Consider the following 57,671-nt stretch of genomic DNA (forward strand, 5'->3'; position numbering starts at 1 on the left):
CGCGCAGCATGTTTTCGCCGAAGAACTGGTGGAACATCTGCCCCACCGGGCTCTTCAGGAAAGCCACCCCGCCCGAGTGCCCCGGACAGTGCCAGGAATACGACCCATCTGATGCGTACTTGACCAACTCACGGAAGAACGGCGGCGCCAGGCCGTCAAGATAAGAGCGCGCCTCACGGATGATGTGGCGCGCCACGAACTCGGGCGTATCCTCGAACATATGGATGAAGCCGTGCAGCTCGCGCAGAATATCGTTGGGAATATGTTGCGAAGTGCGGGTTTCGCCATACAGATAGATGGGTATGTCTTCGTTGCGAAAACGCAGCTCGCCAATGAAAGAGCGCAGATTCTTGATGGCATTGGCCACGTCTTCGGGTGAATCGACATCAAATTCCTCGTCATCGATAGACAAGATGAACGCGCTTGCGCGGCTTTGCTGCTGGGCAAACGAGCTGAGATCGCCGTAGCTGGTTACGCCCAACACTTCGACGCCCTCGGCCTCGATGGCTGCGGCAAGCGCCCGAATACCGAGCCCCGAGGTGTTCTCGGCGCGATAGTCTTCATCGATGATGACGATGGGAAAACGAAATTTCATGCTGTGACTCCCTGGAGCCTGTTGAAACAAACCGCAAGGGCTACTGAAACTGAAGAGACAGCAGCACCGGCTCTAAGTACGCGGCAAGGTTACGCCTTGCTGCCCCTGGTATTTGCCGCCCCGATCACGATACGAAGTTTCGCAAACCTCGTCGCCGTCAAAGAACAACATTTGCGCGCAGCCTTCGCCGGCATAGATTTTGGCGGGCAAAGGCGTGGTGTTGGAAAATTCGAGCGTGACGTGGCCTTCCCATTCAGGCTCAAGCGGCGTTACGTTGACGATGATGCCACAGCGAGCATAGGTGCTTTTGCCCAGGCAAACGGTAAGCACGCTGCGCGGGATGCGAAAGTACTCGACCGTTCTGGCCAGCGCGAACGAATTGGGCGGAATGATGCAGACATCTCCCTGGAAATCGACGAACGACTTTTCGTCGAAAGCCTTGGGGTCGACGATGGTGGAGTTGATGTTCGTGAATATCTTGAACTCGTCGGCGCAACGCACATCATAACCGTAGCTGCTGGTGCCATAGCTGACAATGCGCGAGCCGTCGGCCGCATGTCTTACCTGACCCGGCTCGAAAGGCTCGATCATGCCGTGCTTCAGCGCGGTTTCACGAATCCAGCGATCACTTTTAATACCCATTGCCCATTCCCTTATAACGAGGGCGCCTATTTTATCCCTTCGCCATGGCCGACGGGCGCGCGCCGGCCGCAAAAGCTCAATCGAGGAAAAATGTCCGGTAGATCAAGGCAATGCCGTTTACCGTTCCCACGCTAAGCTGGGCCGACAAGCCCCGAGCCAGACGATAGCTTAAACGGCCCACGGTACCAGTGTCGGACAAGGCCTGTTCGATGCTGGCCGTGATTCCGTCGGTGATGCGCCGACTGGCCACCACGAACTGGTTCTCGATATTGCTGGTACCGCTATCCAGCCCGCGGACCACGCTCTCGACCGGCAGAATGCTGCCCGTGCTGCCCAGCTCGCCCGAACGCATGGTCAGTTCGTCGATGCCGAACTTGCGGTAGAAGGGCTCGCCGTCGCCCAGGAAGGAGGTGCCCACCGAGAACAGCAGCGCCGCATCGCCGCCCGAATCGTCGGGCCCCCGGCCCAGCAGCAACCAGGACAGTTTCTGCACGTCGCTGACGTCGGGGTAGGACACCAGGTCGATGCGCGGCCTCTTGGCCGTGCCGGCAACCCGCACGCCCGCCTCTACCGCCCCGCCGGTGCGCAGGGCCTCGATGTTCAACACCGGGTTGGCGACGTCGCCCTGGAATGTAATGGTGCCGCGCCGCAGTTGCAGGCGCTGCCCGTAGGCTTCAATGGCGCCGCCCCGGGTGCGCAAGGCCCCCTCGGCGGTAAGCTTGCCCTGGCGCATCAACAGCCGCATTTGCCCGACCAGGCCCGAGTTGACGCCATACCCCGTGATGTAGAAGCGCGGGCCCAGGTCAATGGAAAGGTCCAGCTCGATATCCATGGGTGGGCCGGCCTCGGGCGTCTTTTCGCCGGACCGTATCACGACCACGTCGCTGTCCACCGTGGGAACGCTGCTGAGCATGTCGAGGTCTATCCAGCCGGCATCGGCGGTAAGCTCACCCGTCAGGGAAAACAGCGGCAAGGGGGCATCGACGCGCAACTTGCCGGTGACCATGGCATATCGATCCGAGCGCTGCAAAATGGGATAGCGGTACAGGTCGATGTCCACTTCGCCCACCGATTCGCTCAGGCTCCAGCTTCCGCTCAGGGTCAGGCTGCCGTCCTTGGCATCGGGGTTGGTCGACACCCATTCGGCCGTACGCCACTCGTCCGGGGTCACCCGCAACCTGGCCGGAAAGCGCAGGCTTTCCAGGATGACGCGGTCGCCCTCCAGCCGGGCGGAAAGCTCGCCGTCGAGCAGCCTCACCCCATCGTCGATGCGCACCACGCGGATCTCGCGGCCCGTGACCGTGCCCTGCGTTTCCCAACTGCCGTCCGCCCGGGCGCTGCCCTGAACGTCGGCGTGCAACATGCCGCCGATGTCCATGGCGTCGCCGGTAAAGAAACTGGCCCAGCCCAGGTCATTGAGGTCAGCAACCAGGTTGAAAGTGCGCGGCGTGGCGTCCAGCACGAAGCCGCCTTCCGGCGGACTGCGCAAAACGGCGCCCGCCGTGCCACGGATCCCGCCCATCTTCTCTGTGGAGACGTTGAGCTCGGCCGCAATCCGGCTTGCCGAAGCGCTTGTGGGCGTGGCTGTCAGATGCAGGTCAAGGTTCTGGAGACCCAGCGGAAACTCGGGCTCGGCCGGAACGATGAAATCGCCCGACAGCCGGCGCACGTCGACCGAGCCCGCCAAAGCGCCCGCAAACCGAAGATCCCAATCGGCATCGAAGACGATCTCGACCGTGGAATACCTGTCGTCATCGGCGACGATGACGCGCCCGCGCCCGTCGTCGGATTCGGTGGGAATCAAGGCCTGCAATTCCCGCACGATGGGACGCGACATGACCAGCCTGTCGACCCCGCCCCGGGTTTCCCAGCGCCCGGGAGCCAGATGGGTGCGCTCGTGCCTGACCACGGCTTCGCTGCCCGATGGCAGGCTGATTCCGAGCGATGTCGAGCCGATGCGCAACGCCCAGTCGGGCGAGGGTGCTGCGGCGACAGGGGCGGCATCGTCCATCATGCTGTTCGGATCGGCGTCGCCCGCGCCCGCACCCGACTGGGCCGCGACGGCTGTGCCATTCGTTGCCGTGCCGTCCGCTGCTGTACCGTCCGTTGCTGTACCGTCCGTTGCTGCGACGCCCGGCGTAGCGATGCCCGGAACAAAGGAAAGTTCGAGGGGGGCGCCTATATCCAGCCCCAGGCCGGCGTGAGACGCATCCAGCGTTGTCAGCCTGCCGTGCCAGCCTTCTCTGCCCCCCTCTGACGCCAAGACGCCCCAAGCTCCTTGGAGGGCCACATGCGCCTCGGCCGGTGCGCTGCCGACCTTGTCCGGCTCGGACTCGTCCGGCGTGTAAACCGCCCGCAGGTCCAGCTCGTGTTGCGGCAGCGTGCCGCCCAGCCGGCCCTGCATGCTTGCGCCGCCTGGCAACCCCGGCCACACGTCGGCCAATCGGGACACGGCGGCATCCAGGTCGACACGGCTGCCCGGAAGGCCCAGCGACCCTTCCGCCTTCAGCTTGTGCTCGCCCAGGGCCAGGTCCACATGAAGCTCGGGCAGTTGCAGGCTTTGCCACAAGGTGCCGGCCGCCAGTTCGCCGCGCCGCTGGGCAAGCGGCGCCACGTTGACGACCGCGGCTTGGACGCCGCCGGCCAGCTGCTGCTCATTCCAGCGCGACGCCGGATCGACCGTCAGATCGAGGGTGGCCGACAAGGGTTCGCGGTGATCGAGCAATTGCGCGTCGAAGTCGAGTTTGGCGGTCAGCAGCCCGGGAGGAACCGCATCCCCCGCCAATAGTTGAAAGTTCAGTTTGTCGGCGGCGAGCCACCCCACGACATGATCCTGGGCCATGCCGTCGCGTTCGGAAATGTTCCAGGCGATATCCGCGGTCAACGACGAGCCGTCGGCCAGATTCAGATCCAGCCTGCCCTGCTTCAAGGGAAAGCCCGCGCGCGGCGTCAGAACGGCATGCAGGTCGAGATTCAGATCCTGGCCCTCTCCGGCAAGATCGAGCGCCAATTCGTCCAGGCTTCCCTTGGCGTCGATGCGCAGATCGAGCGCGCACGCCGAGCTGATGCCGGCCAGATCCGTCAAGGGATGAGGGCTGTGCGGTTCGTCCGGGTCGTCGGTGCTTTCCCGGCCGTCCTGCGCGTCGGCGGCGGGCGTGTCTTCGTCCTCCGCCTGCGACCTGCCCACCACCGGCACGGCCGTGGGCAGGTCGGGCATGAAATGCCGCAGGCACAGGGGAGAGTTGGGCTCATCGCTATGCGCGCGGGTTTCAATGTACAGCGCCAGGGGCCAGGGATCGGCCAGCTCGAGCAGGCGGAACTCGCCCTTGATGTCGGCCTGGATGCCGTCGCGCCCCAGGTTCAGGTTCTGGAACACGAGCTGGGCATCGCTTTCGGTAAGAGCCAGCGAAGCTTCCAGGTCGCGCACGTCCAGCAACAGCGGCTCTCCGTCGAGCTTGACGTCGAGCCGGCCCAGGTGGAAGCGGTCGAGCGCAACGCGAAACGGGATCGCCGGCACGGAGAAAGGCTCGCCGGCCGGCTCTTCCTCGGCATCGTTGAGCACGTCGATATCCAGCAGGCCCACCGACAGATTGGTTGCCCGCAGGCGCCGATGGTCGAGCAGCTCGCGCCATTCGACCCGCAGCTCGAGATCTTTGATCTGTATGTCGGCGGCCGGGAGGTTCAAATTCAATTCGCGCACCCTCAAGCCGCGCCATATCGAACCTTCGATGCCCGCGACCCGGCCGTCAAGCTGATGGACGGCCGTGCGCAGCGCCCAGCGGGTGCCGGGCTCCGAGCCGATCGTCCAGACCAGAAAGCCGCAAACCGCGACCAGCAGCAGGATCAGGGCCGGCCCCACCCACAACAGCAACCAACGCACGGGCCTGTTCAAAACGCTATCCCCAGCGAAAAATGCAGCCGCAGCCTGCGGTCGCGCTGGCCGTAGGCCACATCGATGCCGAAGGGCCCCGCCGGCGTCCGCACGCGCGCGCCCAGGCCGTATCCGAAAGCCGGGTCCATATCGCCAAATGATTCGGTGGCGTCGCCGACGTCAACGAACACGGCCATGCCGATGCTCTCGGTGAAATAGCGGATGTACTCGACGCTGGCCACCGCCATCGCCGGCGCGCCGATGGTGGCCTCGCCCCGGGGCAAGCCTATGCTCTGGAAGCGATAGCCCCGTATGGTGCGCGCCCCCCCGGTGCGAAAGCCGAAATCTTCGGGCAGCCGGGAGGTGCGGGACCACACCTTGCCGACCTCGGCCCGGACAGTAAGAACGTCACGCTTGCCCACGGGCCACCACTGCTGCGCCCTCAGGCTTGCGCGATGAAAGGGCTCTCCCTTGTCCAGGGTCACCCCTGTGCCCAGGCCGAAATCAAACAGATTTCCCTCACGCGGATCGTATTTGTCGTTGACGTCGCGGCGCAGCCACTGCCACGTGGCCACCAGCGACGGCACTTCGTAGTCTTCGGCCCCCTCGATGCGGGTCTTGTCGTAAGCCGCGATCAGGCCCCACTGGGTTTCGTACTCGACCCGGCTGTCACCGGCCGCCTTGCGCTGCTGCATCCGCTTCCAGCCCAGGCCGTAGCGGGTGTTGTCCAGCCCCTCGATGTCGGAATGGTTGAAAAGCACGCCCACGCTATCGTGATAGCCGCGCTCGTTCGGAGCAAAGTGCACGTCGTAGAAAGCCCGTTGACGCCGCCTGTCCACCCCGAAGCCCGTTTCGATCCAGACCGGCTGGCCAAACACCACGTTCTGCCGATACAGGCCCTCGATCCGCACGCCATTGTCGCTATCCACGCCCAGTGAACCGGACAGGCGCCGCGCCGGCGCTTCGGTGACGCGCACCGCCAGCGGCATCTCGACCTCGCCGTCGGGCCGCGTGTAGCGGTGCTCTGGATCGTCCTCCAGCATGACGAAGGCGCCCCGGAAAAACGAGGTGGCGTCCAGCGCCTGCTGCCATTCGTCAAGCAGGTCTTGATCGTAGGGATCGCCCGGCGTGTACCTGACATAGCGGTCGATAAGCTTGCGGGGCACGCGCCTCAGCCCATGAACCGTCATTTCGCCCATCCGCACGCGCGGGCCGCTGTCCACCGCCACGTGCAGGTCGGCCTGGGCCTCATCGGCCAGGATGGTCGCCTGCGAGGCGGTCATGCGGGCAAGGTAGAAATCCTTGCGGCTGACCTCGTCCATCAAGGCGTTCTTGGCCTGGTGCCAGTCTTCGTTGACGAAGGGCATGCCCTGGGTCAAGGGCCAGGCCTCTTGCAGGGCGTCCACCCGGCCGGTGAACTCCGGCGTGGCGATCTGCCCCGAAAAGCTCAGGTCGACCGCGTCGACCTGGGCACGCGGCCCAGGTTCTATGGTGATGTCCCAGGTTTCGCCCACCACGTCGGAGCCCACCTCGAGATCGACCACGGCCGAGAAATAGCCTTGGGTTTCAAGCGCCGACAGGGTCGCATCGCGCGCCCGGCGACGCAGGCGGGAGACTTCTCCGCCGTCCTGGTCGTCGGCCAGGCGGGTGATGGCCTCTACCGCGCCCATGATGGATTGCAACGCCTCGGGCGGCACGCCGCCGGGGTCGATCGTGACCTCGGGCGTAGCCGCCAGCGCTTGCTGGGCAAGACCGAACGCCAGGACGGTGGACGCAATCGCCAGACGCATCGATGACCGGAATGCTTAGTGTCTGGCGACGACGGTAGGCATCTTGGCCGAGAAATCGCGCGGAAGCGCAGCCACTTGCAGGGCTACCTTGTGCGCAATCTCGTGGTAAATGCGAGCCACCGGGCCATCAGGGTCGGCCGCCACCGTGGGATTGCCCGAATCGGTTTGCAGACGAATATCCATAGCTAGCGGCAAAGCGCCCAGCCACGGCAAATGGTACTCGGCAGCCATGTCGCGTCCGCCATGTTCTCCGAAGATGGGCTCGGCATGTCCGCAGTTTGAGCACACGTGCACCGACATGTTTTCCACGATGCCCAATACCGGTACATCGACCTTCTGGAACATGCGCAGCCCCTTGCGGGCGTCGGCCAGCGCCAGATCTTGGGGCGTGGTGACGATGACAGCGCCGGTGAGGGGCACTTTCTGCGACAAGGTCAGGGCGATATCGCCGGTGCCCGGCGGCATGTCGACAATGAGGTAATCAAGCTCGCGCCAATTGGTCTGGCCCAACAATTGCTCGAGCGCCTGGCTGACCATGGGGCCGCGCCAGATTGCCGGAGCGTCCTGGTCGATGAGGAAACCAATGGAGTTCGCCTGCAAGCCATGGCCCTCGAGGGGTTCCATCGACTTGTTGTCCAGGCTTTTGGGCTTGCCCGACACGCCCAGCATGATGGGCACGCTGGGCCCGTAGATATCGGCATCAAGCAAACCCACACTGGCGCCTTGGGCGCTTAGGGCCAACGCCAGGTTGACTGACGTGGTGCTTTTGCCGACTCCGCCCTTGCCCGAAGCCACGGCGATGATGTTACGTACGTTTGGCAGCGGCCGCAGGCCCGGTTGGACCGCATGAGTTTGAATGTGGGTTGTAAACTGAAGGCCGCTCAAAGTTACCCCAAGCGCCTGCAGAGCCGTTTCAAGCTGTTTCTTCAATTCGGCTTGGTCATTGTATAAAGGGTAATCAAGCGCTAAAGTAAGATTTAGATCGCTTCCGCTCAGTTGCACCGTGCTGTTCTTGATGGTCGCCGGCCCCAGCTTGCGTTTAGTCCCCGGGTCAATAACCTCGGCCAGCGCCGCGCTAACCCGCTCAGAAGTAATGCTCATTTTCTTGCCTTGTAAAAAATAACGCTCAACTCGAACCTCAAGAATAGCGGATCGGGGAATTATTTTCTGCATCGGCTGTCCATAACTGATATGAATACACTCTCACAAATTCTCCGCGGCGTCTTGTTTCTCATCCTGGCGGTGTGCGGCATGGCCATGGCTTTCATTTTCATGGTCTCCACAGCCATCGCCATCGGTGTCCTGTACATAGTCGCCCGCATCAAGGGCCGCCCCTTTGGCGTGCGCGCCTACTGGGACGAACGCCGCCAGCCCCGCAACCGGCCGCCACACTTTCGCAAAGACGACGTGGTCGACGTCAAGATGCGCGAAATTCCATAAACTGCGGCGTCGGCAGGCCAAACAAACCCCCGGCGATTCATTACAATAGAACGGCCCTGGCGCGTGTCCGCGTGCCAGGGCCGTTCTATTGTGCATTTCCAGGCCCCTACGGGCGTCTTCTATTACCCTTTTTTACGCATTGTTCATGTCGCGCACGATATTTGTCACCACTGCCCTTCCGTACGCCAACGGCTCCTTTCACATCGGCCACATCATGGAATACATCCAGGCCGACATCTGGGTCAGGTCCATGCGTATGGCGGGGCACACTGTGCACTTCGTCGGCGCAGACGACGCCCATGGCGCTCCCATCATGCTCAAGGCCGAAAGCGAGGGGATCACACCGCAAGAGCTCGTCGCCCGCTACGCGGCCGAGCGCCCGCGCTACCTTGACGGCTTCCAGATCAAGTTCGACCACTGGCACTCGACCGACTCGCCCGAAAACGTCGAACTGTCACAAGGTATCTATAAAAGCCTTAAATCGGCCGGCTTCATCAGCTCGCGCAGCGTCGAACAGTTTTACGACCCGGTCAAAGGCATGTTCCTGCCCGACCGCTACGTGAAGGGCGAATGCCCTACCTGTCACGCCAAAGACCAATACGGCGACGCTTGCGAATCGTGCGGAGCCGTTTATGCCGCCACAGAATTGATTGAGCCCTATTCCACGCTCACCAAGGCCAAGCCTGTGCTCAAATCGTCCGAGCACTTCTTCTTCAAGCTGTCCGACCCGCGCTGCGTAGAGTTCCTGCAAGAATGGACGGCCGGCAACAACGTTCGGGGCAACAAGCGGCTGCAGGCCGAGGTGCTGGCCAAGACCCGCGAATGGCTGGGCACAGGCAAAGACGGCGGCGAAGCCAATCTCAACGACTGGGACATCTCGCGCGACGCCCCGTATTTCGGCATCGAAATTCCCGACGCGCCGGGCAAGTACTTTTATGTGTGGCTGGACGCACCGGTAGGCTATCTGGCTTCGTTCAAGGCCTACTGCAAAAAGCAGGGGCTTAATTTCGACGCCCTGCTCGACCCCGACAGCGACACCGAGCAAGTGCACTTCATCGGCAAAGACATCGTGTACTTTCACGCCTTGTTCTGGCCCGCCATGCTCAAGTTCTCGGGCCGCAAAACGCCCGACGGCCTTCATGTTCACGGCTTCATCACCGTCAGCGGCGAAAAGATGTCCAAAAGCCGTGGCACCGGCATCTCGCCGATGCGCTATCTTGAAATCGGCATGAACCCCGAGTGGATGCGCTATTACATTGCGGCAAAGCTCAATTCGCACGTTGAAGACATCGACTTCAACCCTGACGACTTCGTCGCCCGCGTCAACAGCGACCTGATCGGCAAGTACGTCAACATCGCCAGCCGCGCGGCAAATTTCATCAGCAAATATTTCGACGGCCGGCTCGGCTATACGGGCGATATCACCGCCCTAACCAGCGACATCGCCGCAGTAACCGAACAGGTACGCGCCGACTTCGAGGCGCGCGAGTACGGCCGCGCCATTCGCCGCCTGATGACGTATGCCGACACCGTCAACCAGGCCTTCGATGCGGCGCAGCCCTGGGTACTGGCCAAAGGCCTTGCACCGGACGACGAGCGCCGCTCTACCCTGCAGGATATCTGCTCTCGAGCTCTGGCGGGCTTCAAGGCTTTGTCGGTCATGCTTACGCCGGTACTGCCCGCCCTCACCGAACGCGTCGCACGGGAACTGTTCGGCGATCCCTCGTCTTATCGTTGGGAAGATGCCTCGGTGCTGCCCAGCCATATCCAGAAGTTCAAGCACCTGATGCAGCGCGTAGAACCTGCCATGCTCGACGAGCTGTTCGAGCCCCCCGCTCAGGCCGCGCCCACCCCCGGTGGCGAAGCCATTGCCGACACCATCGACATCAAGGATTTCGCCAAGGTCGATCTGCGCATCGCACGCATCGAAGCCTGCGAAGCCGTCGAAGGTTCCGACAAGCTGCTGCGCCTTACCCTCGACGCAGGCGAAGGGCGCCACCGCCAGGTGTTCTCGGGCATCAAATCGGCCTACAAGCCTGAAGACCTGGTCGGCAAGCTTACCGTGCTGGTGGCCAACCTGGCTCCGCGCAAAATGCGCTTCGGTGTTTCCGAAGGCATGGTGCTGGCGGCCAGCCATGCCGACGAGGCGGCGCAACCAGGCATCTACATTCTCGAACCGTGGCCCGGCGCCCAGCCGGGCATGCGCGTCTCGTAATGCAGAACGGGCTCGATCCGGTACGGTACCGGGCGGGACGCACTGCCACTCTTGTCAGTGTATTTACCAACCTGACGCTTACCGTTGTACAGCTTGTCGTTGGCGTATTCGCTCATTCGCAGGCGCTGGTTGCCGACGCCATTCATACGCTTTCCGACCTGCTTGCCGACGGGGTCGTATTGGCGGCCAACGCACAAAGCCGCAAGGCGCCGGACGCCGACCACCAGTACGGCCACCTGCGCTTCGAAACCGCAGCCTCCATGATTCTGGGGGTGTTGCTGTTGAGCGTGGGCGCGGGCATGCTGTGGAAGGCGTTCGGTTATCTGCAGACGCCGGGCCAAATCCAGCAAGTGCATCCGGCAGCCCTGGTCGTGGCCTTGTTGGCCATCGGCTGCAAAGAAACCCTGTTCCGCTATATGCTTCGCGTGGGCCGACGCATCCGCTCGACCATGCTGGTCGCCAACGCCTGGCACGCGCGCTCGGACGCGGCCTCTTCTTTGGTGGTGGCGCTGGGCATCGTGGCCAACCTGGCCGGCTTTCCCATGGCCGACCCGTTGGCGGCGCTGGTTGTGGGCCTGATGATCGCCCGCATGGGCTGGAAGTTTTTTTCCACCTCGTTCGCCGACCTGATGGACCGTGCCGTCGACACCGAGACCGAGAGCCGCATACGCGGCCACCTGCTCGCCACGCCGGGCGTGCTGGGCATTCATGATCTAAAGACACGCAAGCTGGGCGACATGATCTGGGTCGAGGTCGACATCGAGATGGACGGCAGCCTGTCCATCACCGAAGGGCATGAGATCGCAGTGCGGGCCCGCGCCCGGGTCATGGAGAATGAGCCCGTGCTTGACGTGATGACTCATTTCGACCCGGTTGACCCGAACGATCCACGGTTTGTCCAGTAACGCCGCCGGCAAACCCTACGCTTTCACCCCCTGATAACCCCCCGAACCGCAAGCCGGTGTCGCCCGCTACTCGTATGGACGACGTTGTGATCGCCTGGCTTGCCCCGCGCTGTTTGCCATGAGTGCCTCGAGATTTACAATCAAAATGATCTCTTGCCTGCTCTGACCGGCTGTTTACTCAAACGGATTCGGTTCCACAGTCGAATCGCCGCGTCCCCCACCGGCGCCTGCATCCGCCCAAAAGAGGAAACCATGACCCTGGATCTCCATCTGAACGACCCGCTTCTACATCGCGAACAATGCTATATAGACGGCCAATGGGCCGATGCCGACAGCGGCCAATACATCGAAGTGCACGACCCGGCCAGCGGCAACACGGTGGGGCAGGTACCTCGTGCCGGGGCAGCCGAAACCCAGCGGGCCATCGACGCGGCCGAGCGCGCCCTGCCTGCCTGGCGCGCCCGAACAGCCGCTGATCGCGCCCGCCTGCTGCATCGGTGGTATGAACTGCTGATGCAGAACCAGGAAGACCTCGCCCGCCTGATGACGCTGGAGCAAGGCAAGCCCCTGGCCGAATCGCGCGGTGAAATCGCCTATGCGGCGTCTTTCATAGAGTGGTTTGCAGAAGAAGGCAAGCGCGCCTACGGCGAGATTATCCCCTCGCCGTTCTCCGACCGCCGGCTGCTCGTGCTGAAACAGCCCGTCGGCGTATGCGCCGCCATCACACCCTGGAATTTTCCTTCGGCCATGATCACCCGCAAAGCGGGCCCCGCCCTGGCGGCGGGCTGCACCATGGTGGTAAAGCCTGCAAGCGCAACACCCCTTTCGGCCCTGGCACTGGCCGAGTTGGCCGGACGCGCCGGCATCCCGCCGGGGGTCTTCAACGTAGTCACGGGCGACTCCGGCCCCATAGGGCAGACCCTTACCGACAGCCCCGTCGTGCGCAAGCTTTCCTTCACCGGCTCAACCGAAACCGGCCGCCAACTGATGGCGCAAAGCGCCCCCACATTAAAAAAGCTTTCGCTCGAACTGGGCGGCAATGCTCCCTTCATCGTCTTTGACGATGCCGACCTGGATGCGGCAGTGGCCGGCGCCGTCGCCTCCAAATATCGCAATACCGGGCAAACATGCGTGTGCACCAACCGCTTCCTGGTGCAAAGCGGAATCTACGATGCGTTCGCGCAAAAGTTGGCAGCCGCCACCAAGGAACTAAAGGTGGGTTCGGGGCTGGACGACGGCGTGGTCCAAGGGCCGCTGATCAATCAGGCCGGACTCGACAAAGTCGAAGAGCTGGTTGCCGACGCCACAGCCAAAGGCGCACGGGTGCTGGCTGGCGGGCAGCGGCATAAATTGGGCGGGCTTTGGTATCAGCCAACCGTGCTCTCAGGCATAACCTCCGGCATGAAGCTGGTCCGGCAAGAAATCTTCGGCCCCGTTTCCGCATTGATGCGCTTCGAGACCGAAGAAGAAGCCGTCGCCCAAGCCAACGACACTGAATTCGGCCTTGCCTCCTACTTATACAGCCGCGACATGGCCCGCATCTGGCGGGTTTCCGAGGCGCTTGAATACGGCATGGTGGGAATCAACACCGGTCTCATTTCCACCGAGGTGGCGCCCTTCGGCGGAGTCAAGCATTCCGGCCTTGGCCGCGAAGGCTCGCGGCACGGGCTGGACGAATACCTTGATCTGAAATACCTGGCGCTGGGCGGCGTATAGCACAACGCTTGCGGCTGGCGGCCAGCGCGGCCTGAGGTGCATAACTTGGCCCCTGCTCCGACATTGTCGTATTCTTCTCATTGTTGCAAGATGCGCTACCAAGCCTCTAGCGTTGCAAACCGCTATAACGATACACAACCATAATCAATAGTCGCGAGAAAAAAACAACCATGAAATACCCATTTTTCAGTGAGAAAGACTCCGTCGATGTCGTCAACGTTCGCATGGGCGAAGACATCAACCCTCGCCTCAAAGAGGTAATGGCCTCTTTGGTCAAGCATTTGCATGCCTTCGCCAAAGACATCAACCTTACCCAGGAAGAATGGGAATTCGCCATCGATTACCTGACGCGAACAGGCCAGATATGCAGCAAAGAACGCCAAGAGTTCATTCTGCTTAGCGATGCGCTGGGTTTTTCGATGCTTGTCGATGCCATCAACAACCGGCGACCGGCCGGCGCCACCGAAAACACCGTGTTCGGCCCCTTCCATGTCGAAGGCGCGCCCGAACTGCCCATGGGCGCCAAGATCACCCACGATGGTAAAGGTGAAACCTGTCTGTTCGAGGGTCGCATCCTCGACCTGGACGGCAACCCCATCAAAGGTGCGCGTATCGACGTCTGGTCAGATAACGCTGACGGATACTACGATGTACAGCAACCCGACGTCCAGCCCCAATGGAACAACCGGGGCGTTTTCGTCACCGACGCCGACGGCAAGTACAGCTTCGTGGGCATCAAACCCGTGTCTTATCCCATTCCCGATGACGGTCCCGTCGGCCAGATGCTGGAAGCCCTCGGGCGCCACCCCTACCGTCCCGCCCACATGCATTTCATGATCGTGGCAGACGGCTTCCAAAAGCTGGTCACTCACACCTTCGTCGGCGATGACTACTACATCACCTCGGATGCGGTCTTCGGTGTCAAGAACACATTGGTCGCGCCTTTTGAAAAGCTCGAGGGCGCGGAAACCCAGTGGCACTCGCACTTCGACTTCGTGCTGGTTCCCAACGAGAAAAATTAAGTCCGCAACCCCGATCGCTCGTTCGACGCAGGAATAAAGTCATGACCCAACGCGTACTCGTCACCGCCGGCGCGGGCGGCATTGGCCTGGCCATCGCCCAGGCCTTCGCCGGCCAAGGCGCCCGCGTGCACATCATGGACATCGACGCCGATGCCTTGCGGCAAGCCACGGCCGACAACACCGCCATCAGCGGCACTGTGGGCGATGTTTCCAGGCCGACCGACCTGGATGCGCTGTTCAGCGATGTGCAAAGCCGGCTCGGCGGCCTGGATGTTCTCGTCAACAATGCAGGTATTGCCGGAGCCACCGCCCCGGTCTCAAGTTACCCGTTGGATACCTGGAACGCCGTCGTCGACGTCAACCTGACCGGCACCTTCATGGTGACGCAGCGGGCCATTCCCCTGCTCGAAAAATCCGCGGCGGGCTCCATCATCGTCATGTCATCGCTGGCGGGCCGCTTTGGCTATCCAAACCGTGTCGCATATTCCACAACAAAATGGGGCTTGATCGGGTTTGCCAAGACATTGGCAATGGAGTTGGGACCTTTGGGCATCACAGCAAACTCCATACATCCCGGCGCCGTCGATGGGCCTCGCCTGCAGTCTGTCCTTGAAGATCGTGCCAAGACATCAGGCCGCAGCGTCGATGAAGAGGCTAGCTCTGCACTTGCCAATCAATCGGTAAAGCAATTCACCTGTACCGAAGACATTGCGGCGCTAGTAGTATTCCTTGCCGGCCCGCATGCACGGACCATCTCCGGCCAAGTGTTTCCGATTGACGGCGATTCGAAATCCACAGTGTGAAAGCTCGACACGGGCTCTGCCAACAGCTAGACAAGCCTTCCTCGGATAGCTCCTAGGCATAACGCTGTGCTGGTTACTTCGCGTCGAATTCACTTGCATAGCGTGACACATTCACGGCATACTTTGCCCGCCGGCCCGTCCGGCGCAACGACAATCCCATACCTATAAGGATACCCATGGGAACCGTACTTTCTGCTTTATTGATGGCCTGTCTGGTTCTTGCCTGGCGTGAACGACCCATGTCATGGTTCGCCGGGCTTGGTCTGGCCACCATCGTGGTGCTTTCGTGGTTTTTCTTTACCGATATCACTCAGCCGCTGAACCTATCGTTCTAAGCAACGCTGCATCCCGCCAAGCTCACTCTCAAACCTGATTCGCACCGCGCCGAAGCCTAACAATAAATATAAATATGAAAAAAGCGATTCTTTCCCATGGCTTCGCCAGCCTGTTGACCTCGTGGGCGATTTGCGCCGCCCTGATCGTGGCGTTGTACCACCAATTGTTCAACAACGACCTGCCCTGTGCTCTGTGTTGGCTACAACGTTTCGCCATGCTGGCCATGCTGGTCGCGCAAACCTGGATCTTGTTGAAGATAGGCAAGCGACAGACCGTCTCGATACAAGACGTGGCGCTGGGCCACGGCCTAACCATACTCGCCGCGCTCGTTGGCATGAGCATGTCGTTGCGCCAAGTGCTGCTTCATATCCTGCCGGGCGATCCGGGCTATGGCGGCGAAGTCATGGGCCTGCATTTCTATACCTGGGGCTTTGTGCTGTTCTTCTGCTGCATGGCCGGCTCGGCGCTTACTGTGGCACTGTCCAACTGGCTGGACCGCACCGCCGACGCCTGGCACGCCGCCGCTCGCTGGACCATGTGGCTGATCGCCGCCCTGATCCTGATCAACTGGGTACTGGTCTTTGCCATGCAAGGCTTCCAATGGGAACTTGACGGCGATCCAACGCACTATCGCTTGTTTTCTTTTAGCTGACGCCCGCCGAAAGCCGAAAGCCACCAAACCAAACCGAACCCGCGTGGCGTTGTACATGTGCAATGCACAGCCGCTTTTGTTAGCGAAAAACAGAACCGGCGGTCTCGAGTTGGTGCGCAGCGCCCTGCATTAGTGCGCTGAAGCGCGCACTCTTTCTCCGAAATTAGTTGCAGCGGTTTGCACCCGCAGGGCCTCACGGCAGGCCTCACCTGTACTTTTCCTTTCCTTCTCCTATTCGACGAAAATTTGGCACGTTTGTTGCGTGATACCCAATGTCGGCCGTACGTTCCTCGGCCATCCGACAAAGGGCACACTCATGTACCAAAACACCATTGACGGCTTTGTGGTCGCCGGAAACAAGAAGCTGGCACAACTGCGGCAGAGCCCGCAGGGCTTCTTCATTGCCTGCATGCTGGCGGGCGCTTACGTAGGCGTGGCAATTCTGTTGATCTTCACTTTGGGCGCACAAGCGCCCGCAGAGTTCCAAAAACTGATCATGGGCGCTGCCTTTGGTCTGGCCTTGATCCTCGTGGTCATTGCCGGTGCCGAATTGTTTACAGGCCATACCATGATCATGTCACTGTGGCGCTACGCAGGACAAGGCACCTGGGGTGAAGCATCGCGCATGCTGACGGTAAGCTGGGTAGGCAATTTGTGTGGCGCCGCTGTTCTGGTGGGGCTCTTTGCCATGGCTGGTGGTGGTGGGCTGATAGCGGATGAGCAAAGCCTGGTCATGACAACTGCCGCAGCAAAAATGAATGCAGACGCAAGCAGCCTGTTTGCCCGCGCAGTGCTGTGCAATTGGCTCGTATGCCTTGCGCTGTGGATGTCGGCACGAGTTTCTTCAGACAGCGCCCGTTGCATCGTCATCGCATGGTGCCTGCTTGCCTTCATCGCCTGCGGCTTCGAACACTGTGTGGCCAATATGACGCTGCTTTTGCTGGCCCTGGCCGGCCAACACCCCGAAACAGTGAGTCTGGCCGGCCTGGCTTGGAACTTGGGCTGGGTGACTCTCGGAAATATTGTGGGCGGCGCTGTCTTCGTCGCCGGTGCCTACTGGGCCGCCAGCCCCGCACTTAAGACCAGGAAACAGTCCGACTCCTCCACGGAAGATGCCGTCCCCGCAACCCCGACGTCTCGCACCTGAACCAAGAAGCCCGCTTATGACACGCCTCGAATTCAACCAACCCTCTCGCGCTAAAACACCCCGGCTTATCATCATCGGCCACGGCATGGTGGGACACCGCCTGCTTGAAGAGCTGACGAGCGAAAACTGCCCTTATGACATTACCGTGTTCTGCGAAGAGCCGTATCTTGCCTATGACCGGATCCAGCTCAGCCAGTGCTTTGATGGCGCCCCCGCCATCGCCTTGAGCGATGAAGGCTTCTTCGAACAACACGGCATCACGATACTGCGAGGCCAAGCTGCGGCAGGTATTGATCGCGTCAATCGCCGTGTCTACGGCGCAGACGGCCAGACCTATCCTTATGACCGACTCGTCATCGCAACCGGTGCCATTCCTTATATTCCCCCAACCCAGGGCTATAGCCAACTTCATTGCTTGTCCTATCGCACTTTGCGCGATGTCGACACCATCAAGCAAAGCGCATGCGAAAGTCGCAGCGGCGTGGTCATAGGCGGCGGACTGCTGGGCCTTGAGGCCGCCGGAGCCCTGAAGAAGTTGAAACTGGAAACGCACATCGTCGAGTACTCGACGCACCTGATGGCGATGCAGCTCGACAAAGAAGGCGGCCGCTTGCTGCGGGATAAGATACAAGCCATGGGCATTCAGGTCCACACTTCGAAGAAGACCGAAGCCATCGAAGCAGGTGAAAACTGCCGTTATCGCTTGCGCTTCGCCGACGGCGAAACTTTGGAGACCGACATGGTTGTCTTTTCGGCCGGGATTCGGCCTGCGGACAACTTGGCCAACATCTGCGGACTGGCCGTCGGCGAACGTGGCGGTGTCGCCATTAACGGCCATTGCCAAAGCTCTGACCCCGACATCTATGCAATAGGCGACGCAGCCAGTTGGCAGAACCAGACCTTCGGCTTGGTGGCGCCGGGCTATGACATGGCGCGCGTTTGCGCTGCGCATCTGCTGGGCCGCAGCGAGCCTGTATTTTCGGGTGCCAGCCCCTCCACCAAACTTAAATTGCTAGGCGTCGGTGTGGCGTCGATCGGCGATGCGCACGGCAAAACTACCGACAGCATCTGTTGCCTGGTCAACGATACCTTAACAGGCGAGTACCGCAAGCTAGTCCTTGATAGAACCGGAAAACGGTTGCTGGGCGCGGTATTGGTGGGCGACACCACAAGCTTCAATGTGCTGGACCAGTATTACAGCAACCAGCTGCCGCTACCCGAACAGCCTGCGACGCTGATCGCCCCGCAGGCGGGCAGCGTCCCCCTGCTAAGCGCCGATGCGCTGTCCGACAGCGCCCAGATCTGTTCATGCAACAACGTCAGCAAGGCGGCGCTTTGCGACGCCATTGCCACAGGCTGCACAACACTAAGCGACCTCAAGGCAAAAACTCGGGCGGGCGCCACTTGTGGAGGCTGCGCGCCTTTGGTGAAACAAGTACTGGATTCCGAGTTTAAGCGTTTGGGACTGGAAATCGACCGCAGCTTATGCGAACACTTCGCTTACAGTCGTCAAGAGCTCTATCACCTGGTGCGCGTCCATGGCATCCGCGATTTCAATACGCTGATCGAACACTATGGCACGGGCCGTGGCTGCGACATATGCAAGCCGGTGGTGGCGTCGATTCTGGCCTCGTGCTGGAACGACTATGTTTTATCGCCCGCAAACGCCCCCCTTCAAGACAGCAACGATGCCTTTCTGGCCAACCTGCAAAAGGACGGCACTTACTCTGTGGTACCCCGAATTCCGGGCGGAGAAATCACGCCAAACAAGCTGATCATGATTGGCGAAGTTGCCCGTAAGTACTCACTCTATACCAAGATTACCGGCGGCCAGCGCATCGACCTGTTTGGTGCGCGCCTAGAGCAGTTACCTCTTATCTGGAAGGAACTTGTGGATGCGGGATTTGAATCAGGTCATGCCTATGGCAAAGCCTTACGCACGGCCAAATCTTGCGTGGGAAACACCTGGTGTCGCTTCGGCGTACAAGACTCGGTAAGCATGGCCATTCGGCTCGAGGAACGCTATCGGGGCCTGCGCGCGCCGCACAAACTGAAGATGGCCGTGTCCGGCTGCACGCGAGAATGCGCTGAAGCCCAGAGCAAGGACGTTGGCGTCATTGCCACTGAGAATGGCTGGAGCCTGTATGTGTGCGGCAACGGCGGCATGCGGCCTCGCCACGCTGAGCTGTTGGCAACTGATCTGGACGATGCTGCATTGATACAGGCCATCGATCGTTTCCTGATGCTCTACATTCGCACCGCCGACCGACTACAGCGCACCGCTACCTGGCGCGAGGAACTGGAAGGCGGCCTGAACTATCTCAAGCAAGTTGTCCTTCAGGACAGTCTGGGTATCGCCCAAGAACTGGAAGCCCAAATGCAAGCCTTGGTGAACGCATATGAATGCGAATGGGCGCGCACGCTGAAGGACGAGAACGCATTGTTGCGCTTTCGTCCTTCAGTCAACGACGACCGCCCTGACGAGCACATTATCCATGTCATCGAGCGCGAACAACCACGACCTGCCACTGCAGAAAAACGTTGCGCTGCCCCGGCAGCAGACACTGTCTAACCGCAAGGAACATAAGCATGCAAACCGCACACACTTCAGGCGTAGCCACAGCTTGGCAGCCGATCTGCCATGTCGATGAGCTTATCCCCGGCATGGGGGTTTCCGCCCGTGCTTACGGGTTGCAGATCGCCATCTTTCGAACCGACGAAGGCATATTCGCCTTGGACAACCTGGACCCCTTCAGTCACGCCGCAGTGCTGTCGCGTGGCATCGTAGGCGACTTGAAGGGGCGCCTGGTGGTGGCCTCGCCCATGTACAAACAACACTTTTGCTTACGGACCGGCTTATGTATTGAAGACGAAGCCGTGTCGGTTCGAAGCTGGTTGCTACGCCAGGATGCCGACGGACTACTTTACGCTGCTTCGCCACAAACCATGGAGGCCAAGGACCATGAGCTCGTCTAATAAATTCTCCGCCAACCTGCTTTGCCTCGCGCGCGGCAAGCAGGCCCCTATCTGGGGCCGAGTCTGGCTAATTGGTGCCGGACCCGGCGACCCAGACCTGATTACAGTTGCTGGCTTGAGGCTGCTCAAGGCCGCTGACGTCGTCGTACATGACCGGCTGGGTGCCCCCGCCTTGCTATGCGAGTGCCGTCCCGATGCGCTGAAGATCAACGTCGGTAAACGGGCCGGTCACCATGCCGTGCCTCAAGCCGATATCAACGCTTTATTGGCCCAGCATGCCATGGCTGGCCGCAGCGTCGTGCGCCTCAAAGGAGGCGACCCATTCATATTTGGCAGAGGCGGAGAAGAGATGCTGATGTTACGACAACTGGGGATACAGGTCGATGTGATACCCGGGGTCACAGCAGCCAGCGCCTGCGCCGCCTCTACCGGCATTCCCCTTACGCACAGAAGCCTGGCGACCGAAGTATCCATGATCACGGCTCACCATCGCGAAGGCGCACCGGGCTGCAACTGGGCGCAGTTAGCCGCACAACGTGAACGCACCCTGGTTTTCTATATGGGTCTGTCGCAGGCACATGAAATTTCCAACGGCTTGGTAAGCAATGGCCTGCCAGGCAATACGCCTGTAGCGCTGATCTCAAACGGGGCGACACCCGACCAACAGGCGCTGCGTTGTACTCTCGACTCCCTAGCCGAGACGGCACGCTGCAGCAAATTGGTTTCCCCATGCCTGATCGTCGTAGGAGCGGTGGTGAACCTGGCCAATCACCGCGTAGCCAAATTCGAGCCTTCCCAGGAGGCGACCCAATGGGCGGCATAGATCGACTCTACCCCCTTTTTGCAAACCTCTCAGGACGCGAGGTGCGCCTGGTCGGTGGTGGCCCGGTTGCCGAGCGAAAGGCGAGAATGCTGCGACAAAGCAATGCCCGCATACGTGTGGGCGCACTAGCTTTGACCCCCACACTGCAGGCGTGGGTGGATGACGGCCACTTGGCGCATGACGTCGGCCAATTCCAAGACGACTGGCTTGACGGAGCCTGGCTGGTTGTAGCTGCCACCAACGACCGCGCCGTGAACGCCCGGATAAAAATGCTTGCCGACCAGCGACGCATTTTTGTCAATGTCGTGGACGACCCCCAGAACTCGTCGTTTCAAGTGCCCGCCGTTGTTGATCGCTCGCCCATCATGATCGCCATCTCGTCTGGCGGAACGGCTCCAGTGCTGGCGCGCCGCCTGCGGGAACGTTTGGAATCCCTGTTCGATCATGCCTTAGGGAGTCTGGGAAGCCTGGCGCATCGCTATCGCCGGCCCATCTGCGACGCCTATCCTGACCTGGGAGAACGCCGCGAATTCTATGATTGGTTGTTTGATGGCCCGGTGTTGGAACACCTGCGCAACGGAGAGGGCCAACACGCCGAACGCATGCTCAAAACCCGACTCACCAACCCGCAAAGCCCAACTGCCCCTAAGCTGACCTTGATCGATGCGCTTCATGGTGACCCGGCACGCCTGACACTAGGGGGACTTCGAACGCTCTACGAAGCCGACGCCATTGCGTACGAAGACAATATGGCTCGAGGCCTGATAGATCTGGCACGGCGCGATGCCGAGCACCATCGCTTAAGCAGCCAAGACGTGCTGGCCGCCGATACCCTCACGCGCGCCCTGGTCCGCCTAAGCAAGCGCCATCGAAACATCACTGTTCTGAAAACGAATCCAGCCCCGCAGCCAGGATTGCTGGAACAAACTGCGGCCATGCTTGGCCAGTCTGGCCTGCCATGCCGAATAATTTCCTAAACGGCGAGACTATACAAAACTTTGATTTGTTGATGTGGAGCGGGTGATGGGAATCGAACCCACGCTTGAGGCTTGGGAAGCCGCCGTTCTACCATTGAACTACACCCGCCCGATTCAGCCAGCACGACTACTGAACCTCATCGAGCCACCGCTGCACCTTGAACGCAGAGCGGCGCGAAAACGATTGTATGCCTGTTTTGCACGCCTGTGCAACGAAGAAAGACACGAAGAAAATGCTTGAGATAGCGTACCGCCGAGTCGTCGGGACGACTTTTATCCTGATGCGGCGCCGCGCTTTACATCCCGCCTAAAGCGCGGCTTCCATCGCCAAAGGTGGCCGAAACCTGCGCAGGCGTAATGCGTTGCCAAGCACAAAGACACTGGACAAGGCCATGGCGCCCGCGGCAAAGATGGGAGACAGCAGCACGCCCCAAGCCGGATACAACACCCCCGCCGCCACGGGTATAAGTGCGGTGTTATAGGCAAAGGCCCAGAACAGGTTCTGGCGGATATTGGCGATTGTGGCCTGAGACAACGCGATGGCATTGGGCACCCCCTGCAAGTTGCCTGACATCAACACCACGTCGGCTGATTCCATGGCGACATCTGTGCCGGTGCCAATTGCCAGGCCCACATCGGCTTCGGCCAGGGCGGGCGCATCATTGATGCCATCGCCAACGAAAGCCAGCCGCCCATAGGCTGCCTTCAGGCGGCGCACGGCTTCAACCTTGCCCTCTGGCAACACTTCGGCCACCACTTCGTCTATGCCCAGTTGCCTGGCAATGGCACGCGCCGTATGTGCATTGTCGCCCGTGATCATGGCTACCTTCAGGCCCAGGCTATGCAAGGCCTCGATGGCGGCCGGCGTGCCGGCCTTGATCGGGTCGGCGACCGCAATAATAGCTGCAAGGCGACCATCGATGGCGGCATACAGCGGCGACTTGCCCTCGCCGCCCAGGCGTTCGGCCGTGGCGGCAAACCCGTCGATGTTCAAGCCCAGTTCACGCATATAGCGATCGGCCCCCACTTCGACCCGGGCGCCGTCCACCACGGCATGCACACCCATGCCGGTAACAGATTGGAAGTCTGTCATGGCGGGCACATTCATGCCTTGTTGTTGGGCCGCTTCGACAATGGCACGGGCAATCGGGTGCTCGGAACGCGACTCTACTGCCGCCACCTTGGCCAGAACGTCGCTGCGGTCGAATCCTTCGGCGATCTCAAGATCGGTAAGCGCCGGGCGACCTTCGGTTAATGTGCCTGTCTTGTCGACCGCCACCACCTTGGCGTCCTTGAGCAGTTGCAGGGCCTCGCCCTGGCGAAACAGCACACCCATCTCGGCCCCGCGCCCGGTGCCGACCATGATGGAGGTAGGCGTGGCCAGCCCCATTGCGCAGGGGCAGGCGATGATCAGCACGGCCACCGCATTGACCAACGCGAAGGTGAGCGCGGGCGAGGGGCCGAATGTCAGCCACACAAGGAAGGTCAGCAAGGCGGCCAGCATCACAGCCGGCACGAACCAGAGCGTGATCTTGTCCACCACAGCCTGAATAGGCAGCTTTGAACCTTGAGCCAGCTCGACCAGGCGGATAATCTGCGCAAGCATGGTTTGCTCGCCCACTGCGGTGGCGCGCAAGGTCAGCGCACCCTGCTGATTCACCGTACCGCCCACCACCTTGCTTCCGGCTGCCTTCTCGACAGGTATCGGCTCGCCCGTGATCATGGATTCGTCCACGAAGCTGCGGCCCTCGGTGATCTCGCCATCCACCGGCAGCCGTTCGCCGGGACGCACTTCCACCATATCGCCCAAAACGACATCGCTGATGGGTATATCCACGACGCGGCCATCGCGCAGTACATGCGCAACCTTGGCCTGCAAGCCGACAAGACGTTTGATGGCCTCGGACGTACGGCCCTTGGCCCGAGCCTCGAGGTAACGGCCCAGCAGAATCAATGCCACGATGACGGCAGCGGCCTCGTAGTACACATTGACCGTGCCCGCCGGCAGAAGGCCCGGAGCGAAGGTGGCGACCACCGAATATGCAAACGCCGCTGACGTACCCACCGCCACGAGGGAGTTCATGTCGGGAGCCAGCCGCAGCAGGGCTGGAAACCCTTTCTGGTAGAAACGTCGGCCGGGAATAGCCAAAACCAGCAAGGTCAGTACAAACTGCGCATACCAGCTTGCCTGGATGCCGATGGTGGCGGCCACCCATTCGTGCATGCCCGGAATAAGGTGCGACCCCATTTCAAGCACGAACACCGGCAGGGCCAGCACACAAGCCAGGATCAGATCACGCTTGAGCTCGTTCTGCTCGGCATCTTTTTTTTCTGCGGCTTCGTCGGCGGCTTGCACCGAGGTGTCGACGGCGCGGGCAGCGTAGCCGGCCTTCGCGATGGCCGCCACCAACGCGTCCACGGCAACTACGCCGCGCACGGTGGCGCGTTCTGTAGCCAGGTTTACCGCGGCCTCTGAAACGCCAGGAACGGCTTTGAGCGCGTTCTCGACCCGCCCGACGCACGAGCCGCAATTCATGCCGTCGACGTGCAGCTCGATGGCCTGGGCGGGAACGTGGTAACCGGCCTTTTTCACAGCCTGGACAAGGGCCGTGGTGTCGAGGAGGCCGGATGCACGGATGTCCGCCCGCTCGGTGGCGAGGTTGACGGACACGTTTTCCACGCCCTCGACCTTGGCCAGGGCAGCTTCAACCCGGCCGACACAGCTTGCACACGTCATGCCCTGTATGGGTAGACTAAGTACCGAGGAGGCACGGGTATCATTGCTGATGGAAGCGCTCATGATTGACATCTTCTGGTGATATTCGACATGTTCAAGCGTACGGCTTACCATCATGGGAAGGTCAAGACGGCGACAGCAACCCCATATAAATTTTAGATGCCACACTCTCATTCGCACCATGATCATGGGCACGATCACGACCATGACCACACGCCAACCGTAACCAGCGCCAATGAACGCAAGGTATTGATCTCGTTCGTCCTGATCTTCACCTTCATGCTGGTGGAGCTTGTCGGCGGCATTCTTTCCGGCTCCCTGGCGTTGCTGGCCGATGCGGGCCACATGCTCACCGATGCCGCCGCACTGGCCCTGGCTTACGCCGCGTTCCGCTTCGGCCGCCGCGCCGCAGACAGCAAGCGCACCTTCGGCTATCTGCGATTTGAAGTCATCGCCGGGTTCATCAACGCCCTGACACTCTTCGCCATCGTTGCCTGGATCTGCTTCGAGGCATGGCGGCGTTTTTTTGAGCCGCACGAGATTCTGGCCGGCACAATGATGGTGGTGGCGGTGATCGGCCTGCTGGTCAACGTGCTGGTGCTTTGGATAATGACACGCGGCGATACAGACCACGTGAACGTAAAGGGCGCCATCGTTCATGTGATGGGCGATCTTCTGGGGTCGATTGGGGCCATCGCGGCGGCAAGCGTCATCCACCTTACAGGCTGGACACCCATAGACCCCATACTTTCAGTGCTGGTGGCGTTACTGATATTGCGCAGCGCCTGGAGGTTGTTGTCGAAGTCGCTGCATATTTTGCTGGAGGGCGCCCCCGAAGAGGCTTCGCCGGATAAGCTCGAGCGCGGGCTGATCGACTCCGTGCCCGGCCTGGCGGCGGTCAGCCATGTTCATGTATGGCAGCTTACCTCGGGCCACACCATGGCCACCCTGCACGTGCGCCCCAGCGTAGACGAAGAAGCAAGGGTCGTGGTCAAGCAGGTTGAAAAGGCGTTGCATGAGCTGTTCGGCATCGAACACGCCACCATTGCCATCGACTGGAATACAGACTCGGCCGAAAGCGCTTGCACCCTTCACCCGCCCGGCAACCCTCGCACGAATAGTTAACTATCCGAGCTCTGGGTTTCAGGTGTTACGGGCGGGCCTGTCAAGCTTATCTTCGCCACGGTACGGCCTTCCCGTTGGTCCGGCTTTGAAACTCGAGCCTTTCGTCAAAGCGCGGGACCTGGTGGCGTTTTGTTCAAGTGCCGGCCGCTTCCAGGCGGGAAAGCCCTTCTTCCGGCAGGGCCAAGCTTGCGGACTGTAATATTTCGTCCAACTGCACCAGGCTGGTGGCGCTGACAATGGGCGCCGTCAAGCCCGGCCGGGTAAGAAGCCATGCCAAGGCCACTTGCGCAGGCTTGGCCGAAAGCCCTTCTGAAACTTCCAGCAGCGCTTGTAGAGTTTGTTGTCCGCGTTCGTTGAAGTATTTTTTAAGAAAGCCCTCGCGCGCGCTGCCCGCAAGGTCTTCGATCGTTTTGTATTTACCGCTAAGAAAGCCGCTGGCAAGCGAAAAATAGCTGACCACACCCAATTCTTCCTGAACGGCCAGCTGTGCCAGCTCGTCTTCGAAATCGGCCCGATCATAAAGGTTATACAAAGGCTGCATCAGCTCGTAGCGGGGCAGGCCCTGCTCTTGGGAAACGGCAAGCGCCTGGCGCAGGCGCGCCGCCGAATAATTGGAAGCGCCGATAGCACGCACCTTGCCCGCTTCGATCAAGCTCGAAAAAGCACCCAGGGTTTCTTCCAGCGGCACCTCTTCGTCGTCTATATGCGCGAAGTACACATCAAGGTAATCGGTTTGCAGGCGCTTGAGTGAATCTTCAACGGCAGCCTGGATATTCCGCGCCGACAAGCCCTTGCGCGCCTCCCACATGCCCACCTTGGTCATCAACACGATATCGTCGCGCCGGCCCCGGCGCGCCAGCCAATTACCGAGCACGGTTTCTGATTCGCCGCCGCTAAGGCCGGGCCCCCATGCGGAATAGACGTCGGCCGTGTCGACGGCGCTGAAGCCCTGATCGACAAACCGGTCGAGCAACTTGAAGGAAGTTGATTCATCGGCCGTCCAGCCAAACACGTTGCCGCCAAAGACAAGCGGCGCAATGGAAATTCCCGAGCGGCCCAATTCGCGTTTTTGCATATGCAATTCCTTTTCCATGTAAGTCTGTGGCATGCCAAGTACTTTGCATGGCACCCCATCTGCCATCTATCTATATAGAAACTAACATAACCCGGCTCGGCGCCCCCAGCTCGATGCCCGTCGCGACGTCAGGCCCGCTACCCCTTTGCCGTCCCGGCCGGACACCAGGGCTTCAAGGCTAGAATGGCCGCATTGGCCTTATCGGCTAAAACCCACCTCCTCTTCCGCCTTTCAAGGTTGACCCGCATGAAGAAAATCGGATTCCTCTCTTTCGGTCATTGGACGCCGTCACCGCAATCGCAGGCGCGTTCCGCCGCAGATGCACTCTTGCAATCGATAGATATCGCCGTAGCCGCCGAAGAGCTCGGCATGGATGGCGCTTATTTTCGCGTTCACCATTTCGCACGCCAGCTGGCTTCGCCGTTTCCCCTGTTGGCTGCCATAGGCGCCCGGACGAAGCGAATTGAAATCGGCACCGGCGTGATCGACATGCGCTACGAGAACCCCTTGTACATGGTCGAGAATGCCAGCGCGGCCGACTTCATATCCGGGCAGCGCCTGCAACTGGGCATCAGCCGCGGATCACCCGAGCAAGTCATTGAGGGTTGGCGCTATTTCGGGTTTCAGCCGGCCGAAGGGCAAAACGATGCCGACATGGGGCGCCGTCACGCCGAAATCTTTCTGGACCTGCTGCAAGGCGAAGGCTTTGCACAACCGAACCCGCGCCCCATGTTTCCCAACCCGCCAGGGCTCTTGCGCCTTGAGCCGGTGTCTGAAGGACTGCGCGACCGCATCTGGTGGGGCGCCGGCTCGAATGCGACGGCTGTCTGGGCCGCCAAGCTGGGCATGAACCTGCAAAGCTCAACCCTCAAGAACGATGAAACCGGCGAGCCTTTGCATGTTCAGCAAGCCTCGCAAATCCGGGCGTACAAAGCCGCCTGGAAAGAGGCCGGACACACCCGAGAGCCACGCGTTTCGGTCAGTCGCAGCATCTTCGCACTGGTCAACGACCAAGACCGCGCCTACTTCGGCCGCTCGGGCCAAAATGAAGACCAGGTGGGCTATATCGATGAGAACACCCGCGCCGTATTCGGCCGCGGCTATGCCGCCGAGCCCGATGTACTTGTCGAGCAATTGAAGCAAGACGAAGCCATCGCCGCGGCCGACACACTTTTGTTGACGATACCTAGCCAGTTGGGAGCGGATTACAACGCGCATATCATGGAGGCCATTCTTACCCACGTCGCCCCCGCCCTTGGCTGGCGCTAAGAATGGCTACAATTCAGCCTATGAATTCAACACCTCCCGCAGCTTCCGACAAACTGCCCGCCGAAGGCGCGCAAAACGACACCGCGCAAGCGCATCCCGGCTCAGGCCATATCCGCAGCTTCGTGCATCGGCGCAGCCACATCACGGCAGGCCAGCAAGAAGCGCTCGACCTTCTGCTGCCCAAGTGGTCCGTGCCATACCGGCCGGCGCCGCTGAAGTTCGAGCAGATATTCGGCCGCGAAGCCTCCACCATTCTGGAGATCGGCTTCGGCATGGGCGAAACCACGGAAAAAATCGCGCTGGCTCGCCCAGACGACAATTTCCTGGGCGTCGAGGTGTTCAATGCCGGCGTGGGCTCGATGCTCAAGCGCATCGAGGCCTCGCAACTGCAAAACGTACGCATCATTCAGCATGACGCGGTAGAAGTGGTGCGCGACATGATCGCGCCAGACTCGCTGGCGGGCGTTCATATTTATTTTCCCGACCCCTGGCCCAAAAAGCGCCACCACAAGCGCCGGCTGGTGCAGCCGCCATTCGTGCAATTATTGGCCAGCCGCCTGAAGCCGGGCGGCTATATACATTGCGCCACCGACTGGGAGCACTATGCACATCAGATGCTTGAGGTACTTGGTGCAGAACCATTACTGGCCAACACCTGCGAAGGGTTCTCGCCCCGCCCCGATTTCCGCCCACTGACCAAGTTCGAAAATCGCGGATTACGCTTGGGTCACGGCGTGTGGGACTTGATCTTTACACGCAAGGCCTGATATTTATAGTATTGAGCCGCAAGGCCGCTGATTTCCGGAGAGCTTCATGAACATTACTCTGAACGGCAAGCCGCACACGCTGCGCCAAGATCGCAGCGTGGCCGACCTTGTGCGCAGCCTGGGTTACGAAGGCAAGCGCATCGCGGTGGAACGCAATGGAGACATCGTGCCAAAAAGCCAGCACGCGCATACCGCGCTAAATGGCGACGATGTTGTGGAAATTGTGGTGGCGGTGGGCGGCGGCTAATCGCTGGGCGCCGCACATTTATCTGCAGTAAAAGCCAAACCGCCTTCGGCTATCTGCGAAAGCCGCCAAAACCGCCGCCTCCGCCGCCCAGGCCTTTTAGCCCGCCCATGGTGCGCATCATTTTGGCCATGCCGCCTTTTTTCATCTGCTTCATCATGCCCTGCATCTGCTCAAACTGGGACAGCATGCGGTTGACTTCCTGAACAGGCACCCCGGCGCCCGCGGCAATGCGCCGCTTGCGCGAGGCTTTCAAGAGCTCTGGCTTGGCGCGCTCGGCGGGGGTCATGGAATTGAGTATGCCTTCGGTGCGGCGCAGCTGCTTTTCTGCCTGGCCGCCCTGTATCTGCGATGCCGCCTGGGCGAACTGCGCCGGCAGCTTTTCAAGCATGGAGCTCATGTCGCCCATCTTCTTGACCTGCTGCAACTGCTCGCGAAAATCGTTGAGATCGAAGCGGCTGCCCGACTTGATCTTGGTGGCCAGCTTTTGGGCTTCGGCCATGTCGATGTTTTTTTGCGCCTGCTCGACCAGGGAGACGATATCGCCCATGCCCAGAACGCGCTGGGCCATGCGCTCGGGGTGGAAAGGCTCGATACCTTCGAGCTTCTCGGATACCCCCACGAACTTCAGCGGCTTGCCGGTAACATGCCGCACCGACAACGCCGCGCCCCCACGCGCATCGCCGTCAAGCTTGGTAAGCACCACCCCGGTAAGCGGCAGGGCGTCGGCAAAAGCCTTGGCGGTGTTCACGGCGTCTTGACCCTGCATGGCATCGACGACGAACAGCGTTTCAATGGGGCGCAGCAGATCGTGCAGGGCGCGAATTTCGCGCATCATGGCTTCGTCTATGCCCAGGCGGCCCGCCGTATCGACGATAAGCACGTCGTAGTGATGGCGCTTGGCATGATCAAGCGCGTTCGTTGCGATGGCCTCGGGCTTTTGCGACGGGTCTGTCGGCAGAAAATCGACACGGGCTTGCGCAGCCACGGTCTTCAATTGCTCGATGGCCGCCGGACGATAGACGTCGGCACTAACGACCAGCACCTTTTTCTTGCCCGATTTGCGCCCGTTCTGCACATGGCCGCCTTCGGCAAGCCACTTGGCCAGCTTGCCTGTGGTGGTGGTTTTACCCGCCCCCTGCAGGCCTGCCATCAACACCACTGCCGGTGGCTGCGTAGCCAGCGAAAGTTCGCCCGCTTCGGCGCCCAGATCGCCTCCCATCAGGGTGGTAAGCTCGGTGTGAACCACGCCGACCAATGCCTGGCCGGGGTTGAGACTGCCCACGACGTCCTGGCCGAGCGCCTTTTCCTTGACTCGAGCAATGAAGTCGCGCACCACGGGCAGGGCCACGTCGGCTTCAAGCAAGGCCATCCGCACTTCGCGCAGCATCTCCTGCGTATTGGCCTCGGTAAGACGCGCCTCGCCACGTATCGTCTTGACGACACGAGACAGGCGCTGAGTCAGGTTTTCTAGCATGGCAATCTATCGCTTAAACTAGCTGGTCGGAAAACCGAAATAAGAAACGGTTACCGCCAAGCATTAAAATACAGGGCTATTAGGCATTATGCCTTAACGCCTCGTGGGAACTGATCCGATCTATGTCTGCAGGCATTGTATTTCACTCGCTCGCCGCACTGGCTTATGGCCTTTTGGCGATTTCACTGTGGCAACCGCTTAAAAGCGGAGACCCGCAAACCAGTGCGGGCATGCTTCGGCGCGCCTGCCTGCTGGGCGCCATCGTGTTGCACGGCGTGGGGCTGTACATGGCCATATTGCAAAGCGCCAGCCATTTATATCTGGGCTGGGCCCTGGCCCTTTCGGCAGCGCTGTGGCTGGGCATGATCGTATTCTGGCTTGAGAGCCTGATCATGCGCATAGACGGCCTCCTGCTCATTTTACTCCCGGCGGCGGCCATCGTCTCGGCCGGCGCAGCGGTCTTCCCCCAGGGCCATTTGGTCAGCAACGCGGCAAACGAATGGCTGCGCATCCACTTGCTGATCGCCCTGATGGCCTACGGCCTGACCTTCGTTGCGGCCCTGCAAGCCCTGCTGATGGCGGCACTCGACCGCTACCTGCATAGGCCGGTCGAACAGGTGGGCGAGCGTGGCTCACTCAGCCGCGCTCTCGACGCCATGCCTCCGCTGCTGGTGCAAGAGCATTTGCTGTTCCGCCTGATCTGGATCAGCTTCGTTATCCTGACGCTTACCGTCATTACGGGGGCCATCGTGTCGCAGCGCCTGTCGGGCACCCTGTTTCCGCTCGACCACAAGACAATATTCACCCTGCTTTCCTGGGCGACCTTCGCCGTATTGCTCACCGGCAGGCACCTGCGCGGCTGGCGTGGCCGCAAGGCCCTGCGCTGGACGCTGGCCGGCTTTGCCTTTGTAATGCTTTCATACAGCGGAAGCTGGTTCGTCATTGATGTAATTCTGAACCGAGGATAATGTGGGAAAACTGCTTCTATGGGCCATCGTCATCCTGGCCGCCCTGATTGTGGCTCGCATTCTTGCCCGCAGCTCGGCCGTCAAACATGGCGATGCACCGCGCGCCGGCTCGCTGCCGCGTAAAGCACCGCCTCCGGCAATGGACGAGCCCGAATCCATGGTGCGCTGCGCCCATTGCGGCATCCATATGCCGCGCTCCGAGGCTTTGCTTGTAGACGGAGAAACCTGGTGCAGCGGCGAACACGCCAAGCTGGGGCAGCGCCGATGAAACTGGCTGAGACAGGCGCCGTGAAAGTACCAAGTGAAACGGCGGCCCGACACGAACGCGTCGCGTCCGAAAACAAACGACATGCCGACGCTCGTTCTTGATCGGCGCGGATGGCTCAAGCCCAGTCTGGGCGTACGCCAAGCGCCTTCGCCCAATTGCGACGCCAGACCGGCCGACACCGAGCCTCGTCTACTCGTTATTCACAACATCAGCCTGCCGCCGGGCAAGTTTGGCGGGCCTGAAATCATCGACCTGTTTCTGAATCGGCTGGACTATTCTTCCCACCCCTGGCTGGAGCAATTGCGCGGGCTGACCGTGTCCGCTCATTTCCTGATACGCAGAGACGGCGGCATCGTGCAGTTCGTTTCCACCGACAAGCGCGCCTGGCACGCGGGTGCATCCCACTTTGAAGGGCATGAGCGCTGCAATGACTTTTCCATCGGTATCGAGCTGGAAGGCACAGATACGCTGGCCTACGAAGATGAACAATACCTAAGCTTGAAACGCTTGACCCAGGCATTGAAAAACCAATACCCGCTAGGGGCGGTTCGAGGCCATGAGCACATCGCCCCCGGCCGAAAGACCGACCCCGGGCCGGCCTTCGACTGGAATCGCTACGGCCGGGAAAGCGGCTGGTTCAGGCGGCAGATGCCGCCTGTACGTTAAGTGCCTTTTAACCCAACAGCAGTTTGTTCATCCGCTTGACAAAGCCGGCGGCATCCTCAAGCTGCGCGCCTTCGGCCAGCATGGCCTGGTCCAGCAGCAACTGCGCCCATTCATCAAATACGTCGTCCGGCGCCTCGTTGATGCGCGAGACCAGGGCATGCTCGGGGTTGATCTCGAGTATGGGTTTGACTTCGGGCGCCTGCTGGCCGGCCGCTTGAAGCATGCGGCGCAGATGGGGGCTGAGTTCGTCGGCATCGACCACCACGCAGGCAGGCGAATCGACCAGGCGTGCCGTAACGCGCACCTCTTTCACCCGCTCGCCCAAGGCTTTTTGCAAGCGCTCAACCAGCGGCTTCATCGTCTCGGCCAATTCGGTCTGCTGCTTTTTCTCTTCCTCGTCGGCCAACTGGTCTAGATCAAGGCCGCCCTTGGCCACCGACACCAGTTTCTTGCCTTCGAATTCATTCAGGAAGGACAGCATCCATTCGTCGACGCGCTCGGACATCAACAGCACTTCAAGGCCCTTCTTGCGAAAGATTTCCAGCTGCGGGCTGTTGGCTGCCGCCGAGTGGGACTCGGCCGTAATGTAGTAGATGGTGTCCTGCCCTTCTTTCATGCGGCCCACGTAATCGGCCAGCGACACCGACTGCGCGGCGCTGTCAGAGTGGGTAGAGGCAAAGCGCAGCAGCTTGGCGATACGCTCGCGATTACCGGCGTCTTCGCCCGTGCCCTCTTTGAGCACCTGGCCGAACTGCTCCCAGAACTGGGCAAACTGCTCGGGCTGGTTCTGGGCCAGGTCTTCGATCAGCGACAGTATCCGCTTGGCCGAGCCCTCACGTATGGCTTTGACATCGCGGCTTTCCTGCAAAATTTCACGCGACACGTTCAACGGCAGATCGGCCGAGTCGATTACCCCGCGCACGAAGCGCAGGTAATTGGGCAGCAATTGCTCGGCATCGTCCATGATGAAGACGCGCTTCACATATAGCTTTACGCCCCGGCGTCCTTCGCGATCCCATAGGTCCATAGGCGCGTGCTTGGGCAAATACAGCAGCTGCGTATACTCGCTGCGGCCTTCGACACGGTTGTGCGTCCAGGCCAGAGGGTCGTCGAAATCGTGCGCCACATGTTTATAGAACTCTTGGTATTGCTCGTCGGTAATGTCAGACTTTGACCGCGTCCATAGCGCGCTGGCCTGGTTGACCGTTTCCCACTCGTCGGTCTTTACCTGCTCGGATTTTTCGCTGTCCCATTCTTCCTTGCGCATCTGCACGGGCAAAGAGATATGGTCAGAGTAACGGCGCAGCACTTCGCGTAGCTTCCAGCCGCTCAAGAAGTCGTCTTCGCCTTCGCGCAGGTGCAGGGTTACCGACGTGCCCCGTTCGGGCTTGTCGATCTGGGCCACGGTGAATTCGCCCTGACCGTCTGATTCCCACTGCACGCCCTCGGCAGCGTCCAGGCCGGCGCGTCGGCTGCGCACGGTAACCTTGTCGGCCACGATAAACGACGAATAAAAGCCCACGCCAAATTGGCCGATCAGGTGGGCGTCTTTTTGCTTGTCGCCGGTAAGCTGGGCAAAGAATTCTTTGGTGCCCGAGCGGGCGATGGTGCCCAGGTTGGCCACCGCCTCGTCGCGCGACAGGCCGATGCCGTTGTCGGAAATGGTGATGGTACGGGCTTCAGAGTCGTACTCGACCCGTACACGCAGCTCGGCGTCGCCCTGCAGCAGCTCGGGCTTATCAATTGCCTCAAAACGCAGCTTGTCGCAGGCGTCAGACGCGTTGGACACCAGTTCACGCAGGAATATCTCTTTATTGCTGTACAGCGAGTGGATCATCAAGTGCAGAAGCTGCTTGACTTCGGCCTGAAAACCCAGGGTTTCGGAAGAGGTATTAGTGGATTCAGCTTGGCTCATTGTCTACTCGAAAAAAACAAAAATTTATTAAAGATCAGCACACTAGGCCCGTGCGTGACGCAACGGCGGGCCCTTGCGCGAATACGCGGTCTAAACCGCAGCAAAAAAAACCGTCACCAATAAATAAGGGCAACCCTTCTTTTTTCAAGCCCTCGTGGCGCCGCCCTACTAAATTGTGGCGTCTTGCGCAACCAAGAAATTCCACGCGCTGCGAGGTTGTTCGCCCAACAATGAGCGCGTATAGTTGCCACAAAGGAAGGCTTCACTGCCGAAAACGCGCCATCGTTTCAGCCCGGATGCAGCTTGCTATCAGGCAAACATCGAATCCGGCAAGGCATGGCGCATGAACTAAAAAAATGGGGGGTTCACTGTGCAATTACGCGTCCTGTTTTCGATATTGCGTACAGTCGGCTATGCCGTGGTGCTTCTGATGATTGTGTCCATACTTTACGCAAGCGCCACGGGCATTCGTTACTGGGCCGGCATCGGCGTCTGACAAAGGGGGCACCATGAATAAGCGCCAAACAAGAATCTTCGCCATTGCCTCCACCGCCATCGCCAGCCTGCTGTTCCTGATTCTTACAGTAGACAGCCACCGGCAGTTCCCCAAGCTGACCAACTCGGAAAACATCACCGACCAGGTGGTGCGCGGGCAAAATGTATGGCACGCCAATAACTGTATCAACTGCCATACGATCTTTGGCGAAGGCGCCTATTACGCGCCCGACCTTACCAAGATTACCCAGCACAGGGGCACGGCCTATCTTACGGCCTTCATGAAAGACCCATCGCAGTTCTACGACGAACAGCGTCACCGGCGCCTTATGCCCAACCCCAACCTTAACGACCAAGAGATCGCCGACGTTATCGCCTTCATGGACTGGGTGGCCAACGTCGATAACCAGGGATGGCCGCCGCGGCCCATTCTGGTTACCGGGGGCTCCATACCGGGCACCGAGCTTAGCATCGCGCAGCAGAACGTGTCGGCGGACACCACCGGCGTCGAACCGGCCAACCAGCCGCCCGGCTCGCGTCCGGTGGCCAGCACCAACGACCCCATCGCCCTGGGCCAGGCCCTGTTCCACGAAGCCGTTCCCACCTGTGCCGCGTGTCACTCGGTGGCGCCTGGTGTGAACCTGGCCGGCCCCACCCTGGCCAATATGGCGGCCACCGCCCAAAAGACAATCGACTCGCCCGAATACACGGGCAAGGCCACCACCGTCGAGGAGTTCATCCGAGAATCCATTGTAGAGCCCAGCGCCTACCTGCATCCCGGGCCCATGTATTCAGCCAATGGCGTGTCATTCATGCCGCCGTCATATGGCGACGACCTGAGCGAAGAGCAGATCGACCATCTGGTCGCCTATCTTGCCTCGTTCAAGTAAACATCGCCTACAACTGAATAGCCCATCGGAAACTGGAGCCGCCATGCGTTACAAAACCCAATCCGTCGCTTACTGGTATTTCGCGCTTGCAATGATTCTGTTCGGCCTGCAAATGGTCTTTGGCCTGCTTTCGGCAGCCAAATACCTGGGCCCAGACCCGCTGCTGAACATCATGCCGTTCGACGTCACCAAAACCATTCACACCAACCTGCTTATCGTTTGGGTGCTGACCGGCTTCATGGGCGCCACCTACTGGATCGTCGCCGACGAATCGCGCACCGAGCTGTACAGCCCCAAGCTTGCCTACATACAACTGGTGTTGTGGGCCATCATGGGTGTCACCGCCGTCATCGGCTACTTCTTCGGCTACGGCACAGGCAACAAGCTGCTCGAGCAGCCGCTGCCGCACAAGATCGTCATCGTCATATGCATGCTGATCTTCCTGTACAACATAGGCATGACCATCAAGCGATCAGGGCGCTTCACCACCACCGAAGGCGTGCTGCTGCTGGGCCTGGCCAGTTCGGCCGTGCTGTACCTGCCCGCCCTGCTGCACTACGAAAACTACGTCGTTTCCATCTACTACCGCTGGTGGACCATCCACCTATGGGTGGAAGGCGTATGGGAAATGATCCAGGGCGCCTTCCTGGCCTACCTGCTTATTCGTCTTTCGGGCGCCGACCGCGAAGTGCTTGAAAAATGGCTGTACGTAATTGTGGGCCTGGTGTTCATCGCCGGCATCCTGGGCACGGCCCACCACTACTACTGGGTAGGTGTACCAGCGTACTGGCTGCCGCTGGGCGGCTTCTTCAGCGCGCTCGAGCCTGTTGCACTAGTGGGCATGGCTATGTATGCGTACTTTGCCATCCGCCGCTCGGGTGTGCGTCACCCCAACCTGCTGGCCCTGCACTGGACCATCGGCAGCGCCGTGTTCACCTTGTTCGGCGCGGGTTTGCTGGGCCTGGCCCATACCTTTCCGGCCATCAATAAATGGACCCACGGCACCTTGATCACCGCCATGCACGGCCACGCGGCCTTCTATGGTGCGTATGTAATGATCATTCTGGCGGTCATCACCTATGCCATGCCCACCATGGTGCGCAATCGCAGCGAGGCCGGCAGCAGCGTGGGCTATTGGGCCTTCTGGCTGCAAATTTGCGGCATGTTCGGCATGACCCTCTCGTTCGCCACCGCCGGCATCGGCCAGGTCTATCTTGAGCGCGTACTGGGTATCGGTTATCTTGATGTGCAGCTGAAGATTCAAGTGCACTTCCTGATGCTGGTTGCCACGGCTTCCATCTTCGTCATTGGCGTGGGCCTGTTCATCTGGGATTTCTTCCGCCATGCGCCCATACTGGACGGCGAGGCTGAAAACCACAACGACGCTGATGCCGTTCCAACAGGCCAGGCAGGTTCGCCTCCCTTGCATGACACCCGCTATGCCGGACAGCGGTCAACCTAGCGTGCCAATGAAGCATCTCGACAACACGGTCGCCCGCCTTGCGCCGGGCGACCAAGAACCCTACTACCTGGCTCAGGGAAACGAAATCACGCTTTTCGAGCAGTGCCACCAAAACCGGCTGGCCGTCATGCTTAAAGGCCCCACCGGTTGCGGCAAGACGCGTTTCGTAGAGTACATGGCCTGGCGCCTGGGCCGCCCGCTGGTTACCGTTTCCTGCCACGACGACCTTACCGCCGCCGACCTGATCGGCCGCTTCCTTATCCGGCACGACGACACCATATGGCAAGACGGCCCGCTGGCCACCGCCGTGCGCCAGGGCGCCATTTGCTATCTGGACGAGGTGGTCGAGGCCCGGCAAGACACCATCGTGGTACTGCACCCCCTTACCGACCATCGCCGCATACTGCCCATAGACAAGACCGGCGAGGTGCTTGAAGCCCCGCCCAGCTTCCAACTGGTGATCTCGTACAACCCCGGCTACCAGCGCATGCTAAAAGACCTGAAACCCAGCACGCGCCAGCGCTTCGTGGCCCTTGATTTCGATTTCCCCCCCGCCGAGCGCGAAGCCCAGATCGTCGCCGCCGAAAGCGGCATCGACCCCGCCCAGGCCACCGCGCTGGTCGCCCTGGCCCACAAACTGCGGGCCTTTCAAGACCGCGGCCTGGCCGAAGTACCCAGCACCCGGCTGCTGGTCGCCACAGCCGGCCTGATGGCGCATGGCATCACGCCGCGCGAAGCCTGCTATGCCGGCCTGGTTTCACCGCTTTCCGACGACGCCTCGCTGGTTGGCGCCATGCGCGACCTGGTCGACCTTAGCTTCGCCTAAAAGCTGTCATGGCCGAAGCCGAAGACGTACTGCAGGACGCGGCCCGACACGCCACCACCTACGCCCGCAGCCTGTGGCTTAAACATCGCGGCCCCGCCAACCAGCCCCGCCCCATCGTGTTGGCCCAGGTTGCCGAGCGGCTCGACCTGCTGATCAGCGCCGTCTTCGAACAAACCCACGCCTTGCGTCTGGCCCAGCCGCCCGCGCCGCCCACCATGCTGACGCGCTTGTTCCGCCGGCACGACGTGCATCAATGGGGGCCGGGCGTGCCCGCCACCGATGGACATTCCATCTGGCTGCCCGTCGACGTAACCGCAGTTGATATGCCGGTTGCCATATCGCGCTATCGGGCCATGGCATTGCAACAGGCCACGCGAGCAGTGCGCGGCAGTGCTTTATATGTGCGCGAGGCGCAAAGCGGGGCGTTAACGCAGGCGGCCGGGCAAAATCACACGCCAGGGCAAGATGCACTGCTAAAGGTGCACAACCCCAGTTGGGCGCCAACACGTCTCGCGCCCATTGTGCGCGCCGTGTATGTCTTGTTGGAGGCCCAGGCAGCCGATATGGATCTGTTGCAGCGCCTTCCCGGCGCAGCGGCGGATATTGCCAACCTGCGCCAATGGGTACTGGAAACCACCCTTGCCAAGCCGCCGTCGCTGTCAGCCGTGGGCGAAGCCATTCAGGCATTAAAGCTTTCTGCCTTACGAACACCACCCGCCCAAGCCGCAGACGGGCTTCCCTACTGCGCCACGCCCGAATTATCTTTAAGCGCCGCGCACGACATTGCCCTGCGCCTGGCCTCTGCGTTCCCCCACAAGAAACTGCCCCAGCGCAACGCCCTGCTTCACGACGCCTGGACCGGCGACCTGTACCCGACCAACGAACGGGCGTTGCTGGAACAGGAAGGCACAGCCTTCGAGCAAGACCCAAACCAGACCCCCCCGCGCAGCGCCCGCATGCCGCGCCGCCCCAAAGAACGCAAACCAGACGAGAACGAAGACGAAAAGCGGGGCCAGGGTACCTGGATGGTGCAGACCGGCCCCCCCCTGGAACAGGCGGAAGACCCGCGCGGCATGCAGCGCCCGGTGGATCGCGACGAAGACACACCCGCCGAAGAGTTCGCCGACGCCTTGTCGGAACTGAACGAAGCACGGCTGGTTTCCACCCCTGGGGCCGCCAAAGAAGTACTGCTTTCCGACGACCCGCCCGAAAAGCGCAGCCTGCACAAACCCAAGCCGGTAGATTCCCCCGCCCGCACCCTGCATTACCCCGAATGGGACCACCGCCAGAGCGGCTACCGCCACCCCGGCGCAGCAGTGCATTTGCTGAGCCCCCAGCCCGGCCCACAGAAATGGGTGAACGAAACCCTGGAGCAATACCAGACCGTGCTGGAAGCCATACGCAAGCGCTTCGAGGCCCTGCGTGCCGAACGCCTGTGGCTGAGACGCCAGATGGACGGCAACGAAATCGACCTGGACGCCTATATAGAAGGCCGGGCCGACCTGCGCGCCGGCCTGCCCATGCCCCAAGGCCTATATAGAACACAGCGGCCCGAATCGCGGGACCTTGCCATTACCTTGCTGATAGACATTAGCGGCTCGACCGACTCGTGGCTGACGGCGAACAAGCGCATCATCGACGTTGAGCGCGAAGCCCTGCTGCTGGTGTGCATCGCCCTGGATCGCCTGGGCGCACCCTACTCCATACTGGCCTTCTCGGGTGAAGGCCCCCAAGGCGTCACCGTGACAGAAGTAAAAGCCTTCGCCGAACCCTACAGCAACGACATCGCCCTGCGCATCGCCGCCCTTGACGCCCAACACTACACCCGCGCCGGCGCCGCCATGCGCCACGCCACCGCGGCGCTGATGAAACAACACGCACAACATCGCCTGTTGCTGCTGCTTTCCGACGGCAAGCCCAATGATGTGGATCAATATGAAGGACGCTATGGCGTCGAAGACATGAAGAAGGCCGTGGACGAGGCCAAGATGCAGGGGATTTTCCCGTTTTGCCTGACCATAGACCGGCACGCCGCAGGGTATTTGCAAAGCATTTTCGGCTTGCGGCAGTACGCGCTGCTACCCCGTGCCGAAGCCCTGCCTACGGTGCTGCTGGATTGGATGCGCAAGTTGGTGGCGCAATAGGCGCCCGTTGGTGCCGCAATGAACGCACTAATGTGACCGACAACCCAGCCGGGCGATCGGGTTTCCCCTGATGCCGTAGGTGGCGGACTGCTGAAGTAAAAAGATACTTGATGCCGGCCCGCTTCGCCTTCAGAAACCGCGAGCGCAAGAGCCTGGCCGGCCCCAACCACTACGTAGCGACCGGCCAGGCACTACTCCCCTCATGCACGAAGCGCTATCGTGTGCTTTCTTGAATCTTCTCGCCGCCGCGCTCGATGTCTTGGCCCGCGCCATGAAACGTATTCTTGCATCCCGCCAGCGCCGCCAGGGCGAGAATAATAGGCAACCAGATTCGTGTTTTCATGTGTTTCTCCTGGATAGACTAGGTTCAAAGCGCCGCTTTTGAACAAGCGTTCACGCTTAGCCAGTGGAGTAGCAATTTGCGGGCCTGAAGGAGGGAGCGGAGGGGGCGGTCAAGGGTTAAACAAGCGTGTATAATTACGCCTTTCCTGCCACGCCCGGCGTTCAGCCAGGCGACCCATTCAATGCCCGGGTGGTGAAATTGGTAGACGCAGGGGACTCAAAAATAGGTACTTCTACCTATTTGCACTATGAGTTCAATGCTCACCAAGCCGCATGGGATAAGGGTTTGCAGGGATTTGTAGCTTCTTTGCGAAAACATTGATTTTCGCTCTAGGAGCCAAATAGGAGCCAGACCAGTTCATACTAGTTCCTAGCAGGTGGTAGTAAGTAGTAGTGAAGTAGAACTGCTTCACAATTTTGCCCGGGTGGTGAAATTGGTAGACGCAGGGGACTCAGACCAAATTTGAGCCCTCCGAGGGAAACCTCAGAGGTGAAGCCCGTCAAACTCGGTGAAGGCCCTGGACGATAAGTCCGAGCTAATGCCGAGCCAAGCCCTGGAGCCGAAAGGCCCCTCGGAAGGTGTAGAGAGCAGACGGCGGGCACCTAAGGCTGAAAAGCTATGGTGAAGGCGTGCTCCAGACCACGAACGTCATGCTTCGGCATGGCGGCGGCGAAAGCCGAAGTGGGAAGAAAATCCCCCGCCGCAAGGCGTGCCGGTTCGATTCCGGCCCCGGGCACCAGTTTCGAAAGGCCGTCTCTGTTCGCGCAGAGACGGCTTTATTATTTTTGTCGAAGTCGATCAGCTCGGAATTCTATACAAGTATGTGCAGGGATTCTCTAGAAAAAGCAGGGTCGACTCATTCAACCAGGGCACCGGCGGAGCCTCGTGGGTTTGAGCCAGCCAGTAGGTTAGTGTCGGTAGGTTGGTTGACTTCAACGCGTAGAGCCGAGTAGACTGATTCAGCGCTGGCACGCGCTCGACACCGTCTCACGAAGCTCCTAGAGCAGTGCTTATTGATTCTTTTCGGCCGATGCCTTCATTCCCGGCCTATAGCAGTGGCGACGGTGACGCTGTGCATTAGGCTTTAAGGATCGAAGCGCATGAATATCGCCAGCATTCGGCCGTCTTCCGTGGACGGCATTAAGCAACTCGCTAAGAAAATCTGCCGCGAGCATAATACCCCTCACACTCACGCTCTGGATGAAGCCAGCCGTCAGGCTGGATTCGAGAACTTCATGCACGCGAAGCGCCATCTTACTCGCGTGCTCAAGGCAGAAAGGTTTCCCGTTTTTCTCTCTGTACATTGGTATGCGCCGCGCCTGCGTCACGGTGAACGCCGGCCTGGGGAAATACGGGCCGGCCGCGAGATCTTCCGTGTAGATCTCTCCCGGCCGCTGCCTGGTATCGTGGCCAAACACCGTGTTGGATACGGACGTGGACTTCATGGATTTCGAATGGAATACGAAGATCATTTGGAATATCGGACCAATGTGGAGGGGCGGAATGCGGCGCGCGAACTTTTGCTTTCGGCAGTGCGGAGCCTCTACTTTATGGAAGCGACGGGCCTGCAGCCAGTGTCAACAAAGCGGTACGATGCTATCGCACAAGCCCTGACGGAATTGCCTGGGCGCGACCACATGTCAGATTGGTTCGACCCAGCGACCGAAAGCTATGTGTGTCTCGATGAGCCTTATGCGGCTGCAATTGAGAACCGCGCAGCGGAACGAGAGCGTTGGCTTGAACGCAATGGCCTAAAGATGATCACGCCGCCAGGCTGGGAGGGTATTTACTACGCTGGCGAGTGTACGCCCTTCCTGATCAGCCCTGATGGAGCACTGCTGCAACGTGTCACTCGTGCGTTGGCTAAGATTGAGGCCGCTAATAATCCAGAGGTTTGGCCGTACGAGACGGGAATGTGCAACGACGATTTCGTCAGCCCTAAACGCCAAGCGGATGCAAAGCCACGTCGGCGCCGCCCAGGCCCGTCTTGGGTGGATCACAATGGCGCCACGCCCTATGGTGGTCAACCGGGCATCTCCTCCCGCTGGCGTCCAGCAAAGGCGATGCCCTTCCCCCTGCACCAGCAGTTGGGGCCGCTGGTGCAAGGGCTAGCCTCTTCCACGACTTTTTCCTTACGTGTTCATCGAAAATTGTCGGGCGTGCGATCTGATCTAGAGGACTGGTCGCTCATGGAGCACAAAGACCAGCTGGGCGATGACGCTTACGACATCTATTATGGCGGCCGTATGCTGATTGGCAATTCAGAGGCCGAACTTGTGGAAATGCTTTCGATGGCACGGGCCATCGTCGAGCAAGGTTATGCCGACTGCAAGCCACGGCGTCAATTGCTGACCGTTTTTGAAGTGGCTGCCAGCGAATTGGAAAAATCTCGGCTCAAGAATGCTGGGTTCAGCACGAAAGTCCAGAGTATCCTAGCTGCCACCTGACGTTAAGCTCTCCCACAGCCACTCCCCTGCCCCCGAAAGGGGGCAGGCCCTCCCACACTGCGGATCCAACAGGGAGCGCTAGCAGGGCTATCCGGGCTCAGCGATTGCTTCGTCTGGCCCATGTGGTCACCGTCCTGGCGGTTTTCCGGGGCGGCCAGCTCGGCGCCGACTCCCAGCAGCGTTGTCAGTACCACACCGCCAACGATGCGGCCCCAATGCTAGTCCACGTCATCTTCCAGGCCGGCATAGCCTGCCGAGTCGGTGCCGATCAGGTTATCCAGTGTGAGCGAGGACGTATCGGGCAGGATGATACGGTTCCACACGACTTGTACCCGGCTTCGGCCGTAGCTCACCTGGCTGTTGTAGCGGCCCAGGATGCGCGAGCCTTGCGGAATCAATAGATACTTACCGGTCGCGGAGTCATAGACGGGTTCTGTCACAGTGCCGATGACATGGCCGGAAGATCGGACTTGACACATGTTACCAAGGCGGCTGAAATCACTGTACTGAGTCACCCTGGATCCAGGGCGATTCAAACCACTCAAAATAGCTGACGAACGACAACTCACAGCGAATAATCCCAGCATCGTGAGGCTGATAATTTTCAGGGATTACTTCTTAAGCGTCAGGCGAGGCCTACCACCTAGCGTAGGCAAGCGACTTGCTTCTGATTGCGTCTTTAGTTCAGTGAGAAAATGGGTGAAACCCCGTACGATCTCCCCATCCTCATCCTCATGCTCAGTAATGACAGAGTCGAGCCGAGACTCCATGCGGGAAAAGACCAACCGACTTGCAACTGCGACATGTTCCGGTACAGATGACAGGTAGCCGATCGGCACCGCCACAGCGTGGTGCGCTAAGTGAAAATGAAACATTGCACACACCAGCGTGTCTGGCACGATCAACAGTTCCAAACTCCCATCCATCAATGTGACGTCCGTTGCCAGGAGACGTTTAAAATGATTCTTGTACATATGCAGCCTCTCTTTAGGAAAGTGCCGTGGCTTCAGCACTGCCGCATACACCCCCGATGAGGTAGCGCTCTCTTCTTTGGGCTTGAGCAAGCTATCGATCTTTATCGCCAACTCTTTGGCTTTGCTTGTGCGTGCCCACAATGATGATTGCGGTGCCCACCATAATGCCGATGTCGGCTTAGACGCGGAAGCCTGTTGATGAATCTCAACATCAGAGCTTTCCACGTTCGATGAAGACGACTCCTTCTCTATCTCAGCCGAAGGCATAGCAGCCTGAATACGCTCTATCAGCAAGTCTGCATTGCGCGGCAAGTACATTGCACCCAATATCGGCACCACACGTTCATCGTTAGCTCGTACAAGCCGGCTCAGGTGCACATCTTGGACATATCGGCGCAAGTCAAAACTATCAGCAGTGACATAGCGTTGGAGCAACGCCCCATCAAAGACTTCAATAAATTCTCGAAGGCGCTCATTTTCACGCTTTTCGTAGTCGGCCAAAGCATCTGTAATTGCCTCCGCAATTTCCAACCGATTGCCAAAGTCCTCATCATCTATGTCCCGCCGTAAACTTGTCTGACCATCAAGGTCAAGTTGAAATTTGCATGACAACGGGATACTAAAGCGCTCACCGGCATCAATAGCACTGATTTTGTAAATCTCGGCTTTGTCCTTGTTGCAAATTTGGTGAAAATTCTGCTGGAATGACTGTTCTGCATACTGTTTTGTTCGTGACTGCTTATCGACATTACGCATCGCCAATTCAACCTGCCAACTCACCCGCTTTAGGCGACTCGGGCGCCCCGCCGGGTTGAAACTGATCAGATCGAATACCACTTCAGCACTCCAGTCCTGGATCTTGAAAAAGCGCGGCAAATTATCAGAACTAGCCGCTTCGAAACGCGCCAAAGCGTAACTGGTAAGCTCTAGATGATCATCGCTCCATTGCAATAGGCGCTCGTCCAGCAACGAGTCGAGCACCGCATCCGTTTCCTTCTTTGAGAAACCGAAGAAGTCCTGTAATTGTTCGGGACTGAGCGTGCCACACACATATGCAATGCGTAGGGCAAATTCAGTGACAACTGGCAATGCTTCCTCTGCGCTGATAGAACACGAAATAGCAAAGCTTTGTGCTGGAATAGCAAACGTGACCTCATCGACTGCGAGATACTCACGCAATTGCCTCTCTTCAAGCGTGATCATATTCGCACTCCTTCTATTTGGGATGCCTGCACCATAGCAAACGCTCGGCCATCGCGATGCTCCTCAATGTGTGCAAGTACCCGACCCATCGGCGACTGCTGGTGACGCTCGCGCCACATACGAGCCGCGCCGACAATCACTAGTCGATCCATGGCACGCGAAATCGCTACGTTCACTCGTTCACGGCTACTCAAGAAACCTTGCACGAACTTGCCATTATTCCGAGTAGTGGCCACAATGATGATCCGGTTCTCCTTGCCTTGATAACTATCGACCGTATCAATCTTGATTAGACGCCTGTAGCCCGTTGCCCAATCCTGCTCACTAAACAATCGCTGTAACAGACGCTGCTGTTCGGCATACATGCAAATGACCCCGATGGGCTTATCATCCTCCGAGCAATCTTTCATCAGCGACTGGATAAAAGCTTCTGTAGTGCAAATCGAGCGTAATAAATCCAATATTTCATGGGCTTCATAGAGATTATCGAAACCCGGCTCCTTGGGTCGGTCATATGATTCCCGCCCAGCATCCGAGGTATCGACCCAGGTTACAACGGCTTGGAGACGTTCCGGCAATGCCTCAAACCAAGCTGGCGGATCACCCCGACCTGGCTGCAACGGCACGGGATAGAAGCAATCGGAGACCAACTGACCGATCGGTGGCGCCATGCGATATTGAGTCTGCAACGTAGCGCCAACCTGCTGACCATAATCAGACTCAAACGCCCGTTCAAAATCGCTGCGTGTTAACACTGAGCGCTCCGAGCACTGCAGATCAGCAGCAATCCGTCGCACTTGTGGCTCTGTGTATAGCGGCGGTAGCTGGCGATGATCTCCAACCAACAGGACTCGCCGGCCCGACTGAATCGCAACTGCTAGCTCCCCAGGAGTGGCGCGGGCGGCCTCATCGACAATCACCCAGTCGTAGCGATTTTTCACAACCCCAAACTGTGACCTTCCCAGTCCCACACAAGTACCGCACACTAAAGACCGTGTCTTCGCAAGAAACTCTTCAAAATTTCCGCGCAATGTACCTAGTCGATCCACCCACTCCTGCGCCATCTCTATGACTTGGTCGAGCTTAGCCACCGCATCGTGCGACGTCACACCGTAAGTCTCCATGGCTGTACGCTTCAGTTGCTCAACGATGTCACGTGGATCTTCTACATCCTGAATTCCAAATTTCTCGATCGCCAACCTCCGAAAACGATCTGAGCGCTGTCCGATACGAGCCGGCAGAGAAGAAAGCTCTTCCTTAGAGACGTTTGACTGCTCCTGCTTGAGCATTAATCGATCGATTTCCCGACGCAAACTGCCAAGATGAAAGTCGATGTCGAACCAAGCTTCCACGAACGCGCTGGGTAGCCCCAGGTTGCGGTTTAACGCAGCAACCCGTCGGCGCATTTCGGAACGAAACAATTCTCGATAAGCCTGCAAAATTGAGGCCGAATGATGCGGCCGAAGTTGCTCCGACACCATTCCCTCGGCGCCAAACCGCACCACATCAAGTGGCAGATTAGTATGCTGGCACAACTCGATGACTTTCTCGGCTGCGGTATTGACCGCCTCATGTGACTGGCTCGCAAGCAGGATGCTTTTTGCACCATGAGCCATCGCATAGTGAATAAACGACGCAATAAACGCTGTCTTGCCCGTCCCCGGAGGGCCTTGAAGCAGACTGAGCGGCCCCTTTGTCCATAGTTTGACGAAAGCGTCACGCTGTTGACGATTCAAGGAAAACACCAGTTTTCCCGAATCATCATAACGATCATACGTATCAAGCTCTTCCTCAGTCGGCGGTGCTTGTAGGTCCTGAGGGGATGGACATAAACGAGGATCGAAGTAGTCAATCAGGTCAGGCAAAACAGACTCGCGCCCTAAGATGCGCATGACGGCCAAATGGCGGCGACGAAATGAAGATAGGTCTTGCTGGCTACGCAACTTAATACGCTCACCCACGCCTGTCTGCATGCGAAAGCGAGTGTTTTCAAGCACAAGGATGGACTGCGTGGTTTCACGGATATCGACGTCACCAATGCGCATCAACTCTCCGCTCACCTCTTGCAACGCCTCGACCTTCGCATCAGACTCATAGTCAAGCGCTTCGCCTTCTTTGTGATAGGGAATACGCAACTTATCGCGACGACCCATCTCTCGCGTTACCGAAGCAACAATTTCGACCTCAGGCAACGTCGCTTCTTCAGCTTCTAGAATCGCACGCCAAAGAGCCTCGGTAGCTGGTACAGCACGCCCTGAACCAGTTATGTTGTCCTCTTCAAGTTCAGTCTGATCTACAGGTTCGTCAAGGCCAAGCATCCGAGCCTGAACCACAGCAACAGCCGAACTCACCTCCGGAAGTGCCAGCAAAGCTTTGAGCAGATCGTCAGCATTGTCTGCCGATGCGGGAAGAAACTGGATATCCGCTTGCAGCTTTGCGCATGCTTTATTAGCGGTATATACAAATTGGCTATGCGGCATTTCACGCAGGCGCAGAGACCTAAACTCGAGCGTTTCAGGTTTGAGAAAAACGAGTAAACGCTGCCGCACTCCAGACACCGAAATTTCCACATGCGACGACTTCTGCCCGTTACGCGGCCGTTCAATCGCGACTCCAATATGGAATTGTCCATTATCACCGTTAAGCGGTGCGCGTGAGGTCAGTTGACGGATGTTCACGACAAAGGAAGGCCCAATGTCTGGTACGGGTGGGTTCAACAACTGATTCAGAGCGTCATCAATTAGATCGAGTGCGTGCACACGCAACTCACGATCAAGACAGCGTCGAATCTCCTCACGCAAAGGTGCTGGATCCGTTTCCCCCCAAGACGAAACGCAGTCCAATAATTCCGCACAAATTTTCGCTACCGCGTAGCAATCGTGCTGCTCCGGTGAGACTGTGCCGTAATCCCCAGGCGCATAGGCTATGTTGTGCGGCTCAACTCCCCCTCCCTGCAGGAGGTCAATGGCATCGATAAAGCGTACTTCACCGGATTCAACTAGGACATTACCAGGATGCAAATCACCGTGCTGAATATCCAAAGCATGAAGATGCCTAGTAGCCTTGACCAGTTGATGGCACAACGCAAGTATGTCTGACGCCGTTTCACAGGCTGCGCCAGCTTCAAATATGCCATGACCATCCACCCAATGCTGGACTAGAAAAGTGCCGGCATCTGAAATGCCAAAATCGACTATTGGAGCTAACGACGTACTTGGCTGAGTTTTTATCAACCATGCTTTGTCGAGAAACGCCTTCAACACATGAGTTTCTTCCGAACGCTTTGGATCTGGACGGCGACCGTACCAGATTTTGACAGAAACCGGTCGACCTCCAACCGTTGAGCGATAAAGATGACTGTTCCCTTGTTTGAGGTTTTCCTCCAAGGGATAAGTCACAATAGGCATGATCTCACTGCGATAAGGCTCAAAGGCGCGCATGTCCACCTCACCTTTGGGCTGCCTGCCAATGGCCAAACCGTTCAGGGCATCGAGCATAACGCGGGCATTAGGAAAACGCGCTGATGGCACCAGATCTAGAGCTTTAGCAAACCAATCGGCCAGGTCTGGATCGCAAGTGATATCAGTTGGCTCTTCCCATTGGAAAATTCCCTCCGCCTGAGGCGGCGGGCTCAAAAACAGCACATGATGCGCTGCGGCTCCCAATAGGTGAACGTCACCTTGAAACGCATCACTCGACTCACCTTGGCCTAGCTCAGAGTCCTCGGGAAGCACAGCCTGGCCCGCCCGCAGGCTGTTACGCAGAGGTCCCACTGTTCCTACTTCGGGAAAATAGGCAGTCAGTAAACCCGAGATAGAGACTTTCGAAGGACGTTCCAGCCACAGGCTATGATCACTAATATCACGGTGCGCCACACCAGCATCGTGCAAATCAGCAAAATGTGACAGCAAAACCTTAATAATGGCCAGGCGATCATTAAAGCTTATGTCTGGACCATGGCGTTGGACGAACTCATTAAGTCTGAGTTGACGTGAAGGTAGCCGATACAGCTCGCAAAAATCAGCGTCGATGTCGTCACGCGTTGGATGAGACAGCGGTTGAAGCACTACGCCATCTAAATACTCGCATTGCTCCTGGATAAAGCCTATGACCTTATGTTCGCGCAACGCAATGCGCGCGCGCTCATCAATGGTATCGGCAATACCAGACAGTACCGAAAAATCCCACCGCCGAAGCAATGCTTCATGACGCTGATCATCCTTCTTTACCGACTTGTACTCCTTGTACAACGCCTTTGGGTGTTGGAAGGTCGCCTCGCCAGCAATCCGAAAATTATTGAAGGAAAAGCCAGAGGGTTTGAAATCACGACCACGGAAAAACTGAGTGAAGACCTGCAGATGTTGATTTGGTTTTCCCGCACACGACGTACTAAATTCCCTCCGGTAGCCGCCTTGCTTAGCTATTTTCAGAAACTGATCGAGTGTACAAACAAACGCTTTCTCATCATCCGGTATTTCCGAGAAATCCGCAGGGCCGCACATTACAACGCGATAATCAATGAAAACCGAGCGGGCAGGCTCCTTAAGTCGATTACGTATCTTGGAAGAGAGAATCTTCCACTTATCCGCCAGAACCTTCACAGGCGAGCGGCCCATGTCTTCACCGTCACGTAGCCAATGATCCTGCATAGGCTCAATCTTGCCACGCCACTTTTTCAACTCGATAAGCAAAAGTCGGTCATGGGTCAGTAATACCAAGTCGATTTCACGATCTCGATACGTCGTATCCATCATCATAAATCCGGCATAACCCTGCCATGACTGACTGAACTCGGATGCGTTGAAGGCCGTGCGCATGCGCTCTAGAGCCTCCTTCTCCGACGCATGAATACCATCACTGCTAATGATGTCTATCTTCATTCTTGAATTCTCGGGATACAGGTCATGTCCGCAACAGCACTACGTTGGGCATTCGAAGCCCCGTGATCGGGAAGCCTAACCACAGCGCCATTTACTCCTTATATATGGCGAATGCAAACCTTCTGACTATGACGGTGAATAGATGCAGCAATAAATCAAAAGGTTTCGGAAACTTTAGGTTACCTTATCTTAACCTCTTAAACCCTCGATCACTAGCCATGAACCGCTCCAGCATATGTGGAATCAGCGTCACGGCATCGACAGCTTCCCCATACGTCTGCGCATGCTGCGCAGCATAGCGCTCCAGCTCCGCTTTCAGGCTGACCGGGCATGTGAAGGTCAGCTTAACGGTCGTTGTTGTAGGTAGCGGCCCCAAACGCAGCTTTCGGGTAGTGCTCATTGTGATGCTCCCTTGTTGAAGAACAATGGCTGGTACGGTCGCAGCACTAAATCTTTGTTGACGATGATCCGCACCGGCAAGCCGGGGCGACTGGTCAAGGTGGGCTGGATGTTCATGTTGCGCCGGGTCATTTCCTGGCCGACCTGATTGATGCTGTCCTGGGCGCTGTCGCGTCCCGCGATGATGATGCGGTCGCCGTCTTGGCGGTTTTCCGGGGCGGCCAGCTCGGCGCCCACTCCCAGCAATGTTGTCAGTACCGCACCGCCAACGATGCGGCCCCAGTGCCAGTCCACCTCATCTTCCAGGCCGGCATAGCCCGCCGGGTCGGTGCCGATCAGGTTATCCAGTGTGAGCGAGGACGTGTCAGGCAGGATGACCCGATGCCACACAACCTGTACCCGGCTTTGGCCGTAGCTGACCTGGCTGTTGTAGCGGCCCAGGATGCGCGAGCCTTGCGGAATCAACAGATACTTGCCGGTCGCAGAGTCATAGACGGGTTCTGTCACAGTGCCGATGACATCGCCCGGAAGATCGGATTTGATGCCTGTCACCAAGGCCGCCGCGATCACCGTACCGGCCATGACCTGATATGGCGACACGGGCATTTGCAGGTTGCCGGAATTACGGGTTTCCGCAGAGCCGGATTGCAGGAATGCCTCTTTCTGGTCTTGCCGGTTCTGTGCTGCGGTGGGGTCGGTCGGCTGTGCTGCTGTAGAAGCTGGGCCTGCGGCCAGCGGATCGAAGGCGGCCATCGCATTATCTATACCGGGAGCCACGGGCATGGCCTGTGCAGTCGCCGCCGCCGCAGGTTGTCCAGACTGCCCCTGGCCAGTGCGGAAAAATACCGACGAAGCAGCCGCCGCTTCAGCTTCTTTGCGCCGCGCTTCCCGTTCAGCAGCTTCAGCATCAACGCCCGGCGGCGCATAGGTGGCGACCGCTGGTTGCTGGCTATTCACGATGGCCGGCCCCAAGTCGCCGGGCAGCGGCGGGCCAAGTTCCGGCACATCGGGTGGCACTTCTGGTGTCAGCAGCATGGAGTAGTCTGCAGGCAAGGCATCAAGCCCTTCCGATTTTGACACCCGGTCCACGTTGTAAAGCTCGGTCTGTGTACCTGCACCTCGCCGCTGGGGTTGCAGCGACCAGATCGTGGCGCCCAGCACGGCCACCGACAGCCCGCCCACCAGCAGGGCTAAGGTGCACCGGTTCAATCGCGTCACAGGCCGGGGCTGGGCGCGCAGCGCCACGGCTTCAGGTGCCACTTTATCGGCCGCTTGTGGCGTGGCTGGATCGGGTGCGCGTTCCTCACTCATGTTCAGTTCCTCCGCGTCACACCATCAGTGCGTTCAATGCGCACCACGTCACCCCGATCACCGCCCAGGCGCAGTTCAGCCGCACCAAAGAGCCGATCCACGATGTAGTACGGTGAGCGGAAGCGGTAATTCACCAGTTGGCCGTCGCCTTCAGCGCCGATCACAAAGAGCGGAGGCAACTCTCCTTGCTCGATGCCAGCCGGAAACTGGATATAGACCTTCTGCCCATCATCAAAGGCCCGCAGCGGCTTCCAAGGTGGATTACTGCCGCTGACGGCATAGCGGAAACGCAGATGTTCCAGCGCCACCCCACTATCAACAGGCGCACCGGCGTGCGCTGCCTGATTCTGGCGCTGCAAGGCCAGCATCTGATCCTTTGGATACTCCCAAGATACCGACGCCATCCACGTCTTTTCGGTGGAAGTCAGTTCCAGCAGATAGGTGCGGCGGCTGGTGGTGATGACCAGGTTCGTCTTCAGACCTGACCGAATCGGCTTGACCAGCACGTTCACGCGCAAGTCAGCGCCGCTGCCGCTGGAGGTGTCCCCAACAATCCAGCGCACGGTGTCACCGGCGGCAACCGTGACCAGTTCCTCCCCTGGCTGCAGCGCGATCACCGTCACGCGGCCCACGCCGGTATAGACCTGATAGAGTGCTCCGTCGCTATAGGGCCAGACCTGAATGGCATTGACGTAACCCTCGCGGGTCGGCGCAACGCGAGCCTCGGCATTGGCGCGAGATACCCGCACGGTTTCATCGGCGGGTTCAGGCGTGGACGTGCCGCCCTCCGTACCCGGCAAGGGTTTCAATTGCGCCGGCAGTGCCAGGGGTTCAGGCACAGCGATCACTTCGACCGGGCTAGGCGGCTCGGGCAGCAGTTCAGCCTGTACCGGCTCATCGAGCGAGATGGCCGGTGGCGGCTTGCCCTGTGTGGCGCAGCCCGCCAGGGCAAGCAGGGCCAACGGAAAAGCGTAAAAGCGCAAAGACGGCATCATCGCTGTGCTCCTTCAGAAGAATCAAGTTCACGGCTCCACGACAGGCCATTGACGTAAAGCCCCAGGGGGTTCTTGCGCAAACGCGCTTCGGTGCGCGGCGGCTGATGCACGATGGACACCACCGCTGTCCAACGCTCCAGACCTGCGGATGCGCCATTGACGTAGCGGCGTTCTGTCCAGCGCACGTTGAAGGACGTGTCGCTCGCCCGCACGACACTCGTGATCTGCACCGTCACGGACTCTTTGCCAATGCGGGTAAAGGGATCATTCACCCGTGCGTAGTCATTCAGCACAGCGGCCCCCTTGTCCGTGGTGTAGTCGTAGGCGTCCAGCCAGTTCTGGCGCACCACGACGGGGTCGATGGAGAGCGAGCGCACCAACGTGATGAAGCGGGCAATATGGTGGGCGGTTTGTGCATCGTTGGGCCGGTACGGCGAAGCCGCCTCCCCAACGGCCCGCACCTGGCCGGCGTTATCCACCTCCACGACATAGGGCGTGACGATGGACTGCATCGAGCGCCACACCAGACCGCTGGCCATGAGCAGCGCCAACAACAGGCAGCCAAAGGCCATCAACCGCCAGTTCCTGGCCTGCACCCGCGCCGAGCCGATACGGTCGTCCCAGACCTGGGCGGCGGATTGGTAAGGTGTGGCGGGTTGCGGAGATTCGGCATAACGCACCAGCGGTCGTTTGAAACGCATGAGGGTTCCCCTTATGAATCGGAATCACGCAGGCTTGGGCCTTGGCCCGCGCCGCCGCCATCCCCACCGCGCAGCGCGTGGGCAGTGGTCGTGGCGGCTTGCGTCAGTTGTTGTCGGCGGTGCAGGCGCTTAGCCCATGCCGGTTGGGCAGGGGCGCTGGCTGTCTCGGTGGACGCTCCACCGGATGCGCTTGCCTCGGCACCAGAAGCAGGGGTTGCCCCCGCCGCTCCTTTAAGGCCACCACCCGCCGCTGCACCCGTCTGAAAAGCAGACCGGATGCTGCCCGCGCTCGAACCGATGGATCGAGCCGCGCCGGAAGCCATGCGGGCGGCGCCCGGAACCATGCGTGCCCCCGCCGCCACCGCCCCACCCACTCCCGTGGCGGCTGCACCGATGGCAACAGCAGTTCCAACCGCACCCACGGCGGCACCGGCCATGGAGCCTGCGCCCAACTGCGGGCCGCCGGAAACGAGCCCCGTCGCGATGCCCGGCCCGAAGATCCCCAACGCCAACAAAGAGAGCGACGCCAGCATGATGACCAGCGCATAGTCGACGGACGGCTCTTCGGGATGTACCTGGAACTCAGAAAACAAGCCGCTACCAATACCGACAATCACAGCCAGCACCAGCACCTTGACGCCGGAGGACACCACATTGCCCAGTACCTTCTCGGCAAGAAATGAGGTCTTATTCCAGAGTGCAAAAGGCACCAGCACGAAGCCGGCAAGCGTGGTCAGCTTGAACTCGATCAAGGTCACGAAAAGCTGAATCGCCAGCACGAAGAAACTCAGCACCACCACCATCCAGGCGAGAAACATCACCACGATTGGGTCGATATTGGTGAACACCTCGGGAAATCCTGCCATGTCGCCGATTTGTTCCAAAATGGGCGCGGCGGCATCAATACCAGTTTTCGCCAGCCGTCCCGGCTGCAAGAAGTTGCCCATCGTGAGCGACGAGCCTGAAGCGATCAGGCCCAGCCCAGCGAAAGAACGGAACAGGATGCCAGCCAGCACATTGAAGTTGCCGATGATGTAGGCAAATGCCCCGACATAAAGTACCTTGCGCAGCAGCTTGGCGATCACGTCGTCGCCCTGGCCACTGGCATGATTCATCGCCCAGAACAGGCCGGCCAGCGTCATGTCGATCACGATGAGCGTAGCAGTGAGAAACGCCACATCGCCTTGCAGCAGCCCGAACCCCGAGTCGATGTACTGCGCAAAGGTAGCGAGAAAACGGTCGATCACCGCCACGTCATTCATGGTTCAAGCGCTCCGATCAGTTGCCGTAGAAATTCACGGCTTGCGGCGTATACGGCGTGCCGCTGCCCTGAAAGCGCTGGCGCACTTCACGGGCGCGCTCGGTCGCCGCCGCCTGGCGTGCCAGCTCCAATGAGGCGGCGCGGCCCTGGGTGATCTGAAGCTGTTGCGCCTGGATGTCCTGCTTGGCCTGCAAGGCCAGAAGCTGGTTGGTCGCTTGCATAGCCTGCAACGCGCCTTGCGCCGACTGGCTTTGATTCACCAGATCGGCCAGCGTGCTTTCATCGTCGCGCAGGTTCTGCGAGGCTTGGGCCTGCACCCGCATGGCGGTATGCAGGCCATTCAACGTATTCTTCCAGCGCTCACGGGCATCCTGAGCCATGCTGTCGCCGCTCACAGTGGCGGCATACTGGTCGGGATACAAGCGCGCAAACTCCTGATCCATATTCGCCACCTCGTAACTGAGCCCTTGCGCCTCGCCGATCAGGCGCTCGGTGGCGGCAAGCGTGGTGCGCAGACGGTTGACGACATTGAAATCCAGGCTCGCCAGATTGCGGGCCTGATTCATCAACATCTGGGCCTCGTTCTGAAGCTGGTTGATCTGGTTGTTGATCTGCTGCAGTGTACGAACGGCGGTCAGCGTGTTCTGCGTATAGTTGGATGGGTCAAAGACCGTTTTCCAGGCCCAAGCGGGCGAAGCGGTGAGTAATGACGCCGAAAGAACGGCAGCAAGCGATACAGATAGCATGCGAGTTTTCATAGCAGATTCTCCTGTAGGTGAGAAGCAACGGCAGTGACTGAAGGTGCGAAGCCGGGAAACTCGGGCAACAGGTTGGCGGCCCAGTCCAGACCGCGATGGCGCAACCAGGCATCCGCAAAGCCAGGTACGCCGGCGTCCAGCAGGATGCGGTCGATGTCGCGCTGATCCTGCGGGGTGGATGCCCCCGCAAAGGCCAGCGTGGCCGGCCCGAGGTCAAGATCGAACAGGCGGTTGCCCAGACGCGACTGGTAGTAGTAGTCGCGCTTGGGTTGGGCGGTGGCCACAATCTCGATCTGTCGGGTGTTCAGGCCGAAGCCTTCATAGATCGTGCGAATCTGCGGCTCCGTTGCCTGCGGGTTGGGCAAGAAGATGCGGCTCGCGCAGCTTTCGATAATCGCTGGCGCAATGCTCGAATCCTTGATGTCGGCCAGCGACTGCGTAGCAAAGATCACCGAGACATTTTTCTTGCGCAGGGTCTTCAACCACTGACGGATACGGGCGGCAAAAGACGGTTCATCCAAAAACAGCCATGCCTCATCCAGAATCAGAAGGGTTGGCGCGCCATCAAAGCGTTCGTCAAACCTTGCGAACAGATAGCGCAGCACCGCCTGCACGGCGGCGGGGCTGTGCATCAGCTCTTCCATCTCGAAGCCCTGCACGTCAGCCATACCCAGCCGGTCATGGTCAGCGTCCAGCAACTTGCCGTGCGCACCGCCCAGCACATAGGGCGCAAGCGCCTGGCGCAGCGTGTTCGATTGCAGCAGTACGGAAAAGCCCGTCAACGTGCGCTGCTCCACCGGCGCACCCGCCAGACTCCCCAGCGCCGACCAGATGGCAGCCTTGTCGTCGGGGCTGACGGCCATACCTTCGTGCAGCAAGCGGCCCTCAATCCATTCCGCCGCCCAGGTGCGGTAGCCTTCATGGTCGATGCGTGCCAGCGGCTGAAAGGCGATCTCGCCATCATTGCCAAGGTCATAGTGCTCGCCCGCCAGACCTAAAATGGTGGCGCGCATCGAGCGGCCCATGTCAAAAGCGAAGATGCGCGAACCGGGATACCGGCGAAATTGCTTGGCCAGGACGGCCAGCAATACCGACTTGCCCATGCCAGTCGGCCCGGCAACCAGGGTATGGCCCACATCGCCAATATGCGTCACCAGCCGGAATGGCGTCGCGCCTTCTGTGCGCGTGACAATGAGCGGCGGCCCATCCAGATGCTCATTTTTCTGTGGCCCGGCCCACACCGCAGACACTGGCATCATATGGGCCAGATTCAATGTAGACACAATGGGTTGCCGCACGTTGGCATAGGCATTGCCGGGAATGGAGGACAACCAGGCATCCACAGCGTTCAAGGTCTCGGGAATCGTCACAAAGCCCCTGCCCTGAATGACGCGCTCAATCATGCGCAGTTTTTCATCGGCCACGGCGGGGTCGGTGTCCAGCACCGCCACGGTGGTAGTGACATACCCGAAGGCAACTTGGTCGCTGCCCAACTCCTGCAAGGCGGCGTCCGCATCGGCGGCCTTGTTGCTGGCATCGGTATCAACCAGCGGTGACTCCTGCTGGAAAATCGTTTCCCGGAGCAGCGCCACAACGTTCTTGCGCTTGGCGAACCATTGACGGCGTAGGCGGCGCAGCTCCTTTTCCGCCTCGGCTTTGTCCATACAGATAAAGCGCGTACTCCAGCGATAAGCAAAGCCAAGCCGGTTCAGGTCATCCAAAATGCCCGGCCAGGTGGAAGTCGGAAAGCCTCGCACCGACACCACCCGCATATGCGCATCACCCAGCGTCGGAGCCAGCCCACCCACCAACGCGGAGTCAGTCAGTAGTGCATCAAGGTGAAACGGAACTTCCGGTACGCCGATGCGGTAACGCCGTGTCGAGATGGTGGAATGCAGGTAGGTCAGCGTCTGGCCGTCACCCAGCCAGGAAATTTCCGGCATCACACCATCGAGCAGATCAAAGACGCGATCCGTTTCCGCTACGAAGGCAGCCAGCCGTTCGCGCCAGTCCACCCCTTCTGCCGGACGATTCTCATAGAGCATTCCCGCTGCGCGGGCGCGGGATTCCTCGGGCGGGAGAAACACGAGCGTCAGGTGATAGGCGCTCTCGAAGTGATGCCCGGCCTCTTCGAAGGCAGCACGGCGCTCCTGATCGACCA

Annotated in this window: 45 protein-coding genes, 1 tRNA gene and 1 pseudogene (1 of these 47 running past the window's edge); 26 read left to right on the plus strand and 21 right to left on the minus strand. The window is 59.5% G+C overall.

Going from position 1 to position 57,671, the window contains the following annotated elements:
- The 5 genes from ACIY1O_RS09905 to apbC form a co-directional block, all read right to left on the minus strand.
- Positions 1-595: Orn/Lys/Arg decarboxylase N-terminal domain-containing protein (locus tag ACIY1O_RS09905; RefSeq protein ID WP_397474935.1), on the minus strand; the 595-nt coding region annotated here is incomplete at its 3' end.
- 72 nt (positions 596-667) lie between these two features.
- Entirely contained in the window at positions 668-1,237 is a 570-nt protein-coding gene (gene dcd / locus ACIY1O_RS09910) for a dCTP deaminase (RefSeq protein WP_397474936.1), read from the minus strand.
- A gap of 76 nt (positions 1,238-1,313) precedes the next feature.
- Complete coding sequence (locus ACIY1O_RS09915) at positions 1,314-5,117, minus strand: translocation/assembly module TamB domain-containing protein (protein ID WP_397474937.1); 3,804 nt, start codon at positions 5,115-5,117, stop codon at positions 1,314-1,316.
- An 8-nt stretch (positions 5,118-5,125) separates the two neighbouring features.
- Positions 5,126-6,898, minus strand: coding sequence for an autotransporter assembly complex protein TamA (locus ACIY1O_RS09920; protein ID WP_397474938.1), 1,773 nt, complete (start codon positions 6,896-6,898; stop codon positions 5,126-5,128).
- 15 nt (positions 6,899-6,913) lie between these two features.
- On the minus strand, positions 6,914-7,999 hold the full coding sequence (apbC, locus tag ACIY1O_RS09925; protein ID WP_397474939.1) for an iron-sulfur cluster carrier protein ApbC: 1,086 nt from the start codon (positions 7,997-7,999) through the stop codon (positions 6,914-6,916).
- A gap of 90 nt (positions 8,000-8,089) precedes the next feature.
- Between apbC and ACIY1O_RS09930 the strand changes: the two genes are divergently transcribed.
- From ACIY1O_RS09930 to ACIY1O_RS09990, 13 genes are all read left to right on the plus strand, one after another.
- Positions 8,090-8,338 carry a hypothetical protein gene (locus ACIY1O_RS09930; RefSeq protein ID WP_397474940.1) on the plus strand — a complete coding sequence of 83 codons (249 nt, stop codon included), beginning with the start codon at positions 8,090-8,092 and terminating at the stop codon, positions 8,336-8,338.
- Between the two features lie 145 nt (positions 8,339-8,483).
- Positions 8,484-10,553, plus strand: a complete 2,070-nt coding sequence (gene metG / locus ACIY1O_RS09935) for a methionine--tRNA ligase (RefSeq protein ID WP_397474941.1) — start codon at positions 8,484-8,486, stop codon at positions 10,551-10,553.
- Positions 10,553-11,458: a cation diffusion facilitator family transporter gene (locus ACIY1O_RS09940; protein ID WP_397474942.1), complete on the plus strand. Its 906-nt coding sequence runs from the start codon at positions 10,553-10,555 to the stop codon at positions 11,456-11,458. The genes metG and ACIY1O_RS09940 overlap by 1 nt, the downstream gene beginning before the upstream one ends.
- Positions 11,459-11,710: 252 nt before the next feature.
- The gene (locus tag ACIY1O_RS09945) at positions 11,711-13,174 is read left to right on the plus strand and encodes an NAD-dependent succinate-semialdehyde dehydrogenase (RefSeq protein ID WP_397474943.1); all 1,464 of its coding nucleotides are present in this window, start codon (positions 11,711-11,713) and stop codon (positions 13,172-13,174) included.
- Positions 13,175-13,344: 170 nt separating this feature from the next.
- On the plus strand, positions 13,345-14,196 hold the full coding sequence (locus ACIY1O_RS09950) for an intradiol ring-cleavage dioxygenase (protein WP_397474944.1): 852 nt from the start codon (positions 13,345-13,347) through the stop codon (positions 14,194-14,196).
- A 41-nt stretch (positions 14,197-14,237) separates the two neighbouring features.
- Entirely contained in the window at positions 14,238-14,999 is a 762-nt protein-coding gene (locus tag ACIY1O_RS09955) for an SDR family oxidoreductase (protein WP_397474945.1), read from the plus strand.
- Positions 15,000-15,175: 176 nt separating this feature from the next.
- Positions 15,176-15,334, plus strand: coding sequence for a hypothetical protein (locus ACIY1O_RS09960; RefSeq protein ID WP_397474946.1), 159 nt, complete (start codon positions 15,176-15,178; stop codon positions 15,332-15,334).
- Between the two features lie 74 nt (positions 15,335-15,408).
- A complete protein-coding gene (locus ACIY1O_RS09965; protein WP_397474947.1) occupies positions 15,409-15,987 on the plus strand; it encodes a disulfide bond formation protein B in 579 nt (192 codons plus the stop codon).
- A gap of 316 nt (positions 15,988-16,303) precedes the next feature.
- Positions 16,304-17,134: a formate/nitrite transporter family protein gene (locus ACIY1O_RS09970; protein ID WP_397474948.1), complete on the plus strand. Its 831-nt coding sequence runs from the start codon at positions 16,304-16,306 to the stop codon at positions 17,132-17,134.
- A gap of 16 nt (positions 17,135-17,150) precedes the next feature.
- On the plus strand, positions 17,151-19,706 hold the full coding sequence (gene nirB / locus ACIY1O_RS09975) for a nitrite reductase large subunit NirB (protein WP_397474949.1): 2,556 nt from the start codon (positions 17,151-17,153) through the stop codon (positions 19,704-19,706).
- A 17-nt stretch (positions 19,707-19,723) separates the two neighbouring features.
- The gene (nirD, locus tag ACIY1O_RS09980) at positions 19,724-20,110 is read left to right on the plus strand and encodes a nitrite reductase small subunit NirD (protein WP_397474950.1); all 387 of its coding nucleotides are present in this window, start codon (positions 19,724-19,726) and stop codon (positions 20,108-20,110) included.
- Entirely contained in the window at positions 20,097-20,933 is an 837-nt protein-coding gene (gene cobA, locus ACIY1O_RS09985; protein WP_397474951.1) for a uroporphyrinogen-III C-methyltransferase, read from the plus strand. Before nirD ends, cobA begins: the two co-directional genes overlap by 14 nt.
- Positions 20,921-21,910 (plus strand): NAD(P)-dependent oxidoreductase, encoded by a 990-nt coding sequence (locus ACIY1O_RS09990; protein WP_397474952.1) that lies wholly within the window; start codon positions 20,921-20,923, stop codon positions 21,908-21,910. The genes cobA and ACIY1O_RS09990 overlap by 13 nt, the downstream gene beginning before the upstream one ends.
- 35 nt (positions 21,911-21,945) lie before the next feature.
- Here the strand turns inward: ACIY1O_RS09990 and ACIY1O_RS09995 are convergent.
- A tRNA-Gly gene (locus tag ACIY1O_RS09995) sits at positions 21,946-22,019 on the minus strand.
- A gap of 198 nt (positions 22,020-22,217) precedes the next feature.
- A complete protein-coding gene (locus tag ACIY1O_RS10000) occupies positions 22,218-24,710 on the minus strand; it encodes a heavy metal translocating P-type ATPase (RefSeq protein ID WP_397474953.1) in 2,493 nt (830 codons plus the stop codon).
- Positions 24,711-24,806: 96 nt separating this feature from the next.
- Between ACIY1O_RS10000 and ACIY1O_RS10005 the strand changes: the two genes are divergently transcribed.
- The gene (locus tag ACIY1O_RS10005) at positions 24,807-25,772 is read left to right on the plus strand and encodes a cation diffusion facilitator family transporter (protein ID WP_397474954.1); all 966 of its coding nucleotides are present in this window, start codon (positions 24,807-24,809) and stop codon (positions 25,770-25,772) included.
- Positions 25,773-25,905: 133 nt separating this feature from the next.
- Here ACIY1O_RS10005 and ACIY1O_RS10010 read toward each other — a convergent pair whose 3' ends face one another.
- Positions 25,906-26,847, minus strand: a complete 942-nt coding sequence (locus ACIY1O_RS10010; protein ID WP_397474955.1) for an aldo/keto reductase — start codon at positions 26,845-26,847, stop codon at positions 25,906-25,908.
- 246 nt (positions 26,848-27,093) lie between these two features.
- On the opposite strand from ACIY1O_RS10010, the gene ACIY1O_RS10015 reads away from it, so the two are divergent.
- From ACIY1O_RS10015 to thiS, 3 genes are read left to right on the plus strand one after another with little or no spacing between them, the layout of a single operon-like run.
- Positions 27,094-28,116 carry an LLM class flavin-dependent oxidoreductase gene (locus ACIY1O_RS10015; RefSeq protein WP_397474956.1) on the plus strand — a complete coding sequence of 341 codons (1,023 nt, stop codon included), beginning with the start codon at positions 27,094-27,096 and terminating at the stop codon, positions 28,114-28,116.
- Between the two features lie 20 nt (positions 28,117-28,136).
- Positions 28,137-28,883 (plus strand): tRNA (guanosine(46)-N7)-methyltransferase TrmB, encoded by a 747-nt coding sequence (gene trmB, locus ACIY1O_RS10020; protein ID WP_397474957.1) that lies wholly within the window; start codon positions 28,137-28,139, stop codon positions 28,881-28,883.
- A gap of 46 nt (positions 28,884-28,929) precedes the next feature.
- Complete coding sequence (gene thiS / locus ACIY1O_RS10025) at positions 28,930-29,130, plus strand: sulfur carrier protein ThiS (protein WP_397474958.1); 201 nt, start codon at positions 28,930-28,932, stop codon at positions 29,128-29,130.
- A 49-nt stretch (positions 29,131-29,179) separates the two neighbouring features.
- On the opposite strand, the gene ffh is transcribed toward thiS, so the two are convergent.
- A complete protein-coding gene (gene ffh, locus ACIY1O_RS10030) occupies positions 29,180-30,604 on the minus strand; it encodes a signal recognition particle protein (RefSeq protein ID WP_397474959.1) in 1,425 nt (474 codons plus the stop codon).
- Between the two features lie 122 nt (positions 30,605-30,726).
- On the opposite strand from ffh, the gene ACIY1O_RS10035 reads away from it, so the two are divergent.
- The 3 genes from ACIY1O_RS10035 to ampD all read left to right on the plus strand — a co-directional run bounded on the left by ACIY1O_RS10035 (position 30,727) and on the right by ampD (position 32,506).
- Positions 30,727-31,572, plus strand: a complete 846-nt coding sequence (locus ACIY1O_RS10035) for a cytochrome C assembly family protein (RefSeq protein WP_397474960.1) — start codon at positions 30,727-30,729, stop codon at positions 31,570-31,572.
- A 1-nt stretch (position 31,573) separates the two neighbouring features.
- Positions 31,574-31,840, plus strand: a complete 267-nt coding sequence (locus ACIY1O_RS10040) for a PP0621 family protein (protein WP_397474961.1) — start codon at positions 31,574-31,576, stop codon at positions 31,838-31,840.
- Positions 31,841-31,921: 81 nt separating this feature from the next.
- A complete protein-coding gene (ampD, locus tag ACIY1O_RS10045; RefSeq protein ID WP_397474962.1) occupies positions 31,922-32,506 on the plus strand; it encodes a 1,6-anhydro-N-acetylmuramyl-L-alanine amidase AmpD in 585 nt (194 codons plus the stop codon).
- A gap of 7 nt (positions 32,507-32,513) precedes the next feature.
- Here ampD and htpG read toward each other — a convergent pair whose 3' ends face one another.
- Positions 32,514-34,421, minus strand: a complete 1,908-nt coding sequence (gene htpG, locus ACIY1O_RS10050; RefSeq protein ID WP_397474963.1) for a molecular chaperone HtpG — start codon at positions 34,419-34,421, stop codon at positions 32,514-32,516.
- Positions 34,422-34,791: 370 nt separating this feature from the next.
- On the opposite strand from htpG, the gene ACIY1O_RS10055 reads away from it, so the two are divergent.
- From ACIY1O_RS10055 to ACIY1O_RS10075, 5 genes are read left to right on the plus strand one after another with little or no spacing between them, the layout of a single operon-like run.
- Positions 34,792-34,917 carry a hypothetical protein gene (locus ACIY1O_RS10055; RefSeq protein WP_397474964.1) on the plus strand — a complete coding sequence of 42 codons (126 nt, stop codon included), beginning with the start codon at positions 34,792-34,794 and terminating at the stop codon, positions 34,915-34,917.
- A 13-nt stretch (positions 34,918-34,930) separates the two neighbouring features.
- Positions 34,931-35,806, plus strand: a complete 876-nt coding sequence (locus ACIY1O_RS10060) for a c-type cytochrome (RefSeq protein ID WP_397474965.1) — start codon at positions 34,931-34,933, stop codon at positions 35,804-35,806.
- Between the two features lie 43 nt (positions 35,807-35,849).
- The gene (locus ACIY1O_RS10065; RefSeq protein ID WP_397474966.1) at positions 35,850-37,268 is read left to right on the plus strand and encodes a cbb3-type cytochrome c oxidase subunit I; all 1,419 of its coding nucleotides are present in this window, start codon (positions 35,850-35,852) and stop codon (positions 37,266-37,268) included.
- A 7-nt stretch (positions 37,269-37,275) separates the two neighbouring features.
- On the plus strand, positions 37,276-38,094 hold the full coding sequence (locus ACIY1O_RS10070) for a CbbQ/NirQ/NorQ/GpvN family protein (protein ID WP_397474967.1): 819 nt from the start codon (positions 37,276-37,278) through the stop codon (positions 38,092-38,094).
- An 8-nt stretch (positions 38,095-38,102) separates the two neighbouring features.
- The gene (locus ACIY1O_RS10075; RefSeq protein ID WP_397474968.1) at positions 38,103-40,238 is read left to right on the plus strand and encodes a nitric oxide reductase activation protein NorD; all 2,136 of its coding nucleotides are present in this window, start codon (positions 38,103-38,105) and stop codon (positions 40,236-40,238) included.
- Between the two features lie 214 nt (positions 40,239-40,452).
- On the opposite strand, the gene ACIY1O_RS10080 is transcribed toward ACIY1O_RS10075, so the two are convergent.
- Positions 40,453-40,581, minus strand: coding sequence for an entericidin A/B family lipoprotein (locus ACIY1O_RS10080; RefSeq protein WP_397474969.1), 129 nt, complete (start codon positions 40,579-40,581; stop codon positions 40,453-40,455).
- Positions 40,582-41,681: 1,100 nt separating this feature from the next.
- Between ACIY1O_RS10080 and ACIY1O_RS10085 the strand changes: the two genes are divergently transcribed.
- On the plus strand, positions 41,682-43,028 hold the full coding sequence (locus tag ACIY1O_RS10085) for a DUF5623 domain-containing protein (protein WP_397474970.1): 1,347 nt from the start codon (positions 41,682-41,684) through the stop codon (positions 43,026-43,028).
- Positions 43,029-43,147: 119 nt separating this feature from the next.
- Here ACIY1O_RS10085 and ACIY1O_RS10090 read toward each other — a convergent pair.
- From ACIY1O_RS10090 to trbE, 10 genes and pseudogenes are all read right to left on the minus strand, one after another.
- Positions 43,148-43,533 (minus strand): annotated as a pseudogene (locus ACIY1O_RS10090) (TraB/TrbI/VirB10 family type IV secretion system protein); the annotation flags it as partial.
- A 106-nt stretch (positions 43,534-43,639) separates the two neighbouring features.
- Complete coding sequence (locus ACIY1O_RS10095) at positions 43,640-45,205, minus strand: hypothetical protein (protein ID WP_397474971.1); 1,566 nt, start codon at positions 45,203-45,205, stop codon at positions 43,640-43,642.
- Positions 45,202-50,085: an AAA domain-containing protein gene (locus ACIY1O_RS10100; RefSeq protein ID WP_397474972.1), complete on the minus strand. Its 4,884-nt coding sequence runs from the start codon at positions 50,083-50,085 to the stop codon at positions 45,202-45,204. The genes ACIY1O_RS10095 and ACIY1O_RS10100 overlap by 4 nt, the downstream gene beginning before the upstream one ends.
- Before the next feature lie 184 nt (positions 50,086-50,269).
- On the minus strand, positions 50,270-50,485 hold the full coding sequence (locus tag ACIY1O_RS10105; RefSeq protein ID WP_180157887.1) for a DUF2274 domain-containing protein: 216 nt from the start codon (positions 50,483-50,485) through the stop codon (positions 50,270-50,272).
- Positions 50,482-51,795 carry a TraB/TrbI/VirB10 family type IV secretion system protein gene (locus tag ACIY1O_RS10110; RefSeq protein ID WP_397474973.1) on the minus strand — a complete coding sequence of 438 codons (1,314 nt, stop codon included), beginning with the start codon at positions 51,793-51,795 and terminating at the stop codon, positions 50,482-50,484. The genes ACIY1O_RS10105 and ACIY1O_RS10110 overlap by 4 nt, the downstream gene beginning before the upstream one ends.
- 2 nt (positions 51,796-51,797) lie before the next feature.
- Entirely contained in the window at positions 51,798-52,790 is a 993-nt protein-coding gene (trbG, locus tag ACIY1O_RS10115; protein WP_113934554.1) for a P-type conjugative transfer protein TrbG, read from the minus strand.
- A complete protein-coding gene (gene trbF / locus ACIY1O_RS10120) occupies positions 52,787-53,491 on the minus strand; it encodes a conjugal transfer protein TrbF (RefSeq protein WP_113934555.1) in 705 nt (234 codons plus the stop codon). The genes trbG and trbF overlap by 4 nt, the downstream gene beginning before the upstream one ends.
- Positions 53,492-53,502: 11 nt before the next feature.
- Positions 53,503-54,753 (minus strand): P-type conjugative transfer protein TrbL, encoded by a 1,251-nt coding sequence (trbL, locus tag ACIY1O_RS10125; protein WP_113934556.1) that lies wholly within the window; start codon positions 54,751-54,753, stop codon positions 53,503-53,505.
- A 16-nt stretch (positions 54,754-54,769) separates the two neighbouring features.
- Positions 54,770-55,510 carry a P-type conjugative transfer protein TrbJ gene (trbJ, locus tag ACIY1O_RS10130; protein ID WP_397474974.1) on the minus strand — a complete coding sequence of 247 codons (741 nt, stop codon included), beginning with the start codon at positions 55,508-55,510 and terminating at the stop codon, positions 54,770-54,772.
- Positions 55,507-57,671, minus strand: partial view of a conjugal transfer protein TrbE gene (trbE, locus tag ACIY1O_RS10135; protein WP_397474975.1) — the 3' portion only. Its footprint extends 295 nt past the window's final position; the window shows 2,165 of its 2,460 coding nt (coding positions 296-2,460); its start codon lies beyond the right edge, outside the window; it ends in the stop codon at positions 55,507-55,509. The genes trbJ and trbE overlap by 4 nt, the downstream gene beginning before the upstream one ends.

Source organism: Pusillimonas sp. (assembly GCF_044464525.1).
Lineage (GTDB): Bacteria > Pseudomonadota > Gammaproteobacteria > Burkholderiales > Burkholderiaceae_B > Pusillimonas.

Excerpts from the sequence above, each read along its gene's own strand:
- ACIY1O_RS09930 (WP_397474940.1), top strand. The coding sequence starts at position 8,090 with ATGAATACACTCTCACAAATTCTCCGCGGCGTCTTGTTTCTCATCCTG.
- nirD (WP_397474950.1), top strand. The coding sequence starts at position 19,724 with ATGCAAACCGCACACACTTCAGGCGTAGCCACAGCTTGGCAGCCGATC.
- htpG (WP_397474963.1), bottom strand. The coding sequence starts at position 34,421 with ATGAGCCAAGCTGAATCCACTAATACCTCTTCCGAAACCCTGGGTTTT.
- trbJ (WP_397474974.1), bottom strand. The coding sequence starts at position 55,510 with ATGAAAACTCGCATGCTATCTGTATCGCTTGCTGCCGTTCTTTCGGCG.
- trmB (WP_397474957.1), top strand. The coding sequence starts at position 28,137 with ATGAATTCAACACCTCCCGCAGCTTCCGACAAACTGCCCGCCGAAGGC.
- ACIY1O_RS09950 (WP_397474944.1), top strand. The coding sequence starts at position 13,345 with ATGAAATACCCATTTTTCAGTGAGAAAGACTCCGTCGATGTCGTCAAC.
- ACIY1O_RS10085 (WP_397474970.1), top strand. The coding sequence starts at position 41,682 with ATGAATATCGCCAGCATTCGGCCGTCTTCCGTGGACGGCATTAAGCAA.
- ACIY1O_RS10070 (WP_397474967.1), top strand. The coding sequence starts at position 37,276 with ATGAAGCATCTCGACAACACGGTCGCCCGCCTTGCGCCGGGCGACCAA.
- ACIY1O_RS09970 (WP_397474948.1), top strand. The coding sequence starts at position 16,304 with ATGTACCAAAACACCATTGACGGCTTTGTGGTCGCCGGAAACAAGAAG.
- metG (WP_397474941.1), top strand. The coding sequence starts at position 8,484 with ATGTCGCGCACGATATTTGTCACCACTGCCCTTCCGTACGCCAACGGC.
- ACIY1O_RS10005 (WP_397474954.1), top strand. The coding sequence starts at position 24,807 with ATGCCACACTCTCATTCGCACCATGATCATGGGCACGATCACGACCAT.
- trbF (WP_113934555.1), bottom strand. The coding sequence starts at position 53,491 with ATGCGTTTCAAACGACCGCTGGTGCGTTATGCCGAATCTCCGCAACCC.
- ACIY1O_RS10095 (WP_397474971.1), bottom strand. The coding sequence starts at position 45,205 with ATGATCACGCTTGAAGAGAGGCAATTGCGTGAGTATCTCGCAGTCGAT.
- ACIY1O_RS10000 (WP_397474953.1), bottom strand. The coding sequence starts at position 24,710 with ATGAGCGCTTCCATCAGCAATGATACCCGTGCCTCCTCGGTACTTAGT.
- ACIY1O_RS10075 (WP_397474968.1), top strand. The coding sequence starts at position 38,103 with ATGGCCGAAGCCGAAGACGTACTGCAGGACGCGGCCCGACACGCCACC.
- ampD (WP_397474962.1), top strand. The coding sequence starts at position 31,922 with ATGCCGACGCTCGTTCTTGATCGGCGCGGATGGCTCAAGCCCAGTCTG.
- trbG (WP_113934554.1), bottom strand. The coding sequence starts at position 52,790 with ATGATGCCGTCTTTGCGCTTTTACGCTTTTCCGTTGGCCCTGCTTGCC.
- nirB (WP_397474949.1), top strand. The coding sequence starts at position 17,151 with ATGACACGCCTCGAATTCAACCAACCCTCTCGCGCTAAAACACCCCGG.
- ACIY1O_RS09945 (WP_397474943.1), top strand. The coding sequence starts at position 11,711 with ATGACCCTGGATCTCCATCTGAACGACCCGCTTCTACATCGCGAACAA.
- thiS (WP_397474958.1), top strand. The coding sequence starts at position 28,930 with ATGAACATTACTCTGAACGGCAAGCCGCACACGCTGCGCCAAGATCGC.
- ACIY1O_RS09960 (WP_397474946.1), top strand. The coding sequence starts at position 15,176 with ATGGGAACCGTACTTTCTGCTTTATTGATGGCCTGTCTGGTTCTTGCC.
- dcd (WP_397474936.1), bottom strand. The coding sequence starts at position 1,237 with ATGGGTATTAAAAGTGATCGCTGGATTCGTGAAACCGCGCTGAAGCAC.
- ACIY1O_RS10105 (WP_180157887.1), bottom strand. The coding sequence starts at position 50,485 with ATGAGCACTACCCGAAAGCTGCGTTTGGGGCCGCTACCTACAACAACG.
- ACIY1O_RS10100 (WP_397474972.1), bottom strand. The coding sequence starts at position 50,085 with ATGAAGATAGACATCATTAGCAGTGATGGTATTCATGCGTCGGAGAAG.
- cobA (WP_397474951.1), top strand. The coding sequence starts at position 20,097 with ATGAGCTCGTCTAATAAATTCTCCGCCAACCTGCTTTGCCTCGCGCGC.
- ACIY1O_RS10010 (WP_397474955.1), bottom strand. The coding sequence starts at position 26,847 with ATGCAAAAACGCGAATTGGGCCGCTCGGGAATTTCCATTGCGCCGCTT.
- ACIY1O_RS10015 (WP_397474956.1), top strand. The coding sequence starts at position 27,094 with ATGAAGAAAATCGGATTCCTCTCTTTCGGTCATTGGACGCCGTCACCG.
- ACIY1O_RS10065 (WP_397474966.1), top strand. The coding sequence starts at position 35,850 with ATGCGTTACAAAACCCAATCCGTCGCTTACTGGTATTTCGCGCTTGCA.
- ACIY1O_RS09990 (WP_397474952.1), top strand. The coding sequence starts at position 20,921 with ATGGGCGGCATAGATCGACTCTACCCCCTTTTTGCAAACCTCTCAGGA.
- ACIY1O_RS09920 (WP_397474938.1), bottom strand. The coding sequence starts at position 6,898 with ATGCGTCTGGCGATTGCGTCCACCGTCCTGGCGTTCGGTCTTGCCCAG.
- ACIY1O_RS10060 (WP_397474965.1), top strand. The coding sequence starts at position 34,931 with ATGAATAAGCGCCAAACAAGAATCTTCGCCATTGCCTCCACCGCCATC.
- ACIY1O_RS10035 (WP_397474960.1), top strand. The coding sequence starts at position 30,727 with ATGTCTGCAGGCATTGTATTTCACTCGCTCGCCGCACTGGCTTATGGC.
- ACIY1O_RS09965 (WP_397474947.1), top strand. The coding sequence starts at position 15,409 with ATGAAAAAAGCGATTCTTTCCCATGGCTTCGCCAGCCTGTTGACCTCG.
- apbC (WP_397474939.1), bottom strand. The coding sequence starts at position 7,999 with ATGAGCATTACTTCTGAGCGGGTTAGCGCGGCGCTGGCCGAGGTTATT.
- ffh (WP_397474959.1), bottom strand. The coding sequence starts at position 30,604 with ATGCTAGAAAACCTGACTCAGCGCCTGTCTCGTGTCGTCAAGACGATA.
- trbL (WP_113934556.1), bottom strand. The coding sequence starts at position 54,753 with ATGAATGACGTGGCGGTGATCGACCGTTTTCTCGCTACCTTTGCGCAG.
- ACIY1O_RS10110 (WP_397474973.1), bottom strand. The coding sequence starts at position 51,795 with ATGAGTGAGGAACGCGCACCCGATCCAGCCACGCCACAAGCGGCCGAT.
- ACIY1O_RS10080 (WP_397474969.1), bottom strand. The coding sequence starts at position 40,581 with ATGAAAACACGAATCTGGTTGCCTATTATTCTCGCCCTGGCGGCGCTG.
- ACIY1O_RS09955 (WP_397474945.1), top strand. The coding sequence starts at position 14,238 with ATGACCCAACGCGTACTCGTCACCGCCGGCGCGGGCGGCATTGGCCTG.
- ACIY1O_RS09940 (WP_397474942.1), top strand. The coding sequence starts at position 10,553 with ATGCAGAACGGGCTCGATCCGGTACGGTACCGGGCGGGACGCACTGCC.